The organism is Arcicella sp., from assembly GCF_964672035.1.
This window is the reverse complement of sequence record NZ_CBABQS010000002.1, coordinates 57,672-115,342: the sequence shown is the minus strand read 5'-3', so window position 1 is coordinate 115,342 and position 57,671 is coordinate 57,672. Positions and strand designations below refer to the sequence as shown.

General features: G+C 36.5%; 44 protein-coding genes (2 of these 44 cut by a window edge). 24 read left to right on the top strand and 20 right to left on the bottom strand.

The window, feature by feature from the left end; all coding sequences use genetic code 11:
• The 3 genes from AC1W31_RS01115 to AC1W31_RS01105 all read right to left on the bottom strand — a co-directional run.
• A protein-coding gene (locus AC1W31_RS01115) for a Uma2 family endonuclease (RefSeq protein ID WP_481732548.1) crosses the window boundary here: on the bottom strand, window positions 1–125 show its start. 502 nt of this gene lie to the left of the window's left edge; the window shows 125 of its 627 coding nt (coding positions 1–125); it begins with the start codon at window positions 123–125; its stop codon lies beyond the left edge, outside the window.
• Window positions 126–234: 109 nt separating this feature from the next.
• Entirely contained in the window at window positions 235–2,352 is a 2,118-nt protein-coding gene (locus AC1W31_RS01110) for a Tex family protein (RefSeq protein ID WP_481732547.1), read from the bottom strand.
• Window positions 2,353–2,360: 8 nt separating this feature from the next.
• Window positions 2,361–2,813 (bottom strand): GNAT family N-acetyltransferase, encoded by a 453-nt coding sequence (locus tag AC1W31_RS01105; RefSeq protein ID WP_481732546.1) that lies wholly within the window; start codon window positions 2,811–2,813, stop codon window positions 2,361–2,363.
• Between the two features lie 127 nt (window positions 2,814–2,940).
• Here AC1W31_RS01105 and AC1W31_RS01100 point away from each other — a divergent pair, with 127 nt between their 5' ends.
• The 4 genes from AC1W31_RS01100 (at window position 2,941) to AC1W31_RS01085 (ending at window position 9,626) form a co-directional block, all read left to right on the top strand.
• On the top strand, window positions 2,941–4,548 hold the full coding sequence (locus AC1W31_RS01100) for an ABC transporter substrate-binding protein (protein ID WP_481732545.1): 1,608 nt from the start codon (window positions 2,941–2,943) through the stop codon (window positions 4,546–4,548).
• 122 nt (window positions 4,549–4,670) lie between these two features.
• Complete coding sequence (hemL, locus tag AC1W31_RS01095) at window positions 4,671–5,954, top strand: glutamate-1-semialdehyde 2,1-aminomutase (RefSeq protein WP_481732544.1); 1,284 nt, start codon at window positions 4,671–4,673, stop codon at window positions 5,952–5,954.
• 153 nt (window positions 5,955–6,107) lie between these two features.
• Window positions 6,108–8,399 (top strand): GH92 family glycosyl hydrolase, encoded by a 2,292-nt coding sequence (locus AC1W31_RS01090; RefSeq protein ID WP_481732543.1) that lies wholly within the window; start codon window positions 6,108–6,110, stop codon window positions 8,397–8,399.
• Between the two features lie 138 nt (window positions 8,400–8,537).
• Entirely contained in the window at window positions 8,538–9,626 is a 1,089-nt protein-coding gene (locus AC1W31_RS01085; RefSeq protein WP_481732542.1) for a glycoside hydrolase family 130 protein, read from the top strand.
• 169 nt (window positions 9,627–9,795) lie between these two features.
• Here the strand turns inward: AC1W31_RS01085 and AC1W31_RS01080 are convergent, their stop codons facing one another.
• The 4 genes from AC1W31_RS01080 to AC1W31_RS01065 all read right to left on the bottom strand — a co-directional run bounded on the left by AC1W31_RS01080 (window position 9,796) and on the right by AC1W31_RS01065 (window position 16,711).
• A complete protein-coding gene (locus AC1W31_RS01080) occupies window positions 9,796–11,112 on the bottom strand; it encodes a TolC family protein (RefSeq protein WP_481732541.1) in 1,317 nt (438 codons plus the stop codon).
• Between the two features lie 18 nt (window positions 11,113–11,130).
• Window positions 11,131–14,244, bottom strand: coding sequence for an efflux RND transporter permease subunit (locus tag AC1W31_RS01075; RefSeq protein ID WP_481732540.1), 3,114 nt, complete (start codon window positions 14,242–14,244; stop codon window positions 11,131–11,133).
• Window positions 14,245–14,316: 72 nt separating this feature from the next.
• Window positions 14,317–15,387 (bottom strand): efflux RND transporter periplasmic adaptor subunit, encoded by a 1,071-nt coding sequence (locus AC1W31_RS01070; RefSeq protein WP_481732539.1) that lies wholly within the window; start codon window positions 15,385–15,387, stop codon window positions 14,317–14,319.
• Between the two features lie 370 nt (window positions 15,388–15,757).
• Window positions 15,758–16,711: a hypothetical protein gene (locus AC1W31_RS01065; RefSeq protein WP_481732538.1), complete on the bottom strand. Its 954-nt coding sequence runs from the start codon at window positions 16,709–16,711 to the stop codon at window positions 15,758–15,760.
• 134 nt (window positions 16,712–16,845) lie between these two features.
• On the opposite strand from AC1W31_RS01065, the gene AC1W31_RS01060 reads away from it, so the two are divergent.
• The 8 genes from AC1W31_RS01060 (at window position 16,846) to AC1W31_RS01025 (ending at window position 27,422) form a co-directional block, all read left to right on the top strand.
• Entirely contained in the window at window positions 16,846–17,712 is an 867-nt protein-coding gene (locus AC1W31_RS01060; protein ID WP_481732537.1) for an inositol oxygenase family protein, read from the top strand.
• Window positions 17,713–17,866: 154 nt separating this feature from the next.
• Window positions 17,867–18,454, top strand: coding sequence for a lysoplasmalogenase (locus tag AC1W31_RS01055; protein ID WP_481732536.1), 588 nt, complete (start codon window positions 17,867–17,869; stop codon window positions 18,452–18,454).
• Between the two features lie 40 nt (window positions 18,455–18,494).
• Window positions 18,495–19,508 carry a glycosyltransferase family 2 protein gene (locus tag AC1W31_RS01050; RefSeq protein WP_481732535.1) on the top strand — a complete coding sequence of 338 codons (1,014 nt, stop codon included), beginning with the start codon at window positions 18,495–18,497 and terminating at the stop codon, window positions 19,506–19,508.
• Window positions 19,509–19,630: 122 nt separating this feature from the next.
• The gene (locus tag AC1W31_RS01045; protein WP_481732534.1) at window positions 19,631–21,679 is read left to right on the top strand and encodes a S9 family peptidase; all 2,049 of its coding nucleotides are present in this window, start codon (window positions 19,631–19,633) and stop codon (window positions 21,677–21,679) included.
• A 42-nt stretch (window positions 21,680–21,721) separates the two neighbouring features.
• Window positions 21,722–22,711 (top strand): DUF1028 domain-containing protein, encoded by a 990-nt coding sequence (locus AC1W31_RS01040; protein WP_481732533.1) that lies wholly within the window; start codon window positions 21,722–21,724, stop codon window positions 22,709–22,711.
• A 198-nt stretch (window positions 22,712–22,909) separates the two neighbouring features.
• The gene (locus tag AC1W31_RS01035; RefSeq protein ID WP_481732532.1) at window positions 22,910–23,461 is read left to right on the top strand and encodes an REP-associated tyrosine transposase; all 552 of its coding nucleotides are present in this window, start codon (window positions 22,910–22,912) and stop codon (window positions 23,459–23,461) included.
• Between the two features lie 831 nt (window positions 23,462–24,292).
• Entirely contained in the window at window positions 24,293–26,713 is a 2,421-nt protein-coding gene (locus AC1W31_RS01030) for a zinc-dependent metalloprotease (protein ID WP_481732531.1), read from the top strand.
• A 79-nt stretch (window positions 26,714–26,792) separates the two neighbouring features.
• A complete protein-coding gene (locus tag AC1W31_RS01025; RefSeq protein WP_481732530.1) occupies window positions 26,793–27,422 on the top strand; it encodes a Uma2 family endonuclease in 630 nt (209 codons plus the stop codon).
• A gap of 74 nt (window positions 27,423–27,496) precedes the next feature.
• Here AC1W31_RS01025 and AC1W31_RS01020 read toward each other — a convergent pair whose 3' ends face one another.
• The 7 genes from AC1W31_RS01020 to AC1W31_RS00990 form a co-directional block, all read right to left on the bottom strand.
• On the bottom strand, window positions 27,497–28,573 hold the full coding sequence (locus AC1W31_RS01020; RefSeq protein WP_481732529.1) for an NADH:flavin oxidoreductase/NADH oxidase: 1,077 nt from the start codon (window positions 28,571–28,573) through the stop codon (window positions 27,497–27,499).
• 47 nt (window positions 28,574–28,620) lie between these two features.
• On the bottom strand, window positions 28,621–29,547 hold the full coding sequence (locus AC1W31_RS01015) for an EamA family transporter (protein ID WP_481732528.1): 927 nt from the start codon (window positions 29,545–29,547) through the stop codon (window positions 28,621–28,623).
• 55 nt (window positions 29,548–29,602) lie between these two features.
• Window positions 29,603–30,580, bottom strand: coding sequence for a hypothetical protein (locus tag AC1W31_RS01010; RefSeq protein WP_481732527.1), 978 nt, complete (start codon window positions 30,578–30,580; stop codon window positions 29,603–29,605).
• Between the two features lie 127 nt (window positions 30,581–30,707).
• Window positions 30,708–32,570: a membrane protein insertase YidC gene (gene yidC / locus AC1W31_RS01005; protein WP_481732526.1), complete on the bottom strand. Its 1,863-nt coding sequence runs from the start codon at window positions 32,568–32,570 to the stop codon at window positions 30,708–30,710.
• Window positions 32,571–32,788: 218 nt separating this feature from the next.
• Window positions 32,789–35,590: a TonB-dependent receptor gene (locus AC1W31_RS01000; protein WP_481732525.1), complete on the bottom strand. Its 2,802-nt coding sequence runs from the start codon at window positions 35,588–35,590 to the stop codon at window positions 32,789–32,791.
• A 273-nt stretch (window positions 35,591–35,863) separates the two neighbouring features.
• Window positions 35,864–37,513 carry a CTP synthase gene (locus AC1W31_RS00995; RefSeq protein WP_481732524.1) on the bottom strand — a complete coding sequence of 550 codons (1,650 nt, stop codon included), beginning with the start codon at window positions 37,511–37,513 and terminating at the stop codon, window positions 35,864–35,866.
• A gap of 354 nt (window positions 37,514–37,867) precedes the next feature.
• Window positions 37,868–41,131, bottom strand: coding sequence for a UvrD-helicase domain-containing protein (locus tag AC1W31_RS00990; protein ID WP_481732523.1), 3,264 nt, complete (start codon window positions 41,129–41,131; stop codon window positions 37,868–37,870).
• A 229-nt stretch (window positions 41,132–41,360) separates the two neighbouring features.
• On the opposite strand from AC1W31_RS00990, the gene AC1W31_RS00985 reads away from it, so the two are divergent.
• Window positions 41,361–41,585, top strand: a complete 225-nt coding sequence (locus tag AC1W31_RS00985) for a hypothetical protein (RefSeq protein WP_481732522.1) — start codon at window positions 41,361–41,363, stop codon at window positions 41,583–41,585.
• Window positions 41,586–41,604: 19 nt separating this feature from the next.
• On the opposite strand, the gene AC1W31_RS00980 is transcribed toward AC1W31_RS00985, so the two are convergent.
• Entirely contained in the window at window positions 41,605–42,051 is a 447-nt protein-coding gene (locus AC1W31_RS00980; RefSeq protein WP_481732521.1) for a hypothetical protein, read from the bottom strand.
• 147 nt (window positions 42,052–42,198) lie between these two features.
• Here AC1W31_RS00980 and AC1W31_RS00975 point away from each other — a divergent pair, with 147 nt between their 5' ends.
• The 4 genes from AC1W31_RS00975 to AC1W31_RS00960 all read left to right on the top strand — a co-directional run bounded on the left by AC1W31_RS00975 (window position 42,199) and on the right by AC1W31_RS00960 (window position 45,872).
• Window positions 42,199–42,882 carry a DUF1345 domain-containing protein gene (locus AC1W31_RS00975; RefSeq protein WP_481732520.1) on the top strand — a complete coding sequence of 228 codons (684 nt, stop codon included), beginning with the start codon at window positions 42,199–42,201 and terminating at the stop codon, window positions 42,880–42,882.
• Window positions 42,883–42,984: 102 nt separating this feature from the next.
• Complete coding sequence (locus AC1W31_RS00970) at window positions 42,985–43,935, top strand: acetyl-CoA carboxylase carboxyltransferase subunit alpha (RefSeq protein WP_481732577.1); 951 nt, start codon at window positions 42,985–42,987, stop codon at window positions 43,933–43,935.
• A 110-nt stretch (window positions 43,936–44,045) separates the two neighbouring features.
• Window positions 44,046–45,224, top strand: coding sequence for a site-2 protease family protein (locus AC1W31_RS00965; protein ID WP_481732519.1), 1,179 nt, complete (start codon window positions 44,046–44,048; stop codon window positions 45,222–45,224).
• Between the two features lie 84 nt (window positions 45,225–45,308).
• A complete protein-coding gene (locus AC1W31_RS00960; RefSeq protein WP_481732518.1) occupies window positions 45,309–45,872 on the top strand; it encodes a 1-acyl-sn-glycerol-3-phosphate acyltransferase in 564 nt (187 codons plus the stop codon).
• Window positions 45,873–45,947: 75 nt separating this feature from the next.
• Here the strand turns inward: AC1W31_RS00960 and lpxB are convergent, their stop codons facing one another.
• Together lpxB and AC1W31_RS00950 are read right to left on the bottom strand one after the other, a co-directional pair.
• The gene (lpxB, locus tag AC1W31_RS00955; RefSeq protein ID WP_481732517.1) at window positions 45,948–47,066 is read right to left on the bottom strand and encodes a lipid-A-disaccharide synthase; all 1,119 of its coding nucleotides are present in this window, start codon (window positions 47,064–47,066) and stop codon (window positions 45,948–45,950) included.
• Between the two features lie 120 nt (window positions 47,067–47,186).
• Window positions 47,187–47,606 carry a 6-pyruvoyl trahydropterin synthase family protein gene (locus AC1W31_RS00950; RefSeq protein WP_481732516.1) on the bottom strand — a complete coding sequence of 140 codons (420 nt, stop codon included), beginning with the start codon at window positions 47,604–47,606 and terminating at the stop codon, window positions 47,187–47,189.
• 379 nt (window positions 47,607–47,985) lie between these two features.
• Between AC1W31_RS00950 and rfaD the strand changes: the two genes are divergently transcribed.
• The 3 genes from rfaD to pgi all read left to right on the top strand — a co-directional run bounded on the left by rfaD (window position 47,986) and on the right by pgi (window position 51,456).
• On the top strand, window positions 47,986–48,951 hold the full coding sequence (rfaD, locus tag AC1W31_RS00945; RefSeq protein ID WP_481732515.1) for an ADP-glyceromanno-heptose 6-epimerase: 966 nt from the start codon (window positions 47,986–47,988) through the stop codon (window positions 48,949–48,951).
• A gap of 190 nt (window positions 48,952–49,141) precedes the next feature.
• Window positions 49,142–49,657: a Uma2 family endonuclease gene (locus AC1W31_RS00940; protein WP_481732514.1), complete on the top strand. Its 516-nt coding sequence runs from the start codon at window positions 49,142–49,144 to the stop codon at window positions 49,655–49,657.
• A 146-nt stretch (window positions 49,658–49,803) separates the two neighbouring features.
• Window positions 49,804–51,456: a glucose-6-phosphate isomerase gene (gene pgi, locus AC1W31_RS00935; protein WP_481732513.1), complete on the top strand. Its 1,653-nt coding sequence runs from the start codon at window positions 49,804–49,806 to the stop codon at window positions 51,454–51,456.
• Between the two features lie 71 nt (window positions 51,457–51,527).
• Here the strand turns inward: pgi and hisS are convergent, their stop codons facing one another.
• From hisS to AC1W31_RS00920, 3 genes are all read right to left on the bottom strand, one after another.
• Window positions 51,528–52,886, bottom strand: coding sequence for a histidine--tRNA ligase (gene hisS, locus AC1W31_RS00930; protein ID WP_481732512.1), 1,359 nt, complete (start codon window positions 52,884–52,886; stop codon window positions 51,528–51,530).
• 621 nt (window positions 52,887–53,507) lie between these two features.
• Window positions 53,508–53,879, bottom strand: a complete 372-nt coding sequence (locus AC1W31_RS00925; RefSeq protein ID WP_481732511.1) for a hypothetical protein — start codon at window positions 53,877–53,879, stop codon at window positions 53,508–53,510.
• A 40-nt stretch (window positions 53,880–53,919) separates the two neighbouring features.
• Window positions 53,920–54,453 carry a hypothetical protein gene (locus AC1W31_RS00920; RefSeq protein ID WP_481732510.1) on the bottom strand — a complete coding sequence of 178 codons (534 nt, stop codon included), beginning with the start codon at window positions 54,451–54,453 and terminating at the stop codon, window positions 53,920–53,922.
• A 43-nt stretch (window positions 54,454–54,496) separates the two neighbouring features.
• Here AC1W31_RS00920 and AC1W31_RS00915 point away from each other — a divergent pair, with 43 nt between their 5' ends.
• The 4 genes from AC1W31_RS00915 to AC1W31_RS00900 all read left to right on the top strand — a co-directional run.
• The gene (locus AC1W31_RS00915) at window positions 54,497–55,255 is read left to right on the top strand and encodes a 3-keto-disaccharide hydrolase (protein WP_481732509.1); all 759 of its coding nucleotides are present in this window, start codon (window positions 54,497–54,499) and stop codon (window positions 55,253–55,255) included.
• Window positions 55,256–55,422: 167 nt separating this feature from the next.
• Window positions 55,423–56,190: a class I SAM-dependent methyltransferase gene (locus tag AC1W31_RS00910; protein ID WP_481732576.1), complete on the top strand. Its 768-nt coding sequence runs from the start codon at window positions 55,423–55,425 to the stop codon at window positions 56,188–56,190.
• 17 nt (window positions 56,191–56,207) lie between these two features.
• Window positions 56,208–57,500: an aminopeptidase P N-terminal domain-containing protein gene (locus AC1W31_RS00905; RefSeq protein ID WP_481732508.1), complete on the top strand. Its 1,293-nt coding sequence runs from the start codon at window positions 56,208–56,210 to the stop codon at window positions 57,498–57,500.
• On the top strand, window positions 57,497–57,671 hold the start of the coding sequence (locus AC1W31_RS00900; RefSeq protein ID WP_481732507.1) for a glycosyltransferase family 4 protein. It continues 926 nt past the right edge of the window; 175 of the gene's 1,101 nt are visible here — the first part of the coding sequence; its start codon is at window positions 57,497–57,499; its stop codon lies beyond the right edge, outside the window. The genes AC1W31_RS00905 and AC1W31_RS00900 overlap by 4 nt, the downstream gene beginning before the upstream one ends.

Sequence of the window (57,671 nt, the reverse complement as noted above, 5' to 3'; positions counted from 1 at the left end):
TTGTAGATAGTTTCTTCTAAAAAATCCATAAATTCATCCCAAGTGGCTTCGATGGTTACGATACCTCCTTGTTCAATTTTCTGAATTTGAATTTCCGATAAAACTATTTTTTCGAGTAATTCCATTGGTTGATGAATTTAGATTTTTAGTAAATATAGAAATATTCGATAAACTTCCCGAAAGTTTAAACCCGCAATGGATATTGTTTCGGGAAGTTTAAGTTCGTCGTGAATATTACAAACCCTTCATACTCAACGCCACCCTTTTTCTGGCAGTATCAACCTCCATCACCCGCACTTTCACGTGTTGTTGTAATTTCACCACTTGATTGGGGTCAGAAACGTATTGATTGGCTAATTGAGAAATATGTACCAAACCATCTTGCTTCACACCAACGTCCACAAAACAACCAAAAGCGGTAATATTTGTCACAATTCCTGGCAAAATCATTCCTTGGTATAAATCCTCCACTTTCTTTACATTCGGGTCAAATTCAAAGGCAATTAATTGCTCTCTGGGGTCACGAGAAGGCTTTTCCAATTCCTTCATAATATCTTGGAGCGTCAATAAACCAATTTTTGGCGTAACATAATCTTTCAAAATAATGCGTTTTCTCAACTCTGGTTGATTCATTAAATCCTTTACGGTACATTTCAAATCCTTCGCCATTTGTTCTACGACGGGATAGGTTTCGGGGTGAACGGCCGAATTATCCAAGGGATTTTTCGCTTCGTGAATCCTTAAAAATCCGGCACATTGCTCAAAGGCTTTATCGCCCAAACGGGCCACTTTTTTAATTTGACTTCGGGAAGTAAAATCGCCATTTTCCTGCCGAAATTTCACCACATTTGCCGCAATGGCAGGGCCTAAACCAGCCACGTAACTTAACAAATGTTTAGAAGCCGTATTGAGATTTACCCCAACTGCATTTACGCAACTTTCCACCACCGCATCCAAAGAATCTTTCAACAAATTCTGTTCAACATCGTGCTGATATTGCCCAACGCCAATGGATTTTGCATCAATTTTCACCAATTCAGCCAAAGGATCCATCAATCTACGACCAATTGAAACGGCTCCACGAACCGTAATATCTTTGTCGGGAAACTCCTCACGAGCAATCGTTGAAGCCGAATAAATGGATGCACCTTGTTCCGAGACGGCAAAAATTTGTGGGATTTTCTTGAACGGAAGTTTCTTCACAAAATCCTCCGTTTCACGTCCAGCCGTGCCATTTCCAATCGCCACCGCTTCAATTTGATATTTTTCGGACAACGCCAAAACCTTGTCCTGAGCCTCTGAAGGCTTATCGAATGGATAAATAACCGTATCCGCCAATAGATTTCCTTGAGCATCCAAAACCACCGTTTTACACCCTGTCCGATAACCTGGGTCGATGGCAAGCACCTTTTTTTGTCCCAAAGGAGAAGCCAACAATAACTGACGAAGGTTCTGGGCAAAAATTCTGATGGCCTCGTTATCCGCTTTCCCTTTCGACAATCCCGCAAATTCATTTTCGATTGATGGCTTCATCAAACGTTTATAAGAATCGGTAATGGCAAGTTCAACTTGTTCCTTTGCTTCGGGTAATCCACGCAAGAAAATTCTATCCAAAGCACCCAAAGCGTTGTCCTCTTCGGGCGAAATAGTTACCGATAAAAAGCCTTCTTCTTCCCCTCTACGTATTGCCAAAAGTCGGTGCGAAGGCACTTTTTTCAACGGCTCATTAAAATCGAAATAATCACGGTATTTTGCCCCCTCCTCTTCCTTGTTTTTCTTCACTTTTGCATACACAATTGCTTCACGGTCAAAGACTTTACGGACGGCAATTCTGGCATCCATATTTTCGTTTACCCATTCCGCCATAATATCTCTGGCTCCTTGTAAAGCCTCTTGAACATTGGCAACTTTATCATTCAAAAACGACTCTGCTTTTTTGAGAACGCTATTTTCTTTTTGCTCAAAAATCAACTTCGCCAAAGGTTCTAAACCTTTTTCGATGGCAATGCTCGCACGAGTTTTACGCTTTTGTTTATACGGTAAATAAAGGTCTTCCAATTCTTGGAGATGAAAGGCATTAGTGAGTTTTTCCAATAAAATAGGCGTCATTTTGCCTTGTTCTTCAATAGATTTAATAATTCCCTCCCGACGCTTATCGGCCTCTTTCAGTTTCGTCCAAAGTTCTTTAATATCCAGAATTTGTACTTCATCAAGACTTCCCGTGGCTTCTTTTCGGTATCGGGCAATAAAAGGAACGGTTCCGCCTTCGTCAAATAGATTAATCGTATTTTGTACTTGATGGGTCATCACGCCCACCGAGTTAGCGATGATTTGGATTTGTGTTTTATTCATTATTATTTTTAATTTCTAATCATCAAAATATGTTCAATGCCATCCTCCAAATAAACCTCATCAAGCTGCTCAAAACCGAAAGACTCATAATATTTTTTGAGGTATAATTGAGCGCCAATTTTTATAGGAACACCTCCGTAAAGTTCTTCTAAAAGTTCGATAGATTTCTGCATCAATTGTTTGCCAATTCCACTTCCCCTGGCTAATGGAGAAGTAACTACTCGCCCAATAGAAGCTTCCTCATACGATACGCCCGCTGGCACGATACGAGTGTATGCCATCACTTTTTGAGAATCCGTATCGAAACCCATCAAATGGTAGCATTTAAAGTCTTTATCATCCAAATCTTGAAAAGGACAATTTTGTTCAACAATAAAAACCTCATTTCGGAGTTGCAGAATTTGATACAATTCTGTGGTTAAGAGATTTTTAAAATGTTTGTGATACCAAGTGATATTCATAATTGTTGATGATTAAACCCCTTTTTTACATTAAAGAGAAGTTGGTTGAGGTATTTTTCCTAAGAAACTTCTAAAAGCTAAATCCTTATTTTTATCTTTGTAAAAACCAGAATATAAAAACAATATTATGCTCAAAAGACTTATCCTTGCTTTACTATTATTGAGTATTTTTCAAAATATTAATGCTCAAAAAAATGCTTCTGAATACGAATCAGCCCATAAAAAAGCAATTCAGACTTATAAAAATGGTGAATTTAAAAAAGCTCAATCAGAATTTGAAGCAATATGCAACAATCGTGTTGAATCGTTTCTTGTTCCCTATTCGTTTTACTTTAATGCCCTTTCTTCTACAAAATTGCAGAAATATTCCGAGGCAAAAACAACTTTAAGAAATTTATTAGCACTTTATCCCAATTGGAGTCAAAAAGACGAAATTAACTATCTTTTTGCCAATATCGCATTTGAAGAAAAAAATTATGGAGAAGCGTTGGAGGTAGCAAAATCTATTAATTCAGAATCCCTTCAAGATGATTTGGCAGAAATGAAATCTTTTTATATTGGTGAAATTACCACTCAAAAAACCTTACAAGACCTTATAAAAAGGTTTCCTGATGAAAGTGTATTATCCGAAAAGAAAAATAAAGTTAGCGATATTTCCCAATCAAATCCGCCATCTGCAAATGTTAGTCAATCGAAGGGCTATTTTAATTTAGGAATTCTTTTACCCCTTGATATTGAAACACTTGAGCCAGACAAACCTCGAAAAAATCAGTACGCTATTGATATTTATCAAGGGATGAAAATGGCAAAATCGACGCTTTTGAAGGAGGGAATTACCATCAATCTTTTTACTTACGATGTCGCTAATAATCCTGACGATATGTTGGAATTAGTTAATAACGAATCTTTCAAAAAAATGGATTTGTTGGTGGGCCCATTATACACTGAAACCAATAAAGTAGCCACTGCCTACTGCGAAACATTTCAGATTCCGATTGTGAATCCAATGTCAAATAATCGTAAAATTTTGGATGAATATACTCTCTCTTTTTTGGCGCAACCTTCGGCTGAAATGCAAGCGATAAAAGCCGTTGATTTTGTCAGAAAACAAGCTTTTGTGGGTCGAAATACGGCTATTTACTATACAGATTCATACAATGATTCAACGATGGCGGAAACTTATCGTCAACAAATGCAAAAATTTGGTTATGAGATTGTTAAGTTTGAAAAAATCCTACCGTATTCCGATGATATAGGTTCAAAATTACCCTTGAACCAAGTTAGTCATATTTTCATGGCAACTTCCGATAAAAAAGCGGGACTTTCAATGATTACAGCCTTGAATAAAAAGGACTATATGTCGCCTCTCGTTACCACAGCGGAGGCTTTTAATTCCTCAAATTTGAGCATTGGAACCCTTGCAGGTAGAGAAGTTTATTGTCTCGACCCAGAATTTATAGATTTAGAAAAGCCCGAAGTGGATAGTTTTAGAAAAGATTATTTAATCAAATATGGAATTATTCCTTCCTATTATGCCTTTCATGGATATGATTTAACGCTTTTTTGGGGTAGAATTTTAGGCAGAAATGGCAATAATATTCGCCGAGGATTAGACAGTCGGGATACTTATAAAGACACGTACATTCTTTCGGGATTCAATTACATCAAATCACAAGATAATCAGGTGTTACCAGTAACAACTTTTCAGAATTATAAATTTGTATTAGCGAGATAGGCGAAGGAGAAAGGAAAATTAGGAGGAAGGGAGGAAAGAATGCAGGAATTATTTTATCAACTGCTTTTTTAACTCCAACACCTTCCTCCCTTTCTCCATTCTTTCTTTCCTCCATTTTATTCATGACAAACTCAGAACAACTTTTTCAAAAAGCAAAAAACTTTATTCCAGGAGGCGTAAACTCCCCCGTTCGTGCCTTCCGTGCAGTTGGTGGAAATCCTATTTTTATTAAATCAGCCAAAGGAGCGTATCTACACGACGAAGATGGTAATTCATACATTGAATTAATTAATTCTTGGGGTCCCATGATTTTGGGACACGCTCACGAGTTGGTAGAAAAAGCCGTTTCAGATGCTATTCAAGACGGTTTTTCTTTCGGCGCTCCAACTCGCAGAGAAGTAGAAATGGCAGAATTAATCTGTTCAATTGTGCCATCCGTAGAAAAAGTCCGCATGGTAAATTCAGGAACAGAAGCCACCATGTCAGCTTTGCGAGTGGCTCGTGGATATACAGGAAGGGATAAAATGATAAAATTTGAAGGCAATTATCACGGTCATGGCGACTCGTTTTTGATTGCCGCTGGTTCGGGAGCCATGACTTTTGGCGAACCCGATAGTCCAGGCGTTACGAAAGGTGTTGCCAATGATACTTTGACCGCACAATACAATAATTTAGCGGCCGTTCAGACTTTAGTTGATGCCAATAAAGGACAAATTGCTTGTATCATTCTCGAACCCGTTGTCGGAAATATGGGCTTAGTAAAACCCGTAGTAGGATTTTTGGAAGGACTTCGTAAAATTTGCGATGAAGAAGGAATCGTATTGATTTTTGATGAAGTAATGACGGGTTTCCGTTTGGCAAAAGGCGGTTTTCAAGAACGTTGTGGCGTGATTCCAGATATGACCACGATGGGGAAAATCATTGGTGGTGGTATGCCAGTGGGTGCTTACGGAGGAAAGAAAGAAATTATGGACATCGTTTCTCCTGCAGGACCTGTTTATCAAGCAGGCACACTTTCGGGCAATCCAATTGCAATGGCGGCAGGTCTGGCAATGTTAAACCATTTGAATACTACGCCTTCAGTTTATACTCGTTTGGAAGAACTAGGCACAAATTTGACCAACGGAATGAAAGCCAATATGGAAAAATTAGGCTTAAATTATACGCTCAATCACGTGGGTTCAATGTTTACTTTGTTCTTTACGGATAAACCCGTGAATAATTTTGAAGACGCAAAAACTTCTGATACGGCATTATTCGGGAGATATTTCCAAGCGATGTTAAAACGGGGAATTTACCTCGCTCCTTCTCAATACGAAGCGATGTTTCTTTCTACGGCTTTGACCGATGAGCATATTCAGATGATTTTGGAGGCGAATTTAGAGAGTTTGAGGGAAGTAGTGTAATCGCTAACTATGAACTATAAGGTTAAAAATCCATTCGACAATAGTTGAATGGATTTTTCGTTTCGTTTAGTTTTATTCTATTAAAACCCTTACAGGATAAAAACACTACAAATAAATTCTAAATTTACCTTTCAAAACTTCCTCCAACATATCATGAAAAAAACAATCACTTCTTTACTCTTATTATTTTCTGTCATTGGGTTCAGTCAAAAAACTGCCAAGCAGGAAAATCTCTTGCAATATGTTAATCCTTTGGTGGGAACTGACTCTCGATTTGAGTTTTCAAACGGCAATACTTATCCCGCTATTGCCTTGCCTTGGGGCATGAATTTCTGGACACCGCAAACCAATAAAATGGGCGATGGTTGGTGTTATCAATACGCCAGCAACAAAGTGAGAGGGTTCAAACAAACGCACCAACCGTCTCCGTGGATTAACGATTACGGTGCTTTTTCTATTTTTGCGACTACCGAAAAACTCGTTTTTGACGAAAATAAACGGGAATCTTGGTTTTCACATAAGGCCGAAATTTCTAAACCCAATTATTACCGAAATTACTTATCAGACTACAACACAACCATTGAAATCACGCCAACCGACCGTGCCGCAAGATTTAGAATTACGTATCCACAAACGGATAAGGCGTATTTAATCATCGACGGATTCTTCAAAAATTCGATGGTGAAGGTTTTTCCGAAAGAAAGAAAAATCATTGGTTATGCCCGTAATTCATCTGGCGGAGTTCCCGATAATTTCAAAAACTATTTTGTCATCTACGTCGATAAAGAATTTGAAGAGGTTTTTGGCGTGAAAGATGGCGAAATTCAACCTAATGTTTTGGAAGTTGAAAGCAAACATGCGGGCAGCATTATTCGCTTCAAAACGAAAACGGATGAACAAGTGAATTTAAAAATTGCGTCGTCATTTATCAGTCCAGAACAGGCAGAATTAAATTTGCAGAACGAAATTGGCAATCAAAATTTTGACCAACTTGTCGCAAAAGGAGCCAATGCTTGGAATACCCAATTGAACAGAATTAAAGTTGAAGGCGGTTCTACGGATGAATTAAGAACATTTTATTCGGCCTTGTACCATACGATGTTGTTCCCAAGAAAATTTTACGAAATAGATAAAGACAATAAAATTGTCCATTATAGTCCGTATAATGGGAAAATTGCCTCGGGCTTTATGTTTACGGATAATGGCTTCTGGGATACATTCAGAGCGGTTTTTCCATTATTTAACTTGATGTTTCCCGAAATGAACAGCCAAATTATGGAAGGTTTAGCCAATACCTACAAAGAAGGTGGTTGGTTACCAGAATGGGCAAGTCCAGGACACAGAGATTGTATGGTTGGTTCAAATTCGGCTTCCATTATTTCGGATGCGTATTTGAAAGGCGTTGGTAGAAATAACATCGAAACGCTATACGAAGCCATCACAAAAAATACCAAAAATGAAGGTCCATTAAGTTCCGTTGGACGATTGGGAGCGAAATATTATAACGATTTGGGCTACGTTCCTTACGATGTTGGTATTAATGAAAATACGGCTCGCACGCTCGAATATGCTTACGATGATTTTACGATTTGGAAACTCGCAAAGTCCTTGAATAAACCGCAAAGTGAAATTGATTTATACGCTAAGAGAGCGCAAAATTACCGAAATGTGTTCGACAAATCAATCAATTTTGTTCGAGGAAAAAATAAAGATGGCAGTTTTCAAACACCTTTCAGACCTGATAAATGGGGAGATGCTTTTACGGAAGGATGTTCTTGGCACTGGACTTGGTGCGTTTTTCACGACGTGCAAGGGTTGATGGATTTAATGGGTGGTAAGCAAAATTTTGTGTCAAAATTAGACTCCGTTTTCACCGCACCACCTACTTTCGATTACTCATATTATGGCATTCAAATTCACGAAATTACCGAAATGTTAGTGATGAATATGGGACAATACGCTCACGGAAATCAGCCAATTCAGCACATGCCGTACTTGTATAATTATGCGGGTCAGCCGTGGAAAAGTCAATATCACGTGAGAAATATTATGAAAAAGCTTTATTCAGCGAATCCAGACGGACTTTGTGGCGATGAAGACAATGGACAAACTTCCGCATGGTACGTATTCTCGGCCTTGGGAATGTATCCCGTAGCACCTGGCACTGACCAATACGTGTTGGGTTCTCCGCTCTTCAAAAAAGCCACGATTAATTTACAAAATGGCAAAAGTTTCAGCATTATTGCACCTGAAAATAGCACAGAAAATATCTACATTGCCAGTGCGAAATTGAATAATGTAGCCTACTCGAAAAATTTTTTGAGCTACGGAGAACTCATGAAAGGTGGAATATTGAATTTAAAGATGTCGGCGAAACCGAATAAAACGAAAGGTATCAATCAAAGTGATTTCCCTTATTCTATGACTAATGAATTAAAAAAATAAGATTCATCAGAAAGCCCATCTAATAATTTTAGATTAAAATTAAACAAAAATTTTGAATCAGTTTCTTTATTTGATTTCTTTAGTTGCTATTATTTCTAAAGAATTAACAAATAATTAAAAATAAAAAAACAAATCCTGATGTACTTCAAATTAACTCTTCTATCAACATTCGTCCAAATTTTACTTGGCGTATCGACTGGTTTCGCACAACAACCTTCTTGGACATTAACGCCTTTTGTGAAACAGGATGCCGACAATCCAATTTTATTGCCCATTAAAAATACGGTGTTCAATTGTCCCGTTAGTAAACAACCTGTTCATTGGGAGGCAAAGGATGTTTATAATCCTGCGGCGGTGGTTCGCAACGGAAAGGTGTATTTGCTTTATCGGGCGGAGGATACGTTGAAATCGGTGGATGGTACTTCTCGCATTGGCTTGGCGGTGAGTTCCGACGGGATTCACTTCAAAAGACAAGCAAAACCTGTTCTTTTTCCAGAAAATGATTTCATGAAGCCTTACGAATGGGCGGGCGGTTGCGAAGACCCTCGAATCGTGGAAACTAACGAAGGAAAATATATTGTAACCTACACGACTTACGATGGCAAGACTGCTCGTTTATGCGTGGCAACCTCCACTAATCTTCAGAAATGGAAAAAGCAGGGCTTGGCATTTCAACAAGAGAAATACAAAGATTTATGGTCGAAATCGGGGGCAATTATTTGTCGTAGAGTTGGTTCGAGATTAATTGCCACCAAGGTCAACGGAAAATATTGGATGTATTTTGGTGATACCAGTATTTTCTTGGCAACCTCAAAGGATTTGATTAATTGGGAAATCGTGGAAGATAAAATGGGCAAGCCCAAACCCATTTTTGGTGCCAGACCAGATAAATTTGATAGCCGTTTAGTGGAATCTGGACCGCCAGCCATCATCACGAAAAAAGGAATATTATTGCTTTATAATTCAATGAATTTGCATGAAAACGGCTTTGCGGGTTTACCTCCCGATGCGTATAGTGCAGGGCAAATTTTGATGGACATGAATGACCCATCGAAGGTAATTGGAAGAACAGACGAAAATTTTATGAAGCCAGAAAAACCTTATGAATTAACTGGACAAGTGAATCAAGTCGTTTTTATTGAAGGATTGGTATATTTCAAGAAAAAATATTTCTTATATTACGGAACAGCAGACTCTAAAATTGCGGTGGCAGTTTGTCAATTTTAGTTTTATTTATTTTAAGAAAATTGAATATTGAAATAAACCAGTTAGGAAAACGACTACGATATTAGGTATCTTATGTTCAAAAATAATACAAATTTTAAGATAAAATTAAGGCTTCGTTGGATACGAAGCCTTAATTTTTAACTTAAAATTCAGTTTTATTACTTTGTGCTTATTTTCCCAACAAATTCCCAATTTGTTTAAGGGTAATCTCGGCTATTTTAGCATTATAACTCAAGTTATTTAAACGGTATCCAGAATTTTCAAAACTTTGTTGGGCAATAATGATGTCCACCGTTGTAGCATTTCCTAATTGAACTTTTTGAGTGATTAATTTTAACAATTTTTGCGCTAAAGCATAATTTTGACGTTCAGATTCAATCAATTTCATATTACTGGTGTAAGCTTCCCATGACTTAGCGGCTATATTTTGAAAGTTTTGGTCAATAATCTCTCGTTGAATTCTGGCATTTTGGGTATTCACTTTCGCAATTTGAACTTGTCGAGTGTTCACCGTTCCTGTATAGATTGGAATCGTTACCGCCATTCCTATAAATGGGCCATAGTTTTGATTCAAAAGCGTAAAACCAGCACTACTTTGACTCATCGAATAATTATAACCAGTGTTCACTGTAACAGATGGGTATCTTCGGGCATTTGTTTCTCTTTCAAGAATCTTATTAATATTTATCTGCACATCGGCTACTAAAAAGGCAGGGTTTTTTTTCAGATTTACTTCGATATTTTCCCACCGAATATCTTTATCGACCAGAATAGTATCCTTCACCATAATTTCGGTATTGGGATTTATAACCATGCTTCTCAACAAATCATCTTTGCTTTGCTCAATCACAATATATTGTGCTTTTTGTGCTTGGGTTTGGTTATTCAAATCTAATTGAGCTTGTAAATATTCAGAATCTCCCAATAATCCAACGTTTCTACGGGCTTCAATTAGCGCTAATCTTTGTTTTGAAACCTCAATCGATTGATTTAGCGTAGCAAGGAAATTTTGTTGTTGCACCACAGAATAATACTTAAACATTACGTCGGCAATAGCATTTTGAATCGTTGAATTTAATTGTTCTTGACTTAAATGTTGTAGCTCTTCTAATCGTTTTTTAGTAGCCAAAACTCGTCCTCCGTTGTACAAAAGCATAGATACTGTAACACCGAGATTAGCATTATTAGAAACTACGCCCGTTCTATTAGTACTTGTTCCGCTACTCAATTCTTGCTTTAAACCAGTTATTTGCTCGTTTGTACTTGCTACTCCAGTTATATTGGGTAACCCACCGGCAACTCCGATATTATTATTGATATTATTTATTTTTTCATTATTTTTTGAAATCTGAATATCTAAATTATTTTTCAAAGAAATATCTATGGCTTCGCTCAACGAAATTTGTTGTTGTGCAAAAGTCGGATTCAGTCCTACTAATAAAATAAGACAAAAAATGGGGAATGTATAATTAGAAAATGTTTTCATTTAATTTCTTTTATTCTCTTAGTTTGTTTCTAAATGAGCCGCATCTTCCTGTTCTTCTTTGGCAAGTTTAGATTCTTCAGTGATATAATTTTTACTTGAAAAGAATGTGTAAACGGCTGGAATAACTAATAACGTCAAGATTAAAGAGAATAAAATTCCACCAACGACTACAGTTCCCAAAGGTACTCTACTGCTTGATGCCGCTCCCAAACTCAAAGCAATTGGTAAAGCACCCAGAGATGTCGCTAAACTCGTCATTAGGATTGGTCGTAAACGTTGCGCCGAAGCTTCCACGACGGCATCTAACCTTGAAAAACCTTCTTTTCGCTTCTGATTGGCAAATTCTACAATTAAAATGCCATTTTTTGTCACCAATCCAATCAACATAATCATCCCTATTTGCGAGAAAATATTGAGTGTTTGTCCAAAAAACCATAGACTTCCCAAGGCACCCGCCAAAGCTAAAGGCACCGTAATCATAATCGTAAATGGATCTTTGAAACTTTCAAATTGCGCCGCCAACAGTAAATAAATCAGCGCTAAAGCCAATCCAAAGGCAAAAGCAGTGTTAGATGAGCTCTCAGAATAATCTCTTGAAGGGCCGCTAAGAGCAGTTTGAAAGGTCTTATCGAGTACTTTATCCGCAATTCTTTGCATAGCCTGAACGCCATCGCCAATGGTTTTTCCTTCTGCCAATGAAGCCGAAACCGTTGCCGCTTTCAAGCGATTGAAGTGATATAGCGAAGGAGGGTTACTACTTTCTTCCAACTTAACTACCGCACTCAAAGGAATTCGTTCTCCACGGGTGTTGGTAACAAAAAGGTTGTTGATGTCAGTTGGTTGGGTTCTATCTTTGCGTTCAACTTGAGCGATTACTTCGTATTGTCTGCCTCTCATAGTAAAATAGGCTAAACGTCTGCCACTAAAAGCTCCTTGAACGGCACTTACTACATCCTGCGTGGTTAAAGCCAAATCTTTAATTTTAATACGATCGAAAGTCATTAAGATTTCGGGCTTATTAAATTTTAAGTTTACATCAACATTTTGGAAGGTTTTATCGTTGCGAGCTGCATCCAAAAATTTAGGAATAGCATCTTTAATTTTAGCAAAATCAATATTTTGAATAACAAATTGTACGGGTAAACTACCTCTCGAACCTAATCCAACAGAAATCGTTTGTTCTTGAATGCCAAAGACACGGGCATTATTAAATTTGCCCATTTTTTTATTCAACATTTTAGCAATTTCATCTTGCGTCTTAATCCTATTTTCGGCAGATATTAATCCAATTCGAGCGATTGATGAGTTTGTTCCTCCATTACCCCCAAAACCTGGCACCGCATTAAAAACGAATTCTTTTTCTGGAATCGAATCGTTCAAGAAGTTAGTTATTTGGTCGGAAACTGCTTGCGTATATAAATAACTTGAACCTTCAGGCGTACTGATGGTAAAACGTATATTATTTTTATCTTCCATTGGGGCAATTTCACTTTGGAGATTTTTACCCGCAAAGAAAATCAACAATCCACAAGCGAATACAATCACCCAAGCAACCCACCTAACTTTCATAAAACCTTGCAGAATTCGCTTATAGCCACTTTCCATCCCCGTAAAGAATGGTTCAGTTTTATCATAAAGCCAGCCGTGTCCTGCTTTTTTACGAGTTAAATAGACATTCAAAACAGGCGTAATTGTCAAAGAAACAAAGGCCGAAATTAACACTGCACCCGCTACAACAATCCCAAATTCACGGAAAAGACGACCAACAAATCCTTCTAAGAAAATAACGGGCAAAAACACTACTGCCAGCGTCAAAGAGGTTGAAATGACCGCAAAGAAAATCTCCTTACTTCCTTCCAACGCTGCTTTCCGAATGGGCATTCCTTGTTCTAATTTTCGGAATATATTTTCAGTAACCACAATTCCATCATCTACTACCAAACCCGTAGCCAAAACGATTCCTAAAAGTGTTAAAACATTGATAGTAAATCCAAAAAGGTACATGATAAAAAATGTCGCTATCAACGAAATAGGAATATCAATCAATGGTCGAATAGCGATAAGCCAATTCCTAAAAAAGAAGAAAATCACCAAGACAACCAATCCAAACGAAATAAGTAGCGTTTCTTGTACTTCTTTCAAAGATTGGCGAACATTTTTAGTATTATCAATCAATAATTTGAACTGAATGTCTGACTTATTTTCTTTCTGTATTTCGGCTAAACGTTTATTAAACTCATCCGCAATTTTGATATAATTGGCACCAGGTTGAGGAATAACTGCCAAACCAACGGCATATACACCGTTAAATTTCCAACTTTGTTCCAAGTTAGCAGGTCCTAATTCTACTCCTGCGACATCCCCTAATCTTACAATTCCAGTAACACTTTCACGGATAATTAAATCTCTAAATTGTTGTTCCGTGGTCAGTCTGCCCAAAGCACGAATGGTCATTTCGGTATTACTTCCGTAGATTTTACCCGCTGGAATTTCGACGTTTTCACGAGCCAAAGCATTCTGAATATCGGTGAATGAAAGTGAGTAAGCATTCATGCGGTCGGGCTTCAACCAAATACGCATCGAAAAGCGTTTCTGTCCAAAAATATTCACCCCACTTACATCATTTATGGTCTGGAAACGTTGTTGAAGCACATTTTCGGCATAATCACTCAATTCTAATAAACCTTTACTCCTACTTTGGATAGCTAATAAAAGGATAAAATCACTGTTTGCATCGGCTTTTGAAACTACGGGTGGCGCATCAATATCTTGTGGTAAACCCCTAACGGCTTGGGCTACTTTATCACGAACATCACTGGCGGCGGCCTCCAAAGGTACATCCAAATTAAATTCAACTGTAATATTACTATTTCCTAAAGTACTGGAAGAGGTAATAGAACGAATCCCGGGAATTCCATTGATTTGTTTTTCGAGCGGTTCGGTAATTTGATTTTCAACAATGTCAGGGTTTGCCCCCGTATATGAAGTGGATACCGTAATAATCGGGGGGTCAATAGCGGGGTAATCACGCACGGCAAGAAATGAAAATCCAACAATTCCAAAAAGAACGATTAGGATATTCATAACGGTTGCAAATACCGGTCTTTTTAAGGATAATTCTGAAATATTCATTGCTTAGCTTAGATACTGTTTTGTTTTGAAACTTATAACGCTGGGTGGCCTTTGAACCTTAAAAAGTAAATCTTATCTAAAGCTCAATTGTTCGTTAGATTTGACACTTCTAATTTTAACAGGTTTATCAGGTCGAGCGAATAAAACACCATCTACTACAATGGTATCACCCACAGAAACACCTTTTGTAATTTCTACAAAACTTTCTTTTCTTACACCCGTTTCAATGATGACATAAGTGGCTTTACCACCTTTTATAACCACAATTTTCTTATTTTTGTCATCTGGAATAATCGCATTTGTTGGAATGGTAATACTTTTTCTGGCTGAACCTGCCTTGAAATAAACCTTCGCAAAAGTGCCTGGATTTGCCGAACAATTAGATAAGGTAGCACGTATTAATAGGTTTCGAGTAGTTTGGTTGATTTGTGGTTCACGGGCGATTACCACTGCTTTGCATCTCGAATTATTCTGCCCTTCCACCGCAACTTCTACCACAGAACCTTTACGAATCACGGCTGAGTTTTCTTCTGGAACAGTAAAATCTACTTTCAATTTATCTACTTGTTGAATGGTGGCGAGGATAGTAGTTGGCGAAGCGTAAGCACCAGGACTCACTTGTCGCAAACCGATTACACCACTGAAAGGGGCTCTCAAAATGGTTTTATCAATCAACACTTTGGTATATTCCAAGTCCGCATTTAAGGAATTTACTTGGTTTAAAGCTACGTCATAATCAGCTTGTCCAATCCCATTAATTGCTAATAGTTTTGTCAACCTTTGTTCGGTTTTTTGAGATAAATCAAGTTGAACTTTCGTTTTATTGAGTTGCGCTTGTAAATCGGAGTCGTTGATACGAGCCAAAATGGTGCCTTTGGCAACGGTAGTACCTTCAGGAATATTAAGATAAATAATCCTGCCACTGACTTCTGGATGAAGTTCAACAAATTCATTGGCTACAATCGAACCATTTGCCTCTGTAATAGAACTAATTGTTTGGTTTTGAGCAACCATAACGTCCACAACCGCCGGTGGATCTGCTTTTTTACTTAAATCTTCCGTCTTTTTTTTGTGACATCCAACGAACATTAAACAAAGAAATAGAAGAGCAGAAGAAATAGAAAAAGTAATTTTATTATTCATTTGACTGATTAACGAATAGTTATTAGCGTTGATTTTCTGTAAAAGTAGTGGAGGATTTTTTTCGTTTAAAAAGTATTCAACCTTATTTACTATATTTTTCGACTAAACATAGCATTGTGTAGATAACCTATCCAATTGTTCAGATTTAATAATCTAAGGTGAATAGAATATCCTCATCATAAAAATAAATTTTGTATCGAAGAATATGTTGTATGGTTTGGTTAAAAAACTATGCCAGAGAAGTAAATTTAGGTAATTATCACAAACTTAAAAAAGCGTAATATTGGTAAGTATTTATTAAGAGAGACGAAAGTACACTTTTAAAAGAACTACTTCCGTAAAATAATAATTCTGAATCTAAAAATGAAGCTTAAAAATCAATCCCCGTTCCTTTCATGAATTTTGAAGACAATTTAGATTTGCTGGTAATGTAGCGAAGACTAACGCCCACGTAAGGAGCCGCTGGCAAACTCAAATTTGAAAGCATTTCATTAGCAGAATTGAAAGTCTTTACGTACCTAAAAGTGCCTAATCCTCCTTCAATTCCCAAATTAAAAACATTCAACAAATTAGCATTTGCCGATAACGAAAAACGAACTTGTTGATAATTTTGTCGGCGAATCAATTTTTCAGATATCGTATATTCTTGAAAACCAGCACTATACCCATCATAAACTGAATTAAAGTCCAAATGAAGCCATGGATTTGCTTGATAAGTCAAACTTGCTCTGAAAGGCAAAATACCCGATATTTTCCAGTCGCTCCCTAAAGCTTTCGTAAAGCCAAAAATAGGAATAATTCTAAACTTTTGATTATAAATAATGGCCGTTCCGTAAAGTATTTGCGTCCTTAATCCCAAGATTCGTAAACGTGCCGCACCCCCGTAAAAATAAGGTTGAGGATTAAAGAATGTCTCGTTCGATTGCGTTACGCCCCCACCTATGCCATACAGCCAAAATTTCTCTCGTAAGCTGGCTTTTAATTGCACAAATGTAGCTCCAAACGTTTTATAGCCCCCATCTGGTTTTTCTAAACCGTCAACGGTTGGATTGATTTGAGAAACATTGGCAATTAAAAGATTATGTTTGGCTTGAATGTCCAGCTTTTTCCCAAACCCAAAACCCGTCGAAATTTCCGTACTCAAAGGAATAATTCCCATCGCCGTTGTCCGATTAAAACCAAATTTTGTTCCATTATCCGAAACCGTTTCGGGCATATATTCCGCCCGCAAAGTGATATTTGGGTAAAATAATTGCGTCAGGGATGGCGTTTGAGCCAGACTTTTCACGACAGAAAAATATGCCGTTAGAAAAAATAGGAGCATGAATCTTTTTAAAAACATTTTGTTGAAGGATTTTGAAATTAACGTTTTTAAGTTTTTAAAAGTATTTTGGGTAAAATTTAATTTATCCGTTAAATTGTATAATTTTGAGGTGGAAAATGTGAAAAAATACTTAAATGGAATTTACAGAAAAAGAAATTGCTCCTTTGTCGAGTCTTGATGTTTGGGAAGATGATGTTTTATTACGTTACCCAGAGGAATCTCAACAAAAATCAAAAGAAGAATATCGTAATTATGATAGCCCAGTAAGGGATACCGTTCGTGAATTTTATCGTTTGAATCACAAGTTCCAAACCTTGGATTTTGTGAAGGAAAAACAAGCGGAATATTTGAGATTTAACAAAGCCGAAATGCCAATTTGGGAGGCTTTTGATTTCCTAAATACGCTCGTGGATGATTCTGACCCAGATACTTCACTCGACCAATGGCAACATTTGCTCCAAACTTCCGAAGCTATTAGAGCCGATGGTCATCCCGATTGGTTTGTTCTTACGGGCTTATTGCACGATATGGGCAAGGTTTTATGTCTTTTTGGCGAACCTCAATGGGCGGTTGTGGGCGATACATTTCCAGTAGGTTGCAAACATTCGGATAAAATTGTTTATCCAGAATATTTTGAGTTAAATCCTGATAAAGAAAACGAATTACTCAACACAAAATATGGCGTTTATGAGCCAAATTGTGGTTTAAGAAAAGTTAATATGTCGTGGGGACATGATGAATATTTGTATCAAATGGTAAAGGATTATTTGCCAGAACCAGCTTTATACATGATTCGTTACCACTCATTTTATTCACAACACCGTGAGGAGGCATACAATCACTTAATGGATGCGCACGACCACGAAATGTTTGAATGGGTAAGTAAATTTAATCCGTATGATTTATACTCGAAATTACCAACTCCTCCCGACACGGAGGCATTGAAGCCTTATTATAAAGAGCTGTTAGCCAAGTATTTACCAGCGACTTTAAAGTTTTAAAATATAAAAAAAAATTCACGATTAAAATAATTTAGTATTAACGCAGGCTGGGTTTTGAACCCTGCCTGCGTTGCCTAAAAACTTCACGTCATTGAATCTGAAAATATTTGCCACGATATACTTCACCATTTCAATACTCGAAATTATTTTTGGGATGACACATTATCAAACGGGCGTTTTTCTAACAAAGCCTTTAATTATGATTTCGATAATGGTTTTTTACTTTTTTCAAACGCAAAATCAACGAAATTTTCAAGATAAATTAATCCTCATTGCGTTCTTTTTCTCCCTATTAGGAGATACTTTTTTAATGTTTCAAGGCGAGAAATATTTCATGTTTGGCTTAGGTTCATTTCTAATTACGCATCTGTTTTATATTTTTACTTTTAGTCTTAATTGGCTAAAAACCAATATTTTAGCTCGCATTTCCTTCATTATTTTTTCGGTAATAATGCTTTTTTTACTTCAACACAATATTGGCATTTCTCTCTTTATTCCTATCGTAATCTACATAATTACCATTACAATCATGGCCATTTCCGCATCCGAGCGAAAAGCAAATTCAGAAAGTTATCGCTTGGTTTTGTTGGGTGCAGTCTTGTTTCTACTATCCGATTCTTTGATTGCGATTGATAAATTTGTGGTGCCAATTCCTTTTCAAACTTTCCTCATCATGGGTACCTACATTCTGGCCCAATACTTAATTGCGGTTGGTTTTTTAAAAAGAAACGCTCTGACTTGATAAGTTTTATCCGTAATTTGCGGGAAACTTTTTAACCATAATGTCCAGAAAATATTCCATTATTATTCCCGTTTATAATCGTTCCGACGAAGTAGAAGAATTATTGCAATGTCTTGTAAATCAGACTTACACAAATTTTGAAGTAGTCATTATTGAAGATGGTTCAGTCATTAAATGTAATGAAGTAGTTGAAAAATTTAAGCAAACTTTAGCAATAAATTATTACTTTCAACAAAATATGGGACAAGGTTTTGCCAGAAATACAGGTTTTAACTATGCCAGAGGGGAATATTTTATCGTATTAGATTCTGATGCTTTAATTGAAAATAATTATCTCCAAATCGTTGATAATCAACTGAATACCAATTTCTTAGACTTATACGGAGGTCCAGACCGTGACCATCCCAATTTTTCCCCCATCCAAAAAGCCATTAGTTATTCCATGACTTCGCTCTTTACCACGGGCGGTATACGTGGCAGTGAAAGGAATTTAGGCGGTACATTTCATCCTCGAAGTTTCAACATGGGACTTTCAAGAGCAGTTTGGGAGAAAACGAAGGGTTTTGTTATTACCAGAATGGGCGAAGACATTGAGTTTTCAATTCGTGCCATTTCCTTGGGTTTTAAATCTGGATTAATCCCCGAAGCCTTCATTTATCACAAACGCAGAACCAGTTTTTCGCAGTTTTTTAAGCAATTAAAATTCTTCGGAAAAGCCCGCATAAATATTAGTCGTTTTTTCCCGAAAGAACTAAAATTGGTCCATACATTTCCGATGCTTTTCACCTTAGGATGCCTTTCGATTCCTATCTTTTTCCTAAGTTATAAACCACTTTTTTATGTAGAAATTATCTTTTTAGGAATCTATATTTTACTAAATTTTATTGATTCAACCTTGAAAAATAAAAGTATAAAAGTAGGACTATTGAGTGTGGTAGCCGTTTTTGTTCAATTATTTGGCTACGGAATTGGTTTCATGACGGAAGGTTGGAGACGCTTTTTTGAAGAAAAAGGCTATAAACAAACGGGCGAACGGATTGAGTATCCTTCTTGATAAATGCTAAAAAGGAAATTTTACGACTCTTTTTGATTACGCATGCCGTAGAATTGATGTTTTTTTACGATATTTAGACTAAAAAATGATTATCACTAAAAATCGACTAACTCATCAACTTCATGAAAAAAAATATCATTCTTTTACTTTTACTCTCGCTAAGTACTTATGCTCAAAAAAATAGTAGCATAAAATTTGAGGATTATTTGTCCTTACGCAACTTAGGAAACCCCATCATTTCGCCCGATGGAAAAAATATTGTTTTCTCGGTAACTACGGCAGATTGGAAAGAAAATGCTTACGATACTGAACTTTGGCTTTCAAAAAATAAGCAAACGCCTTTTCAATTAACCCGAACCACAAAAGGAAGTAGCCTTTCAGCCAGTTGGTCGTCCGATAATAAATGGATTGCTTTTTTGGCCGATAGAGGTGATAAAAATCAAATTTATGTGATTCGAGCCGATGGAGGGGAAGCACAACAAATTACGAAAGAAGAGGAAGGAATTAATAGTTTCAGTTGGTCGCCCGACGGAAAAACCTTAGCTATTTTGATGAATGAGAAGGATTCAAAAAGTCTAAAATCAAAAAAAGAACGTTACGGTGGTTTTGAAGTGGATGACGAAGAATTTAAACTTTCGCATTTGTGGTTGGTAGATTTTTCGGCGGATTTATTTCCATCACCCAACGAAAAACCGTGCTACGACCCCAAAGATTCTACCAAAACCTGCGTTAATTTCCCTAAACCTATCCGATTAACGCAAGGCGATTTTACGGTTACCAGTTTCAAATGGTCGCCCGATGGTTCAAAAATTGCTTTTGCTCACCAACCAAATCCACTCATTCAGTCGGGAGCGTCATCAAATATTTCCTACCTTGAAATTGCTTCTAAGAAAAAAATTCCCTTGGTAGAAAATGGCGGAGGAGATTTTTTGGGTACTTGGTCGCCTGATTCTAAAAATATTCTTTACACAACTTCCCTGAACGATACCGTTTCCAATTACTACAAAAACTCAAAGACATTTAGCATTGATTTACAGACTAAATCGCCCAAACAATGGCTTGCTGATTTTAATGAAAATATCAATGTTGTTGAATGGGCGAACGAAGGTTTGTATTTTACCGCTTCGCAAAAAACCAAAGCAAAATTATTTTTGGCAGATAATCCAACAGGAAAATTTAAAGAAATTCAAACAAAATTTGAGCTGATTAACAATCCAAGTTTTTCAAAAGATGCAAAACAGATAGCATTTTTGGGTAGAAGTTACAACGAACTTTTTGAGGTTCAAACGGGTGAAATGTTGGATTTAAAGTTTACGACGCTCACCAATATGAATGCCCAAATCAAGAATTGGCAAACGGCTAATAGTGAGGTCATTAAATGGAAAAGTAAAGACGGAGCTGAAATTGAAGGCGTTTTGCACAAACCTAAAAATTACGACCCCTCAAAAAAATATCCTTTATTAGTCATGATTCACGGTGGACCAACGGGCGTAGATGTACCCACGCCAACACCGGGTGGAAGTGTCTATCCAATTTTACAATTTCTTGAAAAAGGTGCTTTGGTTTTACGCCCCAATTATCGTGGTTCTGCGGGTTACGGAGAAGCTTTTCGTTCTTTGAATGTGCGTAATTTAGGCATTGGGGATATGTGGGATGTGATGTCGGGCGTGGATTTTTTGAAAAATAAAGGCATGATTGATACTACCAGAATGGGTTCAATGGGTTGGAGTCAAGGTGGTTATATTTCAGCATTTTTAACGACGAATACCAATGTTTTCAAAGCCATTTCTGTCGGAGCCGGGATTTCAAATTGGGTAACGTATTATGTAAGCACTGATATTCATCCATTTACGAGACAATATTTGAAATCAACTCCGTGGAGCGACAAAGATATTTACCAGAAAACTTCACCCATGACCAATATAAATAATGCCAGTACGCCAACGCTAATTCAGCACGGAGAATTGGATAAAAGAGTCCCGATTTCTAATGCTTACGAATTATTGCAGGGGCTTCAAGATAGGGGCGTTCCTGCTAAATTGGTTGTTTATAAAGGATTTGGACACGGAATTACTAAACCCAAAGAACGTTTGGCGGCTTTATGGCACAACTGGATGTGGTTTAATAAATATATTTGGAAAGAGGTGGAAGAAATGCCTTTGGATAAATAATAATCGTAAATTAACAAATTTTAAAACTATCAGATAATCAACATGAAAAAATATATTCTTCCATTCTTATGTTTATTTTTTTATCAAGCCAATGCCCAATTTTTCAAAAAAGACAAAGGTCTGGCTCACACTTTTTCAATTGTCGCCCGTGACGAAAAAACGGGTGAAATTGCCGTTGGCGTTCAAAGTCATTGGTTTAGTGTTGGTACTTCGGTTTCGTGGGCAGAGGCTGGCGTTGGGGCAGTTGCCACACAATCGTTTACCAATAAATCGTTTGGAATCAGAGGTTTGGCTTTATTAAAACAAGGAAAAACTGCCCAAGAAGCACTTGATATTTTGTTATCGGATGATGCAGGAAGAGAAGTTCGTCAGGTAGGAATTGTGGATGCCAAAGGAAATGTAGCCAATTTCACAGGCAAAAATTGTGTGGATTTTGCGGGACAACTAAAAGGGAAAAACTATGCCGTTCAGTCAAATATGATGTTGAATGATAAAGTACCTGCGGCGATGGCAAAATCTTACGAAGCCAATGCCAATTTACCTTTAGCAGAACGAGTTTTGGAAGCCTTGAAAGCGGCTCAAAAAGTGGGCGGTGATATTAGAGGAAAGCAATCAGCGGCCATTTTAGTGGTAAAAGGAGAAGCTACGGGCAAGCCGTGGGACGAAAACCATTTGGTAGATTTGCGAGTGGACGATAACGCCGCACCTTTGGTAGAAATGGAAAGATTATTGAAAACGCACCGTGCCTACGAACACATGAATAATGGCGACTTGGCAACGGAAGTAAATGACATGAAATTAGCCATGCAAGAATACGAAGCCGCCATGAAAATGTTTCCTAAAAACTTAGAAATGCAATATTGGACGGCAATTACCTTGGCAAATAACGGACAAATTTCAAAGGCAACGCTCATGCTAAAAGCCATTTACGCCCAAGAACCCAATTGGAAAGAAATGACCAAAAGATTACCAAAACCGGGATTATTGACGGTGAAGGGGAAGGATTTGGAGATGGTTTTGGGCGTGAGATAACAAGTATTTTCGCCATTACCACTTGCCATTGTTGGTGTTTTTCACCAACAATCGGACGAATAGTTTTTGTACGATTACTTATGAAACGGAGACTGGTCGTAGGTTTAGCGAAGCGTTCCTACGACCTATAATCGCATAGAGCGTCTCGCTCGTTCGTTGAATACACAAAAATAATTTTACACCTAAAATCAAGAAAACATGGCAAGAAAATACAAATTCCATGATAATAGTAAACTCTACTTCGTTACCTTCACCGTGGTAAATTGGATTGACGCATTTATACGTGAAGAGAATAGGAATATATTTTATGAAAGTGTCAAATATTGTCAAGAAAATAAAGGCTTGGAGGTTTATGGTTACTGTATTATGACTTCTCATATTCACATGATTATTGGTACTGAAAGTGACAATTTGTCAGATATTGTACGAGATTTGAAGAGTTTTACTTCTCGTCAAATTCGTAAGACCCTTGAAGTATCTACCTCTGAAAGCCGTAGAGAATGGATGCTTTGGATGTTTGGACGGGCTGGCAAGAAAAATGAACGAAATATTGACTATCAATTCTGGATGCAACATAATCATCCAATAGAACTATCGAATCGTGAAATGACTCTGCAACGACTAAATTATATGCATCAAAATCCCGTTGAAATTGGGTTTGTTGAAAAGGAAGAAGAATGGCTGCACAGTAGTTGCAGTGATTATTATGGAAATAGAAAAGGACGTATTGAGTTGGTTTTCCTCGAATAAATGCTTATAATATTTAACGAACGAGCGAGACGCTCTATGTAGTTATAGGTCGTAGGAACGCTTCGCTAAACCTACGACCAGACCCGGGAGAACCTAAAACTTGAAGAGTTGCTTACGCAAGTGTTGTTGGTGGAAAACACCAACAACGGCAAAAAATGAACGGATCCTCTATATGTTTTAGGTAGTAGCGGATGCTAAGACCAGAGATAGTATTATCCCCAAAAAAATAAAAAATGATAAGCGAGGAACAACTAAAACTAATTAAAAAGTCTAAAAATCAATACATATTATCTTTAATTGCAGGGAATACTATTCAGTCCTTTTTTATTTTTCTAATTTTCGTTCAATTAGCATCAAAAGAAGATAATATGTTAATCGCATCACTTATAATGATATTTGTACTGTTGCCATTTGGTTTTTTTTAGGATACCAACCTTACAAAGCCTATATTCAAATGCGTCAAATGGTCAAAGAGTATGTGAAAGAGAACTCCAATTTTGTTTTTACATTAATTTCTGGGGAAAAAATACTGTGTAATTCAGACAATGTTATATTATCTAAAATCACATCTACTTACATTATAGGTAGAGACGAAATACAATTAATGAGTTTTTTTATTAAGTCTAAAAAAGTGTATTATTATTATTGGATTTAATGCCCCCGCAGTCGCTCGGCTCTTGCCGAGTGACGCTTATCGTTAAGCCCTCTGGGCGTAGTTGAATTAGCTAAAAAATAAGATTAAAGCAAAGAAATGTCAATTCATTTATCTCAAACTTACTGTATTCAAAACCAACCATCACATTAACAAACAAATCAACAAAATCAGCATTTATGAAAAAACTATTATTCCTCTGTGTATTACTAATTTCCTTCCAAGGATTTTCTCAGAAGCTCCCATCCATTTCCGAAAAAATGGCTAATTTAAAGAAATATGAAGGTTTTATGCCTTTTTATTGGGATGAAGATTCGGGTAAAATTTGGCTTGAAATTTCTTCTCTCAATCAAGATTTCTTGTACGTTTCGTCACTTCCTGCGGGTTTAGGTTCAAATGATATTGGTCTCGACCGTGGACTATTGGGCGATGAAAAAGTGGTGTTTTTTAACAAAGTTGGACGCAAAATCATGCTCATTCAACCCAATTTGAGATACCGTGCCATCACCAACGATGCCAACGAAAAACGTGCCATCGAACAATCTTTTGCACAATCTACGCTTTGGGGTTTCACCGTTGAAGCCGAAGAAAATGGCAAATATTTGGTAGATGCAACGGATTTTTTAATGACCGACCCCATGGGAATTCCTGACCGTTTGAAAGATACCAAACAAGGAAGTTACGCTCCCGATAAATCTCGTTCGGCGATGTATTTGACTCGTACCAAAAACTTTCCATTAAATTCTGAATTTGAAGTTACCTTAACTTTCACGGGCGGAAGCGATGCAGGAAATTTCGTGAAATCGGTAACACCAAGTTCGGATGCGATTACCTTGCGTGTTCACCACAGTTTTGTGCAATTGCCAGATAATCAATTTGAAAAACGAGTTTTTGACCCACGTTCAAGTTTCAATGCCTTGGGATACATGGATTACGCAACGCCCGTGAGCGAGCCGATTGAAAAGTATTTTATTGTCCGTCACCGTTTGAAGAAAAAAGACCCGACGGCTAAAATTTCGGAAGCGGTTAAGCCCATTATTTATTATTTGGACAATGGAACGCCCGAACCAATTCGCTCGGCTTTGATGGACGGAACGGCTTGGTGGAATCAGGCATTTGAGGCGGCAGGTTATAAAAATGCCTTCCAAGTTAAATTATTGCCCGACGATGCCGACCCGATGGATTGTCGCTATAATGTTATCAATTGGGTTCACCGTTCCACTCGTGGGTGGTCGTATGGAGCATCCGTAACAGACCCACGCACGGGCGAAATCATCAAAGGACACGTGAGTTTAGGGTCGTTGAGAGTTCGTCAAGATTATTTAATTGCCCAAGGTTTGCTTTCACCTTTTGAAAATGGTCAAAAACTTGAACCCGAAAAAGACCCCATGCTCAAAATGGCTTTGGCTCGTTTGCGTCAATTGGCGGCTCACGAAGTTGGGCATACTTTAGGTTTGATGCATAATTATACCGCCAGTATCAACAGCCGTGGTTCGGTGATGGACTATCCGCACCCAACCGTGAAATTAGATGCGAAAGGCGAAGTGGATTTAAGCGATGCTTATGCCGTAGGAATTGGCGAATGGGATAAAGTTTCGATTACTTACGGTTATCAAGATTTCCCGAAAGGAACGGATGAAAAAGTGGCTTTGAATAAAATTTTGAAGGATTCGCACGATAAAGGATTGTTATTTTTGACCGACCAAGATGCTCGTTCGGCGGGTTCTGTGAGTCCAACCGCTCATTTGTGGGACGGTGGAAAAAATCCAGTGGATGAATTAGAAAATTTGATGAAAGTTAGAGAAAAAGGGCTTAAAAGTTTTGGTGAAAAAACGATTAGAACGGGCGTTCCGATGGCGTTTTTAGAAGATGCTTTAGTACCACTTTACAACATTCATCGTTATCAAATTGAAGCCGTTTCAAAATTGGTAGGTTCAATGGATTATCATTATGCAGTGCGTGGCGATGGTCAATTTATTACCAAATCCGTTACAAAAGAAACGCAACAAAAAGCCTTAGAAACTGCCTTAAAATGCCTTTCGGCTGATTTTTTGACTTTACCAGAAAATATTATCTCCTTGATTCCTCCACGTCCAGCGGGATATATGTCTTCGAGAGAATTGTTTAAAAAACGTACAGGTTTAGCATTCGACCCATTGGCGGCGGCAGAATCAGCGGCTGATTTTCCATTACAATTTTTATTTCATCCAGAAAGAGCTTCTCGCATGATTGAATACGAAGCCAGAAATGGTGGTTTAGGGTTAGAAGAAATGATAGCGCAAGTGTTGGATAAAACCTTCAAAACGGCTAAAAATCAAGGATTAAATCGAAAAGTGCAATTCCAAACGGAGCAAATTGTCTTGACGCATTTAATGGCTTTAAGTACCAACGAAGCGGCAAATTATCAAGTAAAAGCCGTTTGCGGAAAAGCCTTGAGAGAATTAAAAACGTATTTGGAGGAAACTAAAAAAACTGCCAAAGAGGCTGATTATCAGGCTCATTTAGATTACGCTTTGGAGAGAATGAAGAACCCTTCGGCGGCGAAAGTGGCAGTTCACAAAGAATTGCCTCCAGGAGCTCCAATTGGGTGTGATGAGTAATAAAGACTTCAGTCTGTTTTGATGACATAAAGACTAAAGTCTGTGATACTTTTCTTATATTTGATAAAAAAACAAGGCTATGGTTATTGATAAAAACATAAAAGAAACCATTTTGTCGGAAGTGACTACGCAAAAATTGGTGCGTGTTCCTGCCCCGAAAGAAGATTATTTTACTTTAGCAGAAGACTTACCTTTCAAAATAGAATACCACGAAAATGAGATTGTAACTATGGGTTTGGCATCATATTGGCATGAAAAAATAACAGCTACTTTAATAGCGTTATTATATCAAGTATTTAATCAGCAATACGAAGATTTTGATATTTTAGGAAGTAATTCAGGCGTACAAATTCCAAAATTTGAAGGTGGATATTATATGCCCGATGTGATGATTGTGAAGGGAAATCCGATTTTTAAAGAAAATTCAACCGCCATCATCTCAAATCCATATATCATTGTGGAAGTGCTATCTCCTGCTACCAAAGCCTTTGATTTATCCGAAAAATTACCAGAATATAAATTAGTCGAAAGTCTTCAACAAGTAATTTATGTAAATCCACAGAAAGTGAGTGTTTCTACTTTTATTCGCTCAGAAAACCCAAATGCTTGGATAAATCAAGATTTTTATAGCCTTGAAGATTCCATTGTCGTGGAAGGAGTAACTATTTTATTAGCGGATATTTATCGTAAAATTCGCTTTGAGGTGTAGAGAATTTTGCAGACATAAAAAAGACCTTTTGAATAGTCTATCATTCAAAAGGTCTTTTTTATATCTGTTAAATTCTATTTCTTAATTCGTTTGGCTCGCTCATATTGCTTTGCCCACTGAGTATCATAACCCAGTTCATAAGCGGCTCGCATGGGAAAATAGGGGTCTCTAAGCATTTCTCGGGCTAAAAATACCAAATCGGCCTTTCCAGAAGTAATAATTTCTTCCGCTTGTGAAGGCGACACAATCATCCCGACTGCCCCAGTCGTCATTCCTGTTTTTTCACGAATACTTTGCGCAAACGGGACTTGATACCCAAATCCTACGGGAATTTTCTCTGGTGGAGTCAATCCTCCTGAAGAACAATCAACAACCTCAACGCCTTTCTCTTTTAAAATAGCCGATAATTTAATCGAATCTTCGATTGTCCAACCATTTTCAAGCCAATCTGTGGCAGAGATTCTGACAAAAAGTGGTAAATTTTCAGGAATAATTGCCCTTACATCATCGGTGATTTGTAACAACAATTTTATTCGATTTTCAAAACTTCCTCCGTATTCATCGGTACGCTTATTAATTAAAGGTGACATAAATTCATGTACCAAATAACCGTGTGCCGCATGAATTTCTATAATTTTAAAACCTGCTTCTAAGGCTCGTTTGGTAGCGCTTTTAAAGTCTTCAATCACTTTTTCAATCCCTGCCAAAGTAATCGTCGTTGACATTGATTTTTCATCCGCCAGTAGCACTTCACTCGGTGAAACGACTTCCCATCCTCCATTATTGGGCGTAATGTAACTTCGCCCATTCCAAGGTTCTTGTGAGCTTGCTTTATAACCCGCATGAGCCAACTGAATTCCTGCAACCGAACCATTTTGATGCATAAAATCAGTGATTCGTTTTAGTGGAGCAATGTGTTCATCTTTCCAAATGCCTAAATCGGCGGGAGAAATTCGTCCTTCTGGCGAAATTGCAGCAGCTTCCGTAAAAATTAAAGCGGCCCCTCCTACTGCACGACTTCCTAAATGCACAAAATGCCAATCATTTGGAAAACCATCCACGGCAGAATATTGACACATGGGCGAGACGACAATACGGTTTTTGAGGGTAATACCTCTTAATTTTAGAGGAGAAAATAAATTCGGATTCATAGTTAATTTTATCTGATGATTAAATTAGCAACATCCAGTAAATGGTTTTAGTTTTCTTTCAGCGAAACATTTCGATTGGCAGCGGTTATCAGCACGACTGCTGTGAGAATAATTGCCCCCGCTAACAGCATCAGTGGATGTAAATGTTCATTAGCGAAAGTAGCCCCTAAAATCATGGCAACTAAGGGATTCACATACGTATAGGTAGCCACAAGTGTAGGCGGAGCAACTTTCGATAACCAACCGAAAACCAAGAACCCAACAACTGAACCAAAAGTCAATAAATAGGCAAAAGCACCCATAGCTTTTGGGGTTACATTTTGGACATGAAAACTATCAAATTCACCCATTAAACCGCTTAAAATCAATGATAAACTTCCACCGATAATCATTTGCATTCCAGCAATTTGTGAAGCGTGATAATTGTTGATACTCGCATTTTTAACCACCACTACGCCAATATACCAACCTAAAACAGCAAAAAACAAACAGATAATTCCTAATAAATAGTATTGTTCAGAACCTTTAAGCGCCAAAGATTTTAGGCTCATCAAAATACTTACGCCAACTACCCCTAAGAATGCGCCCATGATAACTTTTCGTTTTGGTTTTTCATTATTCCATAACCAGAGTAAAACAATCAACATCACGGGGCCGGAAGCAGAAAACAAGGCTGAATAGCTTGAAGGAACCCATTTAGCCGCCTTAGTTGTTAGTCCATTGCCAATCGTTAGCATAAAAAAACCAGATAAAGCGGTGGTTATTAGCATTTTTCGACTTGGCTTTTGATATTTTTTAGACAGAATTGCGAAAGCAAAAAGAATGGTTCCTGCTAAAAAATTTCGAAGACCCGAAACCATAAATGGAGGCACACTTTCAACCACAAAACGTATTCCCAAATAAGTAGAACCCCAAATTAAATAAAGCGTTATTAGCCCTGCCCAAATCTTTAATGACTGATTTTGATTATTCATATATGTTAATTTTAGTAGGCAATAAAAGAAATTCTTTGCCTACCATTCAATAATATCAATCCACTCCACAAATTAATTTATCTATTATTTTATCATGAAAAAAGCCCTCTGCCACAACGCCCGCTTGATTTAATAAAGTTTCCATTTTAGGATACTCTTCTCCTAATACACGATAGGCTTCGTTCATGGCTTCTTCATCCTTCAAAAAAGCAATTTCTTGAAAAGCGTCTTTTAGAACGGTGATTTTTAAACCTTTATCCTTCAATTTTCCTAACTCAGAAATCATCCAACTTAGAGCCAAGAATTGATATTTTTCTAAAAATAAATGATGCTTTACATTTTTAGATTCTGGCAATTGATTGAAAGGAGAAGAGACAATTTCAGCCGTCAAATATTTTTTCAATTCATTCGTAGATGCCTTAATTTCATGCAATTTTATAACGCCTTGAAGCGCTTGTGGATAAATGCTTAACCAGCGCAATTTTCTCCTCAATTCATGCACTTCACTTTCAACGTTATTAAATTTGAAGGTAGTTTTAACAACAAATTCATTAATTTTCTTGACTTGCTTGTAATAATATTTTTCAATATTTACAACTTCATCTTCTTGATTTTGCCATTTTGCAATGGACAAGCCTTCATTAATTTTTCTTAGTGTTTTGCCGCTGTTCCAACCTCTTTTTAACAATATTTCATTAAAACTTACAATCTTTTCTCTTGTTTTGGCTTCTAAATAACTTTTTACCGAAACGGGTATTTTTTCATTAGCATGAAATTCTTGTAGAAAAGCAGCATAATAATCAATTGCGCCTAAAACATCTTCAACTTCTTTGAATCGCACATTTAATTCTGCAAAAAAAATTTTATTATGAAATTGAGCGTACATTTTCGACAGACTTTCCAACATAAACATTGGCGTTCGTAAATCGTGTAAAAATAACCAAAGGGCTGGATTTTCGTGGTTCGTGGATTCCGTTAGAAGGGCATTTACTTTACTTAATTGAATATCAAATCTGGCTTTTCCTTGTTTCATTTTAATTAATTTTTTGTTTGTAAAAGTATGGAATATTAAAAGAAACAAAAACAGGCAACAGATTTGAAATTCTATTGCCTGTTTTTAAAACTTTCAATGAGGACAAAACACCCTCACTATTGCTAACTTATTTCTTCTTTTTCTTATTATCGACTGGAGGTTGTGCCTTTTGCGCTTCTTCAACCGCTTTCATTTGCTTAGAAATATATTCAGAAAAACGTGATTTTTTAGCCCCACCACCCGCAGCAATTTTCTTACGGTTATCGTCCAAAATATCTTTGATTTTATCTTCATCCACAAATTTACGAATACCAATTTGTTGACCAATCGTTACAATATTGGAAATAAAGTAATAGAAACTCATACCCGCTGGCAAAGAGTTCATCACAAACATAAAGATTACGGGCGTAATATAGGCCATTTTCTTCATGTCAATTGGTTGTCCTGTTTGGTCTGGCGTGTTTTGGTTATTATAATATCCGTAGGCAATACTCGAAACGGTCATCAATAGCGTAAACAGACTGACGTGGTTGCCGTATAGAGGAATGCTAAATGGTAAAGTGGCAATTGAATCGAACGTTGAAAGGTCATTTGCCCACAAAAACGATTGCTGACGAAGGTTAATCAAGTTCGGGAACAACATAAAAACAGCCATCAAAACGGGCATGGTTGCTACCACTGGCACACAACCACTCAAAGGACTTACGCCAACTTCGCCGTACAATTTCATTTGAGCTTGTTGTTGCTTTGCTGGGTCATCACCAATTTTTTCTTTAATTGCGTTTAATTCAGGCTGTAAAATTCTCATTTTTGCCATACTCACATACGATTTGTAGGTCAATGGCAACAAAGCAAATTTGATAATCAAAACCAAGGCAATGATTAATAAGCCATAGTTAGAGAAAATCTTTTCCAAGACATTAAACAAAGGCACAAAAACGTAACGAGTGATTGGCAAAAATATATCGTAACTCAATTTTACATTTTTACCAAAACCTGGCGCTACGTCTTTGATGATGTTGTAATCGTTAGGTCCAAAATACCATTGAAAATTACCTTTTCCTGCTTTAATTCCCGCCAAGTTCAAATCCATATTGGCACGAAGCGTTTTGATATTCAAAGAATCTTGCTCATTGGCAGTTCCTGTTACCTCCGCTTTTTGGATTGGGTCATTCTTGGTAATAAAACTTGATAAAAAGTATTTCTTTTTAAAGGCTACCCATTTCAAAGGTTGATCTAATTTCGCATCATTTGAACCCGTTGGAGACTCCGATAGTTGGTCGAAGTTTTCACCATCATTGATTAAATAATTAACGGTTGCTTTACGGTTTTCGGTTAAATCTTTCTCCGTTGGACGAACATTTTCAACCCAATTCATTTTAACGGATTCATTTTTTAAAATTCCGTCCAAACCCGTCAATTTCAAATCATTATCCACTAAAAAGCCAGCACCTGCCAAGGTATAAGTTTGTTCAACAGTTTGTCCATTGGCCAATTGCAAATTAAAAACAACTTTATCCGTTTTTCCTTCGGCAACCATTCCACCCACCGAGTTCGTATTGAAATACAATTTATTCAAATCAATATTTCCTTTAGTCGTCGGTAATTCAAGTGAAATTTTATCAAAATCTTGGTCAAAAATCACCAAAGGATCTTTTTTATTTTCTGCGAAAGCAGTGTAGGTTTGATAATTTTTCAACAAAACCTGTTTCACACGTCCCCCTTGCGAGGTAAAAGTTACTTTAATGTCTTTATTTTCTAAAACAACATCTTTACTGATTCCAACTGCTGCCGTTGCGAAATCTCCTGCGGCAGTTTTTGCGGCATTTGAATCAATGGTGACAATTTTTTGAGGGGTAATTGAAGATTGGGTAGTTTTTGCTTTTTGTTGTGGTTTCTCTGGTTCAATCTTTGGGGCAAAGAAAAATTGATAACCCAGCAACATTGCCATTATCAATACTAAACCCGTGATTTGATTCTTATCCATCATTATTTCTCGTACATTTTTGAGTTAAAGAACTCGCTTTTAAATTAATATGCTATTAGTCGTAAATTGAAGTGCAAAATTACTAAGACTTATCCGTATTTGGTAATGGATTAAACTTAATTGTGATTAAAGGTTAAATTGATTCATATTTTGGATAAAAACAAACGCAGGTTGAGTTTAAAACTCAACCTGCGTTAAAGTAAAATTATTTTTAATTTCGATTAAAAACGAATTTGCAAATTAGCATTAAACATCGTTCCTAATTGACTGAACTGTGAACCATTATAGCCAAGAATGTCATAACGACCACTGAATCCTAAGAATCCTCTCAGTAAAGCTTTTTTCTCCGGTGTATTGATTGCCGATTCACCTTTTGCATTTTGAGCAATTAAATCCCATTTAGGCAAGATGTTTAAAAAATTGTTTACGTTAGCCGTGAATGATACATTTTTGCTAAAGTTATACCCAACACTTAAATCAGAAACTACGGCTGGCGTAAATACAGCTTTGATATTTTCCATATCACTTCCACCATTATCCAAATCTTGGAATGAAGTTGAACCGAACAAAGTATTCGCTAAGTTGAAATTCCATTTCTTAACTCCATAATTGAATGCAAGAATTGCTTTATACCTTGGACGACTTTCTGTTAAAAGTGATTTAATTTGCGTATTCAAAATGCTTGAACCTGCATCAGCAATTGCTTTTGGTGTTGTGGGATTACCGATAATTGAGTTATTCAATACAAAATTTCCAGCAAGATTAATTCCTAATTTTCCATTTCCTAACATAATATTCTTGTAAGAAATAACATAATCAAGACCTGTATTTACTGTTTCGATACCGTTGATAAAGAACTGGACACTGGCTAAATCATAATTACCTACTCCTACTGATGTTCCTTTCAAAATTCTACCTAAATCGGTTGTGGGAACGGCTAAACTTTTATCATCCGTACTGATTGATGAACTATAAACGATTCTGTCTTTCACATTGATACTGTAATAATCTAAAGTAATGCTAAGATTATTGGTTGGATTCAATCCTAAACCAATCGTATAGTTAGTTGATTGTTCTGGTTTCAAACTTGGAATTCCCAAAGCACGAGCCTGTGCAGAACGGTTATTGAATAAACCTGACAACTGGATTGTTCCCCCCGCAAATGCCGCTTGAACTGATTGTGCGTAAATTTGGTGCAATGTTGGAGCTCTGAAACCAGTTGAAACTGAACCTCTTAATACAACTTTATCATCCATTAATTTATAACGGGAAGCAACTTTCCAAACTGTTTTTGAACCAAAATCGGAATAATTTTCTGTACGAATCGTTCCGTTAATTAAAAAATCTTTTGAAAAATCATAATTCACATCAAAGTACGCACCCACGTTGAAACGTTGGTTTGAGCCTGCATTCAACTTATTGATCCCTGGAAAAGAGTTTGAACCCTGTCTATCGTAAGAGGCTTCATCACCCGCAACGATTGTGTAAGATTCTGAACGTGCTTCCATACCGAAGGCAAGACCTAATTTATCATTCACGGCTTTTGAAACATCAATATTTCCAACAATATGACTGAATCCGTATCCACCTGGTTTGAAACGGGTTGGACTTGCTTTTCCCAATGAACGGTTTACGGTATTATCAACGGTGTAAGACTGAGTATTACCACCGATGGTTAAACTTCCATCGTGTTTCCAACCGTTTGTTTCTCCTTTTAAGCCTAAAGTAGCATTATAATCGAGTAAATCACCTTCAAAAGTTGGAACGTATCCGATGTATCCTTTGTATAAATCTACTTTGTCTTCCGTTGGGAAAGCTAAAGTAGCGGCTGTGATATAGTTCTTACCACCATTGTCGGTCGGGCTGTGTAATAAGCCACGGTCTTGTCTCCAATAAGGAGTACGAAAGTTGGCAAAACTTGATACTCTTTTCAATACCATTGCAGCATTACCATAGAATTCGCTTTTATCGCCAACTGGAACTCCGAAATTAATTAAGAATTTACCCGCAGTAGTTTCTGCTGTTCCGTTGATGTTTCCACCCGTTGGATAATCTTTCAAATAATTGGTAATCAAAGCATCCGAAGCAGCATCACCACCAAAAGTTGCTATTTCAGTTGGTACATGAATTATACCCGAACGAACTGCAGAATTTTGTTGAGAGAAATCAACGGTATAGTTTACAAAACCTTTTACGCCAAAGTTTGCACCACCGTTCAATGCTAAACCATACATTCCACCGTCACCTTTAGAAGTAACGCCTGAGTTGAAATTCAGCGAAGTATATTCGTATTTGTCTTTCAAGATGATGTTCATAACCCCAGCAATGGCATCAGAACCGTATTGGGCAGATGCACCATCACGAAGAATCTCAACCCGTTTGATGGCTTGTTGAGGAATGGCTGAAATATCAACCCCGGTTTCTCCACGACCTGGTGAGAATTGTACGTACAACAGTGAACTCAAGTTTTTTCGTTTTCCGTTAATCAAAACCAAAGTTCTACTTGGTCCCATATTCCGAATTTCCCAAGGATCTAAAAGCGTTGTGGCATCATTTACAGGCGTATTTACCGTATTGAAAGATGGAACGCTGTACTGAAGAGCTTTGTCAAATGTAGTTTGACCAGTCATTTTCAAATCTGCTGCTCCAATAATGTCAATCGGCACGGCAGCATCGGTTACGGTACGTTGAACGTTACGGCTACCCGTTGAAACAACAACTTCACTTAATTCAGTAGTTGAAGGAAATAATTGAACATTCATCGTACTTGATGAACCAACTGCTTGGGTAACGGTTGTAAATCCAATAAAAGAGAATACCAATTTACTACCATCAGCTACAGAGATTTTGTACGTCCCGTTTGCATCCGTAACTGCTCCCGTTGAAGTACCTTGAACGGTCACATTTACCCCTGGAAGACCTGCATTTGTTGTACCGTCTGATACCTTACCAGTACGTTCTTGGGCAAATAGCGTGCCGATTGCCCCGAGTAAAATCAGGGTTAATGAGAAGAATTTTTTCATGTGATTTTTAGAAAAGTTTAATTTGCAATAAAATCAGTAAACTCAGGATTGACAATATTTGTTTGAATGTATTAGTGGTTATCACCAAATATTATATCTATATTCCAGTCAATGAGTTAATATTATTCTGCAAAGAAATGACAAAAAAATAACATTTTTTATTTTATCCTGATTTATCATGAGAAATTGAGTAAAAACAATTATTATATTTTATGCACAAAAAAAGACAAGGCTTAGCCTTGTCCAATTTTTAATCTAATAAATACAACTTTCCTATTTTACACCTTTCATTAGTGGAATTGCATTCTTCAACACTGCCTTCACAAAATGAATGAATAAAGGTGCTGGATTTATAACCGTTGATTTATATTCTGGATGAAATTGTACCCCAATAAAATAAGGATGGTCTTTCAATTCAACAATTTCTACTAATCCTGATTCTGTGTTAACGCCCGTTGGAATTAATCCCGCTGATTTGAATTTCTCTAAATAGGCATTATTAAATTCATAACGGTGACGGTGACGCTCTTGAATATTAAGTTTTCCGTAAACATGATGTGCCAACGAACCTTTCTCTAATTTACAACCATAAGCTCCCAAACGCATGGTTCCACCTTTGTTGGTTACCAATTTTTGTTCTTCCATCAAATCAATTACGGGATTGGTCGTTTGTGGATTCATTTCTGATGAGTGAGCATCTTCTAAACCAAGTACATTGCGTGCGTATTCAATAACAGCGCATTGCATTCCGAGACAAATTCCAAAAAATGGCACTTTATTTTCACGAGCGTATCTTACGGCATTAATTTTACCTTCGATACCTCTTTCTCCAAAACCTGGAGCCACCAATATTCCGTCTAATTCTTCTAATTTCTTTTCATAACCTATTTCAACTAAATTTTCAGAAGAAAGCCAGATTACATTTACTTTCGTTTCATTCATTGCTCCCGCATGAATTAAGGCTTCGGCAATTGATTTATAAGAATCCTTTAATTCAACGTATTTCCCTACTAAACCTATCGTAATTTGCTCCGTTGGATTTTTGAGTTTTCCTAAGAAATTTTTCCAACTTTCTAAATCAGCATCTTTATCGTTGTAAATATCCAATTTATATAAAGCACGTTGGTCAAGTTTCTCTTTTCGCATCAATAAAGGCACGTCATAAATTGTCTCCGCATCAATTGACTCAATTACATCATTTGAAGAAACGTTACAAAATAAGGCAATTTTACGGCGCATTTCCACTGGAATTGTGTGCTCTGTTCTACAAACAATAATATCTGGCTGAACCCCCAATTGCGACAAAGCACGCACTGAATGTTGCGTTGGTTTTGTCTTTAATTCTCCCGCAGAAGCCAAATAAGGCACCAACGTCAAGTGAATAAACAGCGTATTTTTCTCGCCTAAATCCCATTTTAATTGACGAGCTGCTTCAATAAAAGGCAATGATTCTATGTCTCCAACACAACCGCCAATTTCAGTAATTACGATATCGTACAAGCCTGTTTCACCCAAAATCAAAATATTTCGTTTGATTTCGTCCGTAATATGAGGAATAACTTGAACGGTTTTTCCTAAATAATCTCCTTTGCGTTCTCTCGTAATTACATTATAATACACCCTTCCCGTAGTAATATTATTGGCTTGCGAAGTCGGTACTCCCAAGAAACGCTCATAATGTCCGAGGTCAAGGTCAGTTTCAGCACCATCGTTGGTAACATAACATTCACCGTGTTCGTAAGGATTAAGCGTGCCAGGGTCGATATTAATATAAGGATCAAATTTTTGAATGGTTACTGATAAACCTCTGGATTGGAGCAATTTAGCTAATGAAGAAGCTACAATTCCCTTGCCCAAAGATGATGTTACACCACCTGTAACAAAAATGTATTTTGCGATTTTAGGTTGCCCTTTACTTGACATGATATTATTAATTTATTTTAATCGTAAGTCTTAACGTCGCAGGTCGTATGTTAGCAAAAACAGTATTATGATTATCCAATTGAGATAATTATTCAAGCTGAGTACAATACGAATGGGACTTTGGGTGAAAAGAAACTTAGGAGGAGGACAAATCCGCAACCTGTTGTTACGGGATACAAAGTTAGGTAAATATTATGGACTTAAAGACTAAATGTGCTACGATTTTGTCAGAAAATTGGTAATTGTATGAAAATAAGCATTTTATGAGATTGGAAAATGACCCAGAAATTGAGTTAAGTATAAATACTTATTGATGGCATAACATTGAGCCATGCCATTAATAAAACAATAACGCTAAAAAACCTCCATAACCTCCTCTCCTTCCAAATACACCAAAATTCCTTCCACTTTTGGGTGTCCCATGTCTCGATAAATATTCATGTATTGACGCACTTGGGTTTTGTGTGATTCTGATTTTGAACCTGTTTTGTAGTCCAAAATCACAATACGGTCTTTCAGCCTCACAACTCGGTCGGGGCGAAGGGGATTTCCTTTGGGCATCAAAATTTCACGTTCGTTTTTTACCAAATCTTGATGGACAGAAAAGAGCGGTTTTATGCGGACTAAATTAATAATTTTAAGGATATTTGTGCGTAAGTTTTCCAATTCACTTTCCATAATTAAGCCTTCTCTTACAGATTCTTCTAAGGCAAAGTCAACGTCATTAATCGTTTTTATTTTGGCAAAAGTATTATGAATTTTATTACCATAATCACGACTTTTCTCGAAAGTTTCAAGGTCAAAAAGTCGTTCGGCGGATTGTCTTAATTTTATGGTATCGCTTTTTTCAGAACTTTCAATAGCCTGAATTTCAATAACTTGAACCTCTTTTTCTGTTTCAAATTTTACTTTCTTGTGTTCTCCTTGACTCAAAATTTCGATAAATCTTTCGCCTTTCTCAATTTCAGGACAGCCCGCAAAACGGTATAATTGATTCCCAACGGTTTTTTCAAATTTGAAAGTATCCTTTTTAACGATTAAATAGAGTCGGTCAGTGGGTCGAGTGAGGGCAACGTACAACATATTAAGACTCTCCAAAAATGTCTTTTCCTTCTCGGCATGATACTGTGGCGCAATCACCGTTTCGGCTAATTTATTGGTAATTCGCAAAGGCGAAGTTTTTAACGAAGTGATTAAATTGGACTTAAATTCAACCTCTTTTGGCAAATCCGCCCAAATTTCAGAATACAAACTTGTATCCATCGACCAATGACAATACGGAATAATCACGATAGGATATTCCAAACCTTTCGCCTTGTGAATTGAGGTTACCGTGACGGCATTCTGACCGTCGGGTGTGGAGATAGAAAGTACATTTTTTTTCTGTTCCCAAAATAGTAAAAAATCGGTAAGATGCGTACTTTTTTTGGTCTGAAATTCGAGTACCACATCTAAGAATCGGAATAAAAAATCCAATTCTTTATAATGTTCAAAAAGATGAAAAGTATTAATAATTTTCTCCGCTACTTCATATAATGCCATTTGTTGCAAACGGAATGAATTTAGATAAAATCCTTGCTTTTCAATTAATTGATAAAATTGATTAACATCCTTATTCTCAATGGCTTGCTTAATAATTTGATTATCGTCCGTGTTAGGAATTTGTTTTAATACTACTCGATAAAACAAATAAATTGCCTCGTATTTTGCTAAGGTATTTTCGGGGTTCTGCACTACTTTCATCAAAGCGATTGTCAGATTGACGGCCTCGGAAAAGTTTAAATTTAATGAATCCGAAGAAATCACTTGAATATTTGCATCTTTCAAAGAACTGGCAACTATTCTGGCGTGAGAATTTTTGCGACAAAGAATGGCCATATCTTCGTAAGAATAACCCGCTGAAAGACTTTCTTCAATAATTTCCACAATTCTATCCAACATCAATTCATCTTCACCATCGCCCGTTAAAAAATCAATCTCTACGTGTCCACCCGATTTTGAATTGGGCGGAATTTGTTGCGCAAAAAATTCATCGTAAACCTTTGGCAAAATCGGCGCAATTATCTCATTATCAGGCGATTCCTTAATAAACTGAAAAATATCATTGTTGAATTTGATAATTTCTTTGGCACTCCGATAATTGGTCGTGAGGTTCTCGGGTTTCAGATATTGACGAATACTTTGGTAACGTTCAATCAAAAAATCGTTGTCTTCGTGACCCACCACCAAAGCCTCCAAATTCTCTTTGTGAAGATGAACAATCAGCTCCATTTCGCCCCCCCTAAAACGATAAATGGATTGTTTGGCATCGCCAACTGCCAAATTAAAATGTCCATTGGCTAAAGAATTTTCCACCAAAGGCAAGAAATTATGCCATTGTAAAGTTGAAGTATCTTGAAATTCGTCAATGAGAATATGGTTGAATTTTTCGCCCAAACGCTCATATACAAATGGAATTGGCTCGGTCATCACGATTTCGAGAATTTTTCGATTAAATTCCGAAATATGAATTTGTCCCGTATCATCCTGAATATCAGCAATTTCCTTTTTTAATTGACTCAACAAAGCTAATTTTTTGAGTTGTTTTGAGACTTCTTTGTAGAGGATATATTTAGGTTTTTCATTCGTATGAATTTTGACAATTTCCTCTAAATACAAGCGTAATTCATCTTTTACACCATCTATTCTGGCAGAAATATCCTTTTTACAGGTTTTTGAATACCACATATCGTCATTCAAAGCCTTATTTACATAGGAATTTGCTTTATAAAAAACGTCCTGATATTGCAGTTTTTGAAAGTATGCTCCTACTCCATTTTTGGAATAATAAAAATCCTCCACATCAATATCGGCCTCATAAATAGATTCGGAAGCAGTGTTTGTAATGGCTTTTATTTTGGTTTCAATATATTCACAATAGGCTTTTAATTTTTCTTCAATGGTCAAAAGATCAGCGGGTTGCAATTCTGAAAGTAATTCTACCGAAGTTTGAAATTGGTCAGAAAGCAGACTTTTGCCAAATGCGGCCAACTCTTCAGGCAAGCGATTCCACGATTTGCCTTCATTGGCTTTTTCCATCGCAAAACTCTGAATTGCCTCCGTGATTTGCTCAAAATTTTCGGTATTTACCTTTTGAAATAATTGCTCAACGGCAGCATCCAACAACACACCGGAATCAAGACTTACTTCAAAATTGAAAGGAAAACCCAATTCTTCCGTAAATGCCGCCACGATTCTTTGGACAAAAGAATCAATCGTTGAAACCGAAAAATTGGCGTATTCGTGGATAATATGTTTGAAGGTATTGTTGGCACGTTTGCGTAATTCCCACTCATTAATCACCACACCATCTTCCTGTAATTCAGCCAAAATTTGTTGAAAAATACCGTTTGATTCTTCCTTATCTTTTGGGTCATCACTGGCAAATTGGCGAAGGTATTTCATGATTCGCTCCTTCATTTCTTCGGAGGCTTTTTTAGTAAAAGTTACCGCCAAAATATGGTTAAAATACCACGGAGAGGTGGTTTTAAGGGCTAATTTGATGTATTCTTTCGCAAGTGTATAGGTCTTGCCTGAGCCTGCAGAAGAGGAATATATTTTAAATTTTGGAGATTGCATGGATGGAGTGTCTTTATTTTTATACGGTAGGTTATTAAGCTAAAATTTATCGAATAATAAACTTCAATATAATTGTTTACCATTTAATTTGTAAAGTTATTCAATTAAATTAATTTTATATTGGCACACTTTAATAATTAGTGTTTTGCTATAAAATTTCAGTTCTGTAAAAATCAAAAAAGTTCTATCTACTCGGTATGGCCGTAAAACTCAAAACAGTATCAATGGCATGGTAAACGAAATAATAAGAGAAGTCAATTTATTGCAACACTACGACTGGACACCCATAGAAAGGGAAAGGCGAGTACAAATAATGCGAGAAGCGAAGGAACGAAATCGTCAAAGCCTTTTTAATGTGTGCCTTGATGACTTTGCGTCGAGGATGTATTTCGCTGGCCAACAGGGAATTATTGAACACTATCTCGAACTTTGCGAAAACCCCGTTAAATTTTGAGCAAAAAAAGACTTGCCATTTATTTCATCCGAATGTATTTCTCAATATTAATACGATTTACGCCCACCTTCTCTACTTTTTCAACTCCTCTTTGAATCAGCGTATCGTTTTTTATGGTAATAACATAATCAAAATTATTGCCTTCCCATTCTCTGGCATTGCAATATTCCAATTGTTCTTTATACAAACGATCAACCAACGTATATTTTCCTCCACCCGCTCCAAAAACGACCGATGAATCTTTAAATTTATTCAAATCATGCTGTAAAAAAGCAAAATGTGTATCGTTGATTATTTTAATGAAAGAGATTTTGCTGGTGTAATCTGTAATGGTTGTATCACCTTTTTCAATGAGCGTTCCCGCAATTAACCGCCAAGTACCAATGAGTTGATTTTTATTTTCGGCTTCTTTCTTACAGGAAAACATTAAAGATGAAACGAATAGAAAGAGTAAGCTTGATTTCATAATATTTGTGTTTTATGTATTTTTTTACGCAAAAATACAAATAAAAGGCACACAAATACGATTAGTATTTGCTTGAAATATTAACTTTACTTTCAGGACTGTGTTATCTTTATGAAACCAATATGAGTATCTTAAATTTCCCAAAACATGATGAAAATAAAAAAAACAGAAAATATTTTTACCAATACAGACCCCGTGCATCGGGTAGTTGTTAGTGCTACCGTAGCCCTCATTACCTCTTTATTCTTGAAGAACCTACATTTTGATGTAACCATCTTTACCATGATTTTATGGGATGTTTTTGCTTTGTCTTATATCATTATCAGTTGGATTGTTTTTTTTACCAGTACCACCGACCACATCACAAAAAAAGCCCGAACGGACGATGGAGGCAAACTATTTGTCTTTTTTACCGTGGTTTTTGCTTCTTTTGTAAGCATGATTACGGTGGCAATTTTGGTCATTTCAAAAGATTCTTTAGGCATGGAAGAGGCCGTTTATTTACCAATTATCATCGGAGGAATTTTATTATCGTGGGCGTTAGTGCACACTACTTTCTGTTTTCATTACGCTCATTTGTATTACGACAATGAAAAAGGAACTGAAAATAATGCCGAAGGATTACAATTTCCCAATGAAAAGCACCCTGATTATATAGATTTTGCCTATTTTTCCTTCGTAATTGGCATGACTTTCCAAGTTTCGGATGTTGAGATTTCCGCTCGAAAAATCAGAAGATTAGCCTTATTCCATAGTTTATTATCATTTGCGCTGAACACATTTGTGGTGGCATTAACGATAAATTTAATTGCAGGTTTGAAGGGCAAATAAATTCTTCTCATCAAAATTTTAAAAATATTGCTCCTCTCAAAACATAATTGACTAATTTTGTAGCCACACTAACCTGCGGATTTGCTCCGTTTTTTGTTGCCCATGCGTACTTTGTTAGATTTTGAAAAACCGATTGCTGCTCTCGAAACCAAATTGGCGGAGATGAAAAAGTTGGCAATCGACAATAATGTTGATGTTTCACTGGCCGTTTCTCAATTAGAAACCTCTATTGAAGAACTCAAAAAAGAGACTTTTGTAAACCTTACTCGTTGGCAAAGAGTCCAACTTTCTCGTCATCCAGAACGTCCTTATACCCTGGATTATATCGAACAAATGTGCGATGAATTCATTGAAATTCACGGGGATAGAACGGTGGGCGATGATAAAGCAATGGTAGGAGGTTTCGGGAAAATAGGCGACCAAACTGTGATGTTGATTGGTCAGCAAAAAGGACGAAATACCAAACAACGCCAATTAAGAAATTTTGGAATGCCAAATCCAGAAGGTTATAGAAAAGCCCTGCGTTTAATGAAAATGGCGGAGAAATTTGGGAAGCCCATCGTTACTTTGATAGATACGCCTGGTGCCTTTCCAGGATTGGAAGCCGAAGAACGTGGACAAGGAGAAGCGATTGCTCGCAATATCCGTGATATGTTTATGTTGAAAGTGCCCGTTATTTGTATCATTATTGGCGAAGGTGCTTCAGGTGGAGCCTTGGGAATTGCCATTGGTGATAAAGTTTTGATGTTAGAAAATACGTGGTATTCCGTAATTTCTCCCGAATCATGTTCATCAATTCTTTGGCGTTCTTGGGATTTTAAAGAACAAGCAGCCGAAGCGCTAAAATTGACCGCCAATGATATGAAAGGCAATGGCTTGATAGATGGCATAATTCCTGAACCATTGGGAGGTGCTCATTTAAACCATGAATTAGCCATCGGAATGGTAAAAAAGGTTATTTTAGAAACGATTTCAGATCTACAAAAATTAACCCCAGCCCAAAGAATCAGCCAAAGGGTTGATAAATTTAGTGGTATGGGTGCTTATAATTAATTTGATAAAATTACAGAACACGGATTAAATAGATTAGATACAAAAGATAAACTTTATCTGTGTCCAGTCCGTTTAATCCGTGTTCCATTTTAAGTAAATCAACAACCAAAATGAAGTATAAAACCGAGATAATTCAAGTCGTTTTATTTATTATTACCTTGATTACCACCACTTTAGCAGGAGCCGAAGCTATTACCGGACATTTTTTTTTATTAGAAAAAAGTGACACAGCACTTCGTTTCCCCAATGATTTTTGGCAAGGTTTACAATTTTCTATTCCCTTTCTCGGGATTTTGACTTTCCATGAATTTGGTCATTATTTCATGGCTCGTTATTATAAAATCAAAGTTTCATTACCTTATTATATCCCGATGTGGTTAAGTGCCTTCACAACGAGTATCGGTACCATGGGCGCAGTTATTCGAATTATTGGTCGTACTCGCTCTCGAAAAGAATATTTTGATATTGGTATTGCGGGGCCTTTGGCGGGTTTTGTGGTAGCTTTGGTCGTGTTGTTTTACGGTTTTACCCATCTACCACCATTAGAATATATTTTTACTATTCATTCTGAATATGCCAAATTTGGGGCAAATTATCCCATAGAAATTTTGAAAGATGTCAAATCTATGAATGGACAATTAGTGTTAGGCGATAATTTATTGTTCAAACTCTTCAAAAATTACGTAGCCGATCCCAAGTTATTACCCCCAAATTTTGAAATTATGCATTATCCATTCATTTGGGCGGGATATTTATCTTTATTTTTTACAGCGCTAAATCTCTTCCCAATTGGACAATTAGACGGAGGACATATTCTTTATGGATTAATTGGAAAACGAAATTTCAAAGTTATTTCTCCCATAATTTTTATTGGATTTGCCCTTTTTGCGGGTTACGGTTTATTTTCAATCAACGAAATAAAAAACATCGGTATGGGCGGGCAATATACCGACGAAATGGATTTTTTAACTTGGTTATTGGCCTATATTTTCTTTCTAAGAATCTGTTTTTCAAGGATTTCTGAAAAACCAATAACGGCTTGGGTATTAAGTTTGAGCGTGGTACTCGTTCAGTTTTTATTGAGTTATATTCCTCAAATTGCTTCATTACACGGTTTTTCAGGATTTTTACCTTTCATCTTTTTATTAGGAAGATTTTTGGGAATTTATCATCCAGAGGTAGAAATTGATGAACCACTTGACTTCAAACGTAAACTTTTAGGTTGGCTATCCTTAATCATTTTTATCCTTTGCTTTTCCCCCTATCCTTTCATGCAAATTGATATTTAGGCTAAATAAATTGCTAATTAGTAAGGAAATAATTATATTTATTGAATTATTTATTTCTCTAATTATTACAACCACTTTTCAAAAATGCTTAATTCAATTTATATTTTCGTCTTCAAACTCATAGGTTGGCGACTTGTGGGTGAAATCCCGTCAAATCTCAAAAAAAGTATTATCGTTGTGGCTCCTCATGCTAAGTGGCAGGATTTTCCGATTGGTTTATTTGCCAGAGCAAGCTTAAAAACGAAGGTAAGTTTTTTAGGAAAAGCCGAATTATTTAAAGGTCCTTTTGGTTTCCTTTTTCGATCACTCGGTGGCAAACCCGTTGATAGATTCAGCAATAATGGCATGGTAAATTCGGTAGTAAACCTTTTTCGCAATAGTGAAACTTTACACATTGCTATTGCACCAGAAGGCACCAGAAAAGCGGTTTCAAAACTTAGAACAGGATTTTATTATATTGCCTTAGAAGCAAAAGTACCTATAATCATGATTGTTTTTGATTACCCAAACAGAAGAATTATTGCTCGTGAACCGTATTTCTTATCTGGACATTTAGAAGAAGATTTAAGAGAAATTGCCCTATATTACAATCAATTTGATGGCGTAAAAAAAGACTGGATTCAGCATTATCTGTTGGAAGCGGCCTAAAAAAGACACGAAACGTAAAAAGGGTGAAAGCAGGCATTTTAGAACCTTTTTTCACCCTTTTTACGTTTTGTTTTTTTACTTTTTATCTTTTTTCACTTCGGCAACCATCAATTCTCCCGCTCGTTCTGATGCTCCTTTTTCACCCAAAATCTTTCTAATTTCTGCATATCCATCTAACTGATTTTGTCGAGTGGTTGGATTAATGGTAATCTTCGATAATTCTTCCGTCAAATTTTCTTTTGTTAAATCATATTGCAATAACTCCTTCACCACTTCACGCCCTGCAATTAAATTCACCAACGAAACAAATGGTACACGAATCACTCGCTTGTAAACCTGATATGCCGCCCAACCGCCTTTATAACAAACCACTTGAGGAACACTAAAAAGGGCCGTTTCGAGCGTGGCTGTTCCCGAAGTCACTAAGGCCGCATCCGCCACCGAAAGCAAATTATAAGCATTATCAACCACTAATTTTACGGGAAAAATAGATTGCCAGCGAGCGTACAATTCTTTGGGGAGATTAGAAACCGTACCGATGACAAACTGATAATCAGGAAATTCATACACCTGCGACAACATCATCGACAACATCGAATCCACTTCTTGTTTACGACTTCCTGGCAACAAAGCAATGATTGGTTTTTGTCCGAGACGTGCGTCTTTTCTAAAATTTGGATTAGGCGTAAAATCGGCAATGGCATCAAAAAGTGGATTTCCTACGTATTCAACTTCATAATCATACTGCTTAAAAAAGTCTTTCTCAAACGGAAAAATTACGAACATTTTATCCACAAATTGCTTGATTTTCAAAGCTCTCGATTGATTCCAAGCCCATACTTTTGGCGAAATATAATAGAAATTTTTGAAGCCATTGAGTTTTGCAAACTTGGCAACTCGCATATTAAAACCAGAATAATCAATCAGAATGACCACATCGGGTTGGAAGTTTTTGATGTCTTTTTTACAGAATGAAAGGAAACCAAGAATAGTAGGAAGGTTCTTTATCACCTCAAAAAAACCCATAAAAGCCAAGTCACGGTAATGCTTAACTATTTCAGCACCAGCTTCTTGCATCATATCACCGCCCCAAGCACGTATCTGAGCATCTGGGTCATGCTTACGAATTCCTTTTATCAAATTGGAGCCATGCAAATCCCCCGAACGTTCTCCTGCAATGATATAGTATTTCATATTTCCAGTTAGTTAATGCTACGAATGAAACAATTAGACCACGGATTTAACCGATTCACACGGATTTTTAAAATTAATCAGTGTAAATCCGTCTAATCCGTAAAACCTGTAGTCAAATATTTATTCCCCGAAATATTCGACAAAATTTTTCTGTGTTTCAAATAATTGTAGGCTGTGCAATTTGGCCGTTTTTGATGCCTCTGCAACTTGTGGAGCTAATATTTTCCAGATTTCCATCACAAAAATCTCGCAACTTGCCATTTTTCCTTGCATAAAATCCACGTCAAGATTAAGGTTTTTATGATCAACCTTTTCGATGATTTCTTGCTTAATAATATCGCCTAAAACTTTTAGGTCAATGACAAAGCCAGTATCAGGGTCAGGATTTCCTTTGACAGTGACGATGAGTTCAAAATTATGCCCGTGCCAATTAATATTTGAGCAAGGTCCAAAAACTTCCTGATTTTTTTCCTCAGACCAGTTTGGATTATAGAGCCGGTGAGCGGCGTTGAAATGTTCTTTACGACTTACGTAAACCATTGTTTTCAGTGTTTAAATTGTGGGGATTCTGCTGGGAAAACATTAGCAACAAAATCCATAAAAATAACAATAACTAAGAATTCTAAAATTTGAAACCTTAATTACCTGTAAAATTACAATGTTTTCAATTCTCAAAAAAATAATAAATTCAACAATATCCAAAACAGCAGATTTGATATTATGCAAAACAATCAATTCTTTCATATTGTTATAGATAAAAGAGAATTGTATTATTTTTTGAGTAGAAAAACTTATGATTTCTTGAAAAATTTATATTTTTTCAAAATATCGTGTATAGTTTTAGTCAATACTTAATGATAATTTTGATAGTTTATTACAATTCCCTAACACGCATAAATACAATTTTACTCCAATCTTTATGATTATTGTTACAGGTGCCGCAGGCTTTATTGGAAGTTGCTTGATTCAACGTTTAAATCAAGACAATTTTAACTATATTATAGCAGTTGACGATTTTTCTGATGAACAGAAAAACAAGAATCTTGTCGGCAAGAAGATTCAAGAAAGAGTTGAAAGAGAACACTTTTTTGATTGGTTGGATGCCAATTATCAAGAAGTTGAATTTTGTTTTCATATCGGGGCAAGAACGGATACGACCGAGTTTGATATTGAAATTTTCAATAAATTAAATCTCAATTACTCGAAAAAAATCTGGAAAAAATGCCACGATTATCAGATTCCGCTGGTTTATGCTTCATCGGCGGCAACTTACGGTTTAGGAGAGTTAGGATATGATGATAATGAGTCGTTGATTCCACAATTAAAGCCCTTAAATCCCTACGGAGATTCAAAAAATGACTTCGATATTTGGGCTTTGAAACAGGAAGAACAACCTTTCTTTTGGGCGGGTTTGAAATTCTTTAACGTATATGGACCCAATGAATTTCATAAAAATCGAATGGCTTCGGTAATTTGGCATACTTTTAACCAAATAAAAAAGACGGGAGGCATGAAATTATTCCGTTCGCATAATCCAGATTTTAAGAATGGTGAACAAATGAGAGATTTTGTGTATGTAAAAGATGTGGTAGAAGTTTGTCTATTTTTAATGCACCACCGCAGAAATTCAGGCATATATAATTTAGGTTCGGGCAAGGCAAGAACCTTCATGGATTTAGTAAAGAACACTTTCAAAGCTCTTGGCAATGAGGAAGTTATCTCATTTGTTGATACACCCGAAGATATTAGAGATAAATACCAATATTTCACAGAAGCCAATATGTCGAAACTTAAATCCATTGGTTATGAGCGTCCATTTCATACTTTAGAGGAAGGCGTTTCTGATTATGTAAAAAATTATTTAATGGAAGAAAAATACTATTAAGCATTAATTTACAGATTTTATATTTGGGAAGAGACGGTTTTGGAGACTGCCTCTTTTTTTTGTGTAAACCCATAAATTCAAATTAATATTTGATAATTGTAGTTTTGGCATAAATTTTTTAAATTGTATCATAAATATATAAATTATGGTTAGTCAGCTAAAACAAATATCTATTCATGAGTTTCGCCAAATGGAATTTGACGAAACCGATGACGCCTACTACGAATTAATTAATGGTTATCTCATGAAAAAATCTGCACCAAGACCACAGCATCAAAACATTTCGATGTATTTAAGCATTGAGATAGGCACCTTTGTTAAGAACAGAGGATTAGGAAAATTATTTGCTTCTCCTATTGATGTTTTCTTAGATGATTTGAATGCTGTACAACCAGATTTAGTTTTCATACCTACTGAAAATCAAGCGATGATAACGGATGATGGGATTATTGGAATTCCAGATTTAATGATTGAAATTATTTCTCCTTCCTCGGTGCTTAGAGATAGAGTTGATAAAAAGAATTTATACGAAAGATTGAATGTCAAAGAATATTGGATTATTGACCCACAATATCAAGACATTGAAATTTATACAGTTCAGAATGGAAGATACGAGTTATACAGTGGCGTAACGATGTTTGAAGGAGAACTAAAATCAACCATTTTTGAAGGGCTTACGATTGATTTGGCGGAGTTATTTGAATAGAAATATATTTTTGCAATGAAAGGTCTTGGGTTTTTAAAGAATCTAAGACCTTTTGTTTTTCATTGACTGATAAAATCTTCGTACAATGGATTTTTCGTTTTCTCTTTTGTAATTTTGAACTTCATAAAATTATATAAAAGCTAATCATGTTAAAATCTGTCCCTTTTGACCAAACGCACGCTTTTTCTTTGCTTACAAAACACAAAGCAGAAATCGCTGATACCACTATTAAAGACCTTTTTGCGAACGATACTGAACGTTTTAATAAATTTTCAGTCCGTTTTGAAGATATTTTATTAGATTATTCTAAAAACCTTATCACTGATAAAACGAAGGCTATCTTAGTAGCTTTAGCTAATGAATGTGAATTGGATGATGCCATCGAGCGAATGTTTACGGGCGATGTCATTAACCAAACTGAAAACCGTGCGGTATTGCATACGGCATTAAGAAATCGTTCTAATTCTCCAATCGCAGTGGATGGAAACGATATTATGCCCGATATAAATGCGGTTTTAGAAAAAATGAAAGGTTTTTCTGAAAAGGTTATTTCAGGAAATTGGAAAGGCTATTCAAACAAAGCGATTACCGATGTGGTCAATATTGGTATTGGTGGTTCGGATTTAGGTCCTGTCATGGTCACAGAGGCTTTAAAACCGTATAAAAACCATCTGAACTTACATTTTGTATCCAACGTAGACGGTACGCACATTGCGGAAGTGTTGAAGAAAATCAATCCAGAAACAACTTTATTTTTGATTGCTTCTAAAACTTTCACGACTCAAGAAACGATGTCGAACGCCAATTCTGCTCGTGATTGGTTTATTGCCAATGGCGGTTCAGCGGAGGACGTGGCGAAACATTTTGTGGCACTTTCGACCAATGAAAAATTAGTAACGGCTTTTGGAATTGACCCTGCCAATATGTTTGGCTTCTGGGATTGGGTTGGCGGAAGATATTCGCTTTGGTCGGCCATTGGTTTATCTATTTCATTATCCGTTGGTTATGAAAATTTCATCGAACTCTTAGCGGGAGCTCATGCCATGGATAAACACTTTCGCACGGAAAATTTCAATGAAAACATTCCGGTAATTTTGGCACTTTTGGGCATTTGGTATAATAATTTTCACGGAGCGGACACGCAAGTAATTTTACCTTACGACCAATATATGCACCGTTTTGCGGCGTATTTCCAACAAGGAGATATGGAATCAAACGGGAAACAAGTTGGGCGTGATGGCAAGGACGTTGCCTACCAAACGGGTCCAATTATTTGGGGAGAACCTGGTACCAATGGACAACACGCATTTTATCAATTGATTCATCAAGGAACAAAAATGATTCCTGCGGATTTCATTGCTCCTGCAATTTCACACAACCCAATCGGGCAACATCACCAAATGTTACTGTCCAATTTCTTTGCTCAAACTGAGGCATTGATGAATGGCAAAACTCGTGAAGTGGTAGAAGAAGAATTGGTAAAAGCGGGAAAATCGCAAGCAGAAATTGATAAATTAGCCCCTTTCAAAGTATTTACGGGCAATCGTCCCACGAATTCAATTATGTTTAAGTTATTGACACCCAGAACATTAGGAAGTTTGATTGCGATGTACGAACACAAAATTTTCGTACAAGGTGTTATCTGGAATGTCTTTAGTTTTGACCAATGGGGCGTGGAATTAGGAAAGCAGTTAGCGAATCAGATTTTACCAGAATTAGCTGGAAATGAAGAAGTTACTTCGCACGATTCGTCAACCAATGGCTTGATTAATGCTTATAAAAATTGGAGAACCGCATAGGTAAAGATTTTATAGGTTACATAGAAAAAGTAAAAAGCTCGCTAAATGATAAATTTTGCGAGCTTTTTACTTTACCCTAATTTGCTCAAAATCTCCTCAAAATCTAAATGCTCTTGTTCTCCCGAAATCATATTTTTTAACGTCAATTTCCCCGTATTCATTTCCTCCGAACCGATGATACAAACGTAAGGAATTTGCTTTTTATCGGCATAATCCAATTGCTTTTTGATTTTGCTGACATCTGGATAAACCTCCGAATTTAAACCTGCCAAACGTGCCATTTGCAACAATGGAAGTGCAAAATTCAGCTCTTCTTTTCCGAAATGACAGAATAATAATTTAGTAGTAACTGACTGATTATCAGGAAATAAATTCAATTCATCCATCACATCATAGATTCTATCCACGCCAAAAGAAATCCCGACGCCCGAAAGTCCTGGAGCGCCAAAGGTACCCGTTAAATTATCGTAACGACCTCCGCCCGTAATTGAGCCAATTTGAACGCCCAATGCTTTTACTTCAAAAATTGCTCCGGTATAATAGGATAATCCACGGGCAAGCGTAATGTCTAATTCAATGTTAACTTCCAATAGACCAAAAGCTGAAAGATATTCCCAAACTTGTTTCAATTCCTCAATTCCTTGTTTACCCGTTGCAGAATTTTCAAATAGTTCTTCCAATTTCAAAAATTTCTCTTGATTTGTTCCAGTTATTTCAAAAATGGGGTCGAGTTTTGATAATGAATCTTGTGAAAATCCTTTTTCGGCCAATTCTTCTAAGACTTTTTCTTTCCCAATTTTATCTAATTTGTCAATGGCAACAGCAAGTGTTCCTTCTTGTCCTATGGCACCAATGGCCTCAGAAAGACCCGTTAAAATTTTACGATTATTAATTTTAAGAGAAAAGTTAATGCCAAATGCGTTCATAACTTCATGAATCATTAGGACAATCTCGGCTTCACAAATCAACGAATCTGTCCCTACCACGTCGGCATCACACTGATAAAATTCTCTGTAACGACCTTTTTGCGGACGATCACCCCGCCAAACGGGTTGAATTTGATAACGCTTGAATGGCATCGTTAATTCACTTCTATTCATCACCACGTAGCGAGCAAAAGGTACGGTTAAATCGTATTTAAGTCCTTTTTCGGATATTTTTGTCGTTAATTTTTTATACCCTTCTTCTAAATCTGATTGTCCAATTTTCTCGGAAAAATTACCAGAATTTAATATTTTAAATAATAGTTGGTCGCCTTCTTCCCCATATTTTCCCATCAACGTTGAAAGGTTTTCCATCGCAGGGGTTTCGATGGGTTGAAATCCAAATTTTTCATAAACAGAACGAATGGTAGAAAAAATATAATTTCGTCGAACCATTTGTTGCGGTCCAAAATCTCTTGTGCCTTTTACAATGCTGGGTTTGCTCATTTTTATTTGTGATTGAGTGAATTGTGAGTTGTGAGTTTTGGAAATTCTCTCAAATTATCTGCAAAATTACAAAACCCAAAAGATTTTCTGTTCTTTTGGGTTTAATATTACTTTTGAATAATTGTTTTAATAATTGTATTTTCAAAGTTCAATCAGGAATTACGAAGCAAAATATAACTATAACCTACTGAAAATCAGATATTTGAATTTAATAAAATAAGTAACCTAATGGTATCTATGGATGATAACTCATAAATTATAATTCATAACTCAGAACTATTTCCAAAAACTCATTTGGTGGAAAAAGAAAAAAGCTGTAATTTTGCACTTCAATTTAAAATCTGTTCATAATGGCTGTTACAAGACTCAAAAGAAAAGATAGAAGAAACAAGAGTATAGCCACTAACAAAGTGAACTCAATTAAGCATTTGACATCAACTCCAGAAATCAAGTTAATTGATATCGAGAGTATCAAAGCTGAGTTTGCTGCGAAGGCTGCGAAGTAATTTTGTACAATTTCTTCTAAGAATCAAAAAACCCATCCGTAAAGATGGGTTTTTTAGTTTTATAACCACATAGTCGTCGGTAGGATACATCCTTTAAAAGGTAGGAGATTACAACCTACTTACCCTTTTTATCTTCTTTATTTCTCAAAACATCCCCCAAATGATTTAATTTTTTGACGTGTTTTATCATATCTTTTTCCTGTTTGTTGATTCTTTTATTGACATCCATCAAAACTCTAAAACGAATTGCTTGGCCGAAGCTAACCAAGCCTAAATTTGTGAGAATTAGTCCATAAAGCCCCATGACAAACCACCTCGCAAAAGCAACGTTAATATCGGCTTTAAGGGTTGCGGCGCTACTCACTACGGAAATACCAAATCCAAAAAGCAATAAGCCAGCCACAGCACACAGAAGCCATTTTGTTCTTAGAGGCATTCGGTTGACTAATCTTTGTCCTGGTGCTTTTTTAGGTATATCGGGTTTCATATTGGATATTGGAATTTAATAGTGATATTTTAGTTAAAATTTACTTCCAAAGGCTTCCAAGCGTTTTTTCAACGCTCCAAAATTCTTCCTTCAAATTACTGGGAATTGTTTTATTGGAATAGGTAAAGCCGTGCTCTTGCCAAAGGAAAATAGTATAATAATCAGTTTGATAGATGGCCTTTGCCGTGGTTCTGAATAGCGCTATTTTTTCGTTAGGCAATCTTTTTTCAATTGTCATTAAAAAATAAGCTTTTGTTTTCAGCATCATCACGTTTTTACCGCCGATATTTTTTGACACCACATTTGCATTATTTTCCATACTTTTGAGCGCAGATTGGGGTAGAAAAACATATTCTTGTCTTTCTATATAAAAGTTACTGCCATTAGCACGCATTGACCAGCCCTTAATTAGCTGATTTTTTGCAAGTTGTATTTTATTGTCTTTCAAAATGGTATTCATATCCAAGTATCTAAAGGTACTGCTTTGTGCACAAGAACAAAGATAAGAAAGGGCAAATACGCACAATAAAAATAATTTTATCCTGTTTCTTTGAGGAATTATCGGCTTAAACATAATTTTATATTTCAATATTACCATAAACTAACAAAAACATTCAATGAAAATCAACAAAAAAGTAATTTTTACTATCTTAGTTTCCATTTCAGCGCTCTATGTGAATGGGCAGGATATGCGTTTTAACCAAAAAAATCCCGATAAACCAGAGGTTACTGAGTATATGGATCCAGAAATTAAGGTGATAACGCCTGGAGCAATTCCGTCGGATGCGATTGTTTTATTTGATGGAAAAAATTTAGACCAATGGGAATCTACCAAAGACGGAGGAGCCGCAAAATGGAAAGTGGAAGACGGTTCCATGACGGTTGTGGGCGGGGCTGGTGGTGTTTCAACGAAGAAACATTTTGGCGATTGTCAATTGCACATTGAATGGCGTTCACCAATCGAGGGCGATGAAAAAAAAGGACAAGGAAAAGGCAATAGCGGTGTATTTTTTCAAGGAATTTATGAGGTTCAAGTGTTGAATTCGTACCAAAACCGTACTTATCGCAATGGCCAAGCGGGTTCAATCTACAAACAAACGCCACCGATGGTAAATGTTACTTCCAAAATGGGCGAATGGAACGTTTATGATATTATTTATACCGCTCCCAAATTCACGGTTAATGGTGGGGTTGAAGTTCCTCCTTACGTTACGGTAATTCACAATGGCGTGGTCGTTCAAAATCACACGATGATTCAAGGGGTTACCAATTATATCGGGCAACCAACCAATCCAGTTCATGGCAAAGCGCCAATCCATTTGCAAGACCACGGCAATGCGGTGAGTTTCAGAAATGTTTGGATTCGTGAATTATAAGTTATATTTTTATCCAATAGCTTTTACTAAGTACAACCATAAATAATAAATTCCCGTACGAAAGTGCGGGAATCTTTTTTTTAGCTCAATTCCCTTAGAATGTTCATACGATGGATAAGTTTTTTTAACTTTGCAAAAACCATTACGAAAAAGAAAATAATTAAATGATTAAGCAAATAATTAGCTGGACACTCAGAAATATTCCAAGAAAATACATTCAATTAGTGGGTCATTTTGCCACAAAAACTTATGGTTTAACCCTCCGAGGCAATCACGTTGAATGTCCAGTTTGTGATTCAACGTTTAGTAAATTCTTGCCGTACGGGCGCTTAGAACCCCGTGAGAACGCTTTATGTCCCAATTGTTTAGCCTTGGAGCGTCATCGTTTGATGTATTTGTATTTACAACAAAAAACAAATTTCTTTACCGATAACCTGAAAGTATTGCACGTAGCTCCCGAATATTGCTTCATTGAACGTTTTGAAAAAATGAAGAATTTAGACTATATTTCGGCAGATATTGAATCTCCTTTAGCAAAAGTAAAAATGGATTTGCACCATATTCCTTTTGAAGAAAATACTTTTGATGTCGTATTCTGCAATCACGTGTTAGAACACGTTGAAGACGATATTCGCTGTATGGAAGAAATGCGTAGGGTTTTGAAACCAACTGGTTGGGCAATTATGCAATCGCCACAAGACTGGAAATTAGCCACAACTTTTGAAGACAAGACCATTACTGACCCTAAAGAAAGAGAACGACTTTTCAAACAAGACGATCATTTCCGAATATTTGGTCGGGATTATCGTAAACGATTAGAGCAAGGTGGTTGGTTCGTTACGGAGGACAAATTTGTCATGGAAATGCCTGTAAACCAAGTTAATAGATTTGCTTTACCCAAAGATGAGATTATTTATTTATGTGAGAAGAAGTAATATAAACCTTTAAATTAATGAAATACTTACCCATAAATTCTTCACTTTTCGTTGAAAACCGTGAAAGATTAGCCCAATTATTAAAGCCAAAATCATTGGCTATTTTCAATTCAAACGACACTATGCCAACCAATGCGGATGGCACGATGGGTTTTCAACAAAATTCAGATTTATTCTATCTTTCGGGCATAGACCAAGAAGAATCAATCCTACTAATATTCCCTGATTGTCCCGACCCAAAACATCGTGAAATCCTTTTTTTGAAGGAAACTTCTGAATTAATTGCCATTTGGGAAGGCTATAAATACACTAAAGAACACGCCCAACAAGTTTCAGGAATCCAAAAGATTTACTGGACAAGTCAATTTGAGTCGATTTTGAACACGCTTGTTTACGAGGCCGACAATATTTACCTCAATTCAAACGAACATCTTCGTAATCATTCTACCGTTCAAACGAGGGATACAAAATTCATTATCTGGGCAAAAGAGCATTTCCCTTTGCATAAATTTGATCGAGTTGCCCCGTTGATGCACCAATTAAGAAGTATCAAAAATTCCTTGGAAATTGAGTTAATCACGGAAGCTTGCAAAATTACTGAATTAGGCTTTAGGAGATTATTAAATTTTGTAAAACCCAATGTGACAGAATATGAAATTGAAGCCGAATTGATTCATGAATTTGTCCGTAATCGTTCAAAGGGTTTTGCGTATAGCCCAATTATCGCTTCTGGACCAAATGCCTGCGTATTGCACTACATTCAGAATAATCAAGTGTGTAAAGATGGCGATTTAATTTTGTTGGATGTTGCGGCAGAATACGCCAATTATAATTCAGATTTAAGTCGTACCATTCCAGTAAGCGGTCGGTTTACTACCCGCCAGAGGTCAGTTTACAGTGCCGTACTCCGTGTTTTCAAATATGCTCAATCTATTTTGAAGGTGGGTGTATTGTGGGAAGAATATCAAAAAGAGGTGGAGAATTTTATGGAAAGTCAATTAATAGATTTAGGATTATTGAATCGTTCTGAAGTTGAAAAACAAAATCCAGAAAGTCCATTGTTGAAAAAATATTTTATGCACGGGGTTTCTCACCATTTGGGTTTGGATGTACATGATGTATGGAATAAATACCGTAAAGTGGAAGCTGGCATGGTTTTCACGATTGAACCGGGCATTTATATTCGAGAAGAAGGATTAGGAATTAGGTTAGAAAATAATTTCTTAATTACCGAATCTGGTAACATTGACCTGATGGCAAATATCCCAATCGAAATTGATGAAATTGAGGATTTAATGAATCGCTCATGAAAATTCTTTATGACCATCAAGCATTTACAGGACAACGCTACGGCGGAGTAGCACGCTATTTTCACGATTTGATGGAATCGCTTTCAGAAATGGGTGTTAATATAGAATTGGCTTTACAATTTTCTAATAATGAATATCTGAAAAATAGTACCATCCGAATTCCGAGGCAAT

Excerpts from the sequence above, each read along its gene's own strand:
- AC1W31_RS01040 (WP_481732533.1), top strand. The coding sequence starts at position 21,722 with ATGAAAAAATATATTCTTCCATTCTTATGTTTATTTTTTTATCAAGCC.
- AC1W31_RS00970 (WP_481732577.1), top strand. The coding sequence starts at position 42,985 with ATGCGTACTTTGTTAGATTTTGAAAAACCGATTGCTGCTCTCGAAACC.
- AC1W31_RS01100 (WP_481732545.1), top strand. The coding sequence starts at position 2,941 with ATGCTCAAAAGACTTATCCTTGCTTTACTATTATTGAGTATTTTTCAA.
- AC1W31_RS00965 (WP_481732519.1), top strand. The coding sequence starts at position 44,046 with ATGAAGTATAAAACCGAGATAATTCAAGTCGTTTTATTTATTATTACC.
- lpxB (WP_481732517.1), bottom strand. The coding sequence starts at position 47,066 with ATGAAATACTATATCATTGCAGGAGAACGTTCGGGGGATTTGCATGGC.
- AC1W31_RS01015 (WP_481732528.1), bottom strand. The coding sequence starts at position 29,547 with ATGAATAATCAAAATCAGTCATTAAAGATTTGGGCAGGGCTAATAACG.
- AC1W31_RS00950 (WP_481732516.1), bottom strand. The coding sequence starts at position 47,606 with ATGGTTTACGTAAGTCGTAAAGAACATTTCAACGCCGCTCACCGGCTC.
- AC1W31_RS00925 (WP_481732511.1), bottom strand. The coding sequence starts at position 53,879 with ATGAAACCCGATATACCTAAAAAAGCACCAGGACAAAGATTAGTCAAC.
- AC1W31_RS01105 (WP_481732546.1), bottom strand. The coding sequence starts at position 2,813 with ATGAATATCACTTGGTATCACAAACATTTTAAAAATCTCTTAACCACA.
- AC1W31_RS00990 (WP_481732523.1), bottom strand. The coding sequence starts at position 41,131 with ATGCAATCTCCAAAATTTAAAATATATTCCTCTTCTGCAGGCTCAGGC.
- AC1W31_RS01035 (WP_481732532.1), top strand. The coding sequence starts at position 22,910 with ATGGCAAGAAAATACAAATTCCATGATAATAGTAAACTCTACTTCGTT.
- AC1W31_RS00985 (WP_481732522.1), top strand. The coding sequence starts at position 41,361 with ATGGTAAACGAAATAATAAGAGAAGTCAATTTATTGCAACACTACGAC.
- AC1W31_RS00975 (WP_481732520.1), top strand. The coding sequence starts at position 42,199 with ATGATGAAAATAAAAAAAACAGAAAATATTTTTACCAATACAGACCCC.
- AC1W31_RS01070 (WP_481732539.1), bottom strand. The coding sequence starts at position 15,387 with ATGAATAATAAAATTACTTTTTCTATTTCTTCTGCTCTTCTATTTCTT.
- AC1W31_RS01010 (WP_481732527.1), bottom strand. The coding sequence starts at position 30,580 with ATGAAACAAGGAAAAGCCAGATTTGATATTCAATTAAGTAAAGTAAAT.
- AC1W31_RS01080 (WP_481732541.1), bottom strand. The coding sequence starts at position 11,112 with ATGAAAACATTTTCTAATTATACATTCCCCATTTTTTGTCTTATTTTA.
- rfaD (WP_481732515.1), top strand. The coding sequence starts at position 47,986 with ATGATTATTGTTACAGGTGCCGCAGGCTTTATTGGAAGTTGCTTGATT.
- AC1W31_RS00905 (WP_481732508.1), top strand. The coding sequence starts at position 56,208 with ATGAAATACTTACCCATAAATTCTTCACTTTTCGTTGAAAACCGTGAA.
- AC1W31_RS01075 (WP_481732540.1), bottom strand. The coding sequence starts at position 14,244 with ATGAATATTTCAGAATTATCCTTAAAAAGACCGGTATTTGCAACCGTT.
- AC1W31_RS01050 (WP_481732535.1), top strand. The coding sequence starts at position 18,495 with ATGTCCAGAAAATATTCCATTATTATTCCCGTTTATAATCGTTCCGAC.
- AC1W31_RS01055 (WP_481732536.1), top strand. The coding sequence starts at position 17,867 with ATGACACATTATCAAACGGGCGTTTTTCTAACAAAGCCTTTAATTATG.
- AC1W31_RS01090 (WP_481732543.1), top strand. The coding sequence starts at position 6,108 with ATGAAAAAAACAATCACTTCTTTACTCTTATTATTTTCTGTCATTGGG.
- AC1W31_RS01025 (WP_481732530.1), top strand. The coding sequence starts at position 26,793 with ATGGTTATTGATAAAAACATAAAAGAAACCATTTTGTCGGAAGTGACT.
- AC1W31_RS01045 (WP_481732534.1), top strand. The coding sequence starts at position 19,631 with ATGAAAAAAAATATCATTCTTTTACTTTTACTCTCGCTAAGTACTTAT.
- hemL (WP_481732544.1), top strand. The coding sequence starts at position 4,671 with ATGACAAACTCAGAACAACTTTTTCAAAAAGCAAAAAACTTTATTCCA.
- AC1W31_RS00995 (WP_481732524.1), bottom strand. The coding sequence starts at position 37,513 with ATGTCAAGTAAAGGGCAACCTAAAATCGCAAAATACATTTTTGTTACA.
- AC1W31_RS01085 (WP_481732542.1), top strand. The coding sequence starts at position 8,538 with ATGTACTTCAAATTAACTCTTCTATCAACATTCGTCCAAATTTTACTT.
- AC1W31_RS01060 (WP_481732537.1), top strand. The coding sequence starts at position 16,846 with ATGGAATTTACAGAAAAAGAAATTGCTCCTTTGTCGAGTCTTGATGTT.
- pgi (WP_481732513.1), top strand. The coding sequence starts at position 49,804 with ATGTTAAAATCTGTCCCTTTTGACCAAACGCACGCTTTTTCTTTGCTT.
- AC1W31_RS00920 (WP_481732510.1), bottom strand. The coding sequence starts at position 54,453 with ATGTTTAAGCCGATAATTCCTCAAAGAAACAGGATAAAATTATTTTTA.
- AC1W31_RS01030 (WP_481732531.1), top strand. The coding sequence starts at position 24,293 with ATGAAAAAACTATTATTCCTCTGTGTATTACTAATTTCCTTCCAAGGA.
- AC1W31_RS01065 (WP_481732538.1), bottom strand. The coding sequence starts at position 16,711 with ATGCTCCTATTTTTTCTAACGGCATATTTTTCTGTCGTGAAAAGTCTG.
- AC1W31_RS01110 (WP_481732547.1), bottom strand. The coding sequence starts at position 2,352 with ATGAATAAAACACAAATCCAAATCATCGCTAACTCGGTGGGCGTGATG.
- AC1W31_RS00940 (WP_481732514.1), top strand. The coding sequence starts at position 49,142 with ATGGAATTTGACGAAACCGATGACGCCTACTACGAATTAATTAATGGT.
- AC1W31_RS00960 (WP_481732518.1), top strand. The coding sequence starts at position 45,309 with ATGCTTAATTCAATTTATATTTTCGTCTTCAAACTCATAGGTTGGCGA.
- AC1W31_RS01000 (WP_481732525.1), bottom strand. The coding sequence starts at position 35,590 with ATGAAAAAATTCTTCTCATTAACCCTGATTTTACTCGGGGCAATCGGC.
- AC1W31_RS01020 (WP_481732529.1), bottom strand. The coding sequence starts at position 28,573 with ATGAATCCGAATTTATTTTCTCCTCTAAAATTAAGAGGTATTACCCTC.
- AC1W31_RS00915 (WP_481732509.1), top strand. The coding sequence starts at position 54,497 with ATGAAAATCAACAAAAAAGTAATTTTTACTATCTTAGTTTCCATTTCA.
- AC1W31_RS00980 (WP_481732521.1), bottom strand. The coding sequence starts at position 42,051 with ATGAAATCAAGCTTACTCTTTCTATTCGTTTCATCTTTAATGTTTTCC.
- yidC (WP_481732526.1), bottom strand. The coding sequence starts at position 32,570 with ATGATGGATAAGAATCAAATCACGGGTTTAGTATTGATAATGGCAATG.
- hisS (WP_481732512.1), bottom strand. The coding sequence starts at position 52,886 with ATGAGCAAACCCAGCATTGTAAAAGGCACAAGAGATTTTGGACCGCAA.